We start from the raw sequence: 57,061 nt of genomic DNA, 5'->3' as shown, positions 1-57,061 counted from the left end.
CTTGATGACCGCCCGCGTTTTGCGGCTGAGGACGTCGATGATGTAGTCGGCGAGTTGGCCACCGTGATTGTAGCGCTCGTCGAGGATGATGCCTTCTTTGCCGACTTGCGCGAAGTAGTAGCGGTTGAAGTTGGTGAACCCGCCATACTCCGTGTCGGGCAAGTGGACGTAGCCGATGCGGCCGCCGCTCAAACGATCCACGGTGCGCCGGTTTTGGTCGATCCAATCGCGATAGCGCAACGCGCGCTCGCTCGCGAGCGGTATCACGGTCACGTCGTGCGCGCCCGTTCCGTTGGGATTCGGTCCGACCGTGATGGTCGTTTGCTTGCCGGCGGTCTCTTCGAACGCCGCGTAGACTTCGCGATCCGCGCGCACGGGCTTTCCGTTAACCGCCAGTAAATAGTCGCCGACGTTGACGTCGAGGCCCGGCTGCGTGAGCGGCGCGCGCATTTGCGGGTTCCAGTTTTCGCCGCTGTAGATCTTGGCGAAGCGGAAACGCCCGTTGGCGACGGTATAATCCGCGCCGAGCATCCCGACCGACACCTTATCGACGGTCGGCTCGGGCCCGTTCACCCACAGATGCCCGACTTCCAAATAGCCGATCATCCGTTGCGTCAAATAGGTGAAGTCGTCGCGCGAGGCAAGGCCCGGAAGAAACACCGAAAAACGCCGTTGCGCGGCTGCGATGTCGAGCCCGTGATAGTGCGGATCGTAGAAAAAGTCGCGCTCGATCCGCCACGTCTCGCGATACATCTGGGCCCACTCCTCGTGCGGAACGGAGTACACCTCGAGGTCGCTGAGGTCGAGCGATCCGTCGTCGTCCTTGGCCGCCTCTTCGGTCGAAACGATCGACCACTTGTCGGCGTCGTCGTCGCCGGGGGCCTGGAGCAGCATCTTCTTGCCGTTGGACGAAACGATGAACCCTTCGACCTTCGTCGCGAGCGTCTGCGTCTTGCGCGACGACGTGTCGAACGCAATGACGGAGATCAGCGGAGGCGTCGGCAATACGCTCGTTACCGGTGCTTGACCCAGAAGAATGCGACCCTTGCCCGCCGCCTGAAGCGAGACGTAGTTCGCCTGCGGTATCGGCAGCGATACGATGCGCTGCCCGATATCGTTGAAATCGATCTCCGGCGACGGTTTGGGCTTCGGCGAAGCCTTCGCTGATGCTTTCGCCGAAGGCGCCGGAGTGTCGGAATCTTCGGGCTCATCGGAGCTGCCTGCGGTCTCCTCGTCGCTTTCGGGCGCGACCGGTGATTGCTGCGACTTTTGCAAAACGACGGCGTACACGCTGCTCGTGGTCGGACGCTCGTCCGATTCCATGTCCAATCCGGCCGTGTTGAAGCCGGTGTTCGTACTCGCAAGGAAGTACAGGTATTTCCCCGATGCGTCGAAGGCCGGATGCGTCGAATCGCTCATCCCGTCGGTAATCTCGTACGCACGCGCCGCCTTGGTATCGTAGACGTACACCGCATTCAAGAAGTTGGGTTGCCCGATCGTATAGGCGATATAACGGCTATCGGGCGACCAGACCGCATCGAAGCTGGCGCCGAAATTCTCGAGGCGCTGCGCGTCAAACTTCACCGGTACGGGATGCTCTGCCGACACGTCGATGTAGTACATGCCGAGATGCTTGTCGAGATACGCGATCTTCTTGCTGTCCGGCGACCACGTCGGCGTGTAATAGTACGACGGTCGCGGTTCCAGTTGGATCGTTCTCGCCGGCTTTTGACCTTTTTGATCCTTGATGCGCAACGTGTACTCGCCGGTTGCGTCGGAAAAGTACGCGATGTACTTGCCGTTGGGCGACCACGCCGGATCGCGTTCCGCGGCGCCGGGCGTTTGCGTGAGATTGCGGATGTCGCCGTGCTCGGTCGGTACCGTCAGGATCTCGCCGTGCGCTTCAAAGACGGCACGCACGCCCGTCGGCGAGATCTGCGCGTTGTCGATCTCTTTTGCCACTTTTATCCAGTGCGGCCGCACGTTGGGCAGTTCGTCGGCGATCGTAATCGGCACGTGACGATCGCTACGCGAGGCGGGATCGTAAAGATGGATCGAGTCGAACTGGGAATACACGATCTCGCCGTCGTTGGCCGATGCGGAAACGATGTCGAACCCGTTGCGGTTGTCGACGAGCCTCGACGAGTTCCCGGTTCGCGTGTCGTAGGCGTACAGCGAGAACGAGCCGTCGCGGTCGGAGAGGTAGTAGATCGAATCGCCGATCCACATCGGATCGTCATAGTTGACGTTGTCGTTGAGAACGCGCTTGACCGATGAGTCGGCAAGATTGGCAACCCAAATGGGCGTGTGCTGTCCACCGCGATAGTCGCGCCAGTACGGTTCCCATTGCCCGTTGGGAACGTAGGCGAAGTGCGTGCCGTCGGGTGAATACGAACCGACTTGCGCGTCGTTGAGCGGCAGCATCGTCGCAAGGCCGCCGGTCGCGGGGATCGTGTAGAGTTGGCGCGCGTCGGTCGCGCTGTTGCGCCCCGAACGGAACAGCACGCGCGAGCCGTCTTGCGTCCAACCGACCGTGACGTCGGCCAACGGATGGTACGTGAGGCGCTTGGGCTGTCCGCCGCCGGCCGGCACGACGTAGACGCTGACGCGCCCGTCGTAGTTCGCGCTGAACGCGATTTTTGAACCGTCGGGCGAAAAGTATGGTGCGCTGGCGAGATTGTAGCCGGTGATCAAACGGCGCGCTTGTCCGCCCTCGCGCCCCACCACCCAGATGTCGCCGGCGTAGACGAATGCGATCTGCGAGCGGCTGACGGTCGGGCTCTGGAGCAGCAGCGGCGCTGCCGCCGCCGGATGCGGAAAAAACGCAGCGGCAGCGAGAAAGATGCTGCACGTCAATAGCGCACGAACTACGACCACAGGCGCTCCTATTCTGGGCAAAAAGACAGCGCGGGAATTTCGGCACCCTTATTCACATCGACCTCTAATGCGAGGCCACAGGCGGGTAAGCGAGGGTACTGAACAGGAGCGTATGAAGACTTTACTCACCGGCCTTATTTTTTCAATTCTGGCGTTGAGCAGCGCGGGCAATGCGTTCGCGCAGACACCGCCTCAAGGCGCCCCGCAGTGCGGGCAGAACCATCCGCGCGTGACGCCCTCGGAGCAGCAGCTCTATAGTCGCTTGATGCGCCGTTTCGCGTCGCTGGGTTTGACGCCGCAGCAGCAGAGCCAGATTCAGGCGCTGATCGGACAGTACTCGCAAGCGCATCCCGCCGGTTCGCCGCTCGATATGGAAGCCAACCGCCAGCTGCGCCAAAGCATCTTGGCAGTCCTGACGCCGCAGCAGGTCGAGGCGTACCGCCAAGAACGTCAACAGCAACGCAGCGAGGCGCCGCAGCATCAACGCTGTCCCTAAGCGCCCACTGTGATGCTCGCTGTCGCTGCCCTGCTCTTCGCCGGCGTTGCAACGCCGGCGCCGCGCGCGACATTTGATGTGGGTATCACTCACGTCGCCGAATATGGTAAGCCGCACGCGCGTCCGTTGATCTTCGTGCCGTGCTTGTCGTGCGGACCCTGGATCTGGGACCGGCAAATCGCCGCACTCGCTCCAAAGTACGATGTATTCACCCTGGCGCTTCCCGGCTTCGACGGCCGGCCGATGGTCCGGGGCGAGGATCTGATGCGGCGAGCCGTCGAGTCGATTCACACGCTCATCACGTCTCGCCGGCTGACGAACGTGACAGTCATCGGCCACAGCCTGGGCGGCACGATCACCGTGATGTTCGCCGAGACGTACCGAAGCGACGCAGCCAACATCGTCACCGTCGAAGGCGGTTATCCCGAAGCACCGACGCAGAAGCAGCGCGATGCTGCCGTCGCCCGGTCGGTCGCACCATACGAAAAGAGTTCGCAAGCCCAGCTTGCGTCTGCTCTTCACGACAACATGCTGCAATACACCATCACCCGAAAAGCGGACGTTGCGGCGATGACGGCGCTCGCCGGCCGCAGCGATCCTCAAGCCATCGTGGCGTGGATGCGCGCGGCGCTCTTACTCGATCTCACGCCGCAGCTATATAAAATCGACGCGCCCTTCACCGCCATTATCCCGTTCGACCCGGTCATCGACCCCTACGGCACCTTCAAAACGCCTGCCGCGAAACTTCACGCCTATCAGGCCTGGGTAGCGCACACTAAACGCGGCAAGGTGATCTTGATCCAGCCGTCGCGGCACTTCGTCATGATCGATCGCCCGCGCGAGTTCGAGGCTGCACTCGAGAGCGCTATCGCGCGCGTCCCGTAAAATAGCGCGTCGTTAGCGCCACCGGAAGCCCGACGAAAAAGGCGTGCTCGATGAACTCGGTAATGACGTACACCGGCGGAATCGGCCGGTGCGCGGCGTTGGAAAGCGGCAACACGAGTCCGTGCATCACGCAATACACCATCAATCCGTACGCCATTCCCCACGGCACGGCGCTCGTTACCAGAAATGGCAGCTTGCGACTCGCCAAATAGTACACGGTGGCGACGCAAAACGCGATGAAGAAATGGCAGACGACGCCCAGCACGGCCGATGACGCTCCACCGGCGTACGAAGCCGCTCCCAGGATACCGCTCGCAATCGTTTGCGGGATCAGAATCGGCGCTTTTGGGCTGTAGACCACGATCGCGTACGCTAAGTCTAAGCAACCGACGATGAGGCCGCCGGTAACTATTGCGAGAGTGCCTGAACGCGCAGTCGATGAGGTCTCCATTCCACCGATGTTTTCTTTGCGGGGTTAGAGACCTTTATCAAACAATTTCAAAAACGAGCGCTATCGCGGTGTCGACCGTTAACACTTCGCCCGCGTCGAACAGTTTGGGCAGCTCGTCGTCGCCGATGTTCTGCGAGAGCTGCTCGACGGGCCCCGAAAACCACGGAAGGATTCCCTGATAGCGCGGCGCGCTGTGCTCGTCGCGGTAGCGATTGGAGAATGCATAGATCTGTGCGGCTTTTTCCCAGTGGCCCAGGGTCGCCGCGATGATGAACCACGTATCGAAGTACCACGCGATCCAACGCGGAACGGGGTCTTGCGAGAGCTCTTCGTAGGCTTCGTGCATGCAGTCGATCGCGCCGACTTCGTCGCGAAGCAGCAAGCGAAAATGCGCGATGTTGGTGAGCTGCCATCCGGCTAGCGCGTGGTTGTCCGATTCGCGAAAAAGCTCCAGCGCTTCGGCCGCGTATCCTTCGGCTTTGCCGGGACTGCCCTCGAGCCGGCAAATTTCGCCGAGGTTACCGAGAACGTTGCCCAGCCCGCGACTGTCGCCCACAGCGCGCAAAATCGGTGCGGCTAAATCGTACAGATGACGCGCTTGGTCAACGTCGGCGTCGATGTCGAGCGCGACGACCGCAAGTCCGAGCATGCCTCGCGCCACGCCTTCGCGATCGCCGATCTTTTCGAAGAGGTCGCGCGAGGTCCGAAACTCGCGCTGCGCCGCCGGACCGTCGCTGCGCTGATAGAAAGCGACGCCGGAGAAGTAACGCCCCCAAGCCACGCCGCGCGCGTCCTGCGTGCGCTCGCTCAGTTGGATCATTTGACGCGCGAGATCTGCGAGCGCTAAATAATCAGCGGCGATTGACGCTGCGGTCGCTGCTTCGTGCAGCTCGCGAACTTCCGGAGCGTCGGGCACGTCACTTCTGCTCTAAGTGTCCGCCGAACTCATAGCGCATCGCCGACAAGAGCTTGTTCTGAAACTCCGCTTCACCACGCGAGCTGAATCGCGCGAAGAGTGCCGAGCTGAGCACCGGAACGGGAACAGCCTCGTCGATCGCCGCTTTGATCGTCCAGCGGCCCTCGCCCGAATCCGAAACGCGCCCCTCGAACTTGGCCAGCTGCGGATCTTCCGTCAATGCAGTCGCCGTCAAATCCAAAAGCCACGATGCGACGACGCTCCCGCGCCGCCAAACTTCGGTGACGTCGGTAAGATTCAGATCGTATTGATAGTGCTCGGGATCGCGCAGCGGCGTCGTCTCCGCGTTATACTCTTGCTTCTGCTTCCCGATGTTGGCCGATTTCAGGACGCCAAGTCCTTCGGCGTAAGCTGCCATGATGCCGTACTCGATGCCGTTGTGCACCATCTTCACGAAGTGACCGGCACCGCTCGGGCCGCAGTGCAGATATCCCATCTCGGCCGTGCCGCCGAGTTTGTCGCGTCCGGGCGTGCGATCGATCGACCCGCGTCCGGGAGCCAGCGTCGAAAAGATCGGATCGAGCCGTTTGACCGCCGCGTCCGGACCACCGATCATCATGCAGTAACCGCGGTCGAGTCCCCACACGCCGCCGCTCGTACCGACGTCGAGATAATCGATGCCATTCGGAAGGAGGGTCTGCGCGCGACGGATATCGTCGATGTAATACGAGTTGCCGCCGTCGATGAGCGCGTCGCCTTTTGTCAATAGCGGCGACAGTTCGGCGATCGCGCTGTCGACCACACCCGCCGGCACCATTAGCCACGTGGCCCGCGGCTGCGTCAGCTTCGAAACGAAGTCGGCGGTCGAGCTCGCGCCCGTCGCGCCTTCCTCGGCTAGCGCTTTCACGGCGCTCGCATCGCGGTCGTACACGACGCAGGTATGTCCGGCGCGCATCAAGCGGCGCACCATGTTGGCGCCCATGCGCCCTAATCCGATCATTCCGAGCTGCATGCTTCGGTAATCGGCTAGCCTCTAGGGAAACCCTCCCTGTGCTTTGAGCGCGCGCTTTATATGCTCGACCAGGCGATCGGGATTGACCGGTTTGGTGAGAAAATCCACGACGCCCAGCTCCAGGGCCTGCTGCCGGATCGCTGGATCTTTCGCCGCGGTCAGGATGAGACACGGAATCGCGCTATGTCCCGGGAGCAGCCGGAATCGGCGGATGAAGTCGAGGCCGTCGATGTCGGGCATGCGATAATCCACCACCGCAAAACTGGGAGCGTTGGTCCGCGCCCAGTCGAGCGCCGCCTGCGGATCGGTGTAACAAACGGCGACGCAATTGTAAATCTTCGCGATCACTCGTTCGTAGAGGACCGTCGCCGCCGCATTGTCGTCGACGACGAGAATTTGCTTCTTCGGACCAGACTCAGGCACTGCGGATGCTCGCTAGCGTTCCCGAGTGGCTCGCGCCGAAGCGCTGTTTGATGGCGACGATCTCGTCGAAGCAGCGATGGAACAGCTCTATGAGTTCGGGATCGAACTGCTTTCCGCGACCCGAGTCGATGTTTTCCACGGCGGCCTCGATCGTCCACGCTTCTTTGTACGGACGCGCCGACGTCAAGGCGTCGAACACGTCGGCCAAACTGCACAGTCTTCCGCTGAGCGGAATTTCCGATCCCTTCATTCCACGCGGGTAGCCGTTCCCGTCGAACCGCTCGTGATGCGTGAGTGCAATCTCCGCCGCGAGCTGCAGCATCTCCGACGCACTCTCTTTGAGAATCTCATAGCCGGCAATCGTATGCAGTTTCATGATCTCGAACTCGTCGGGCGTCAGCGGTCCGGGTTTGAGCAGAATGCCGTCCGGCGTCGCAACCTTGCCGATGTCGTGCATCGGTGCGGCCAAGAGATACCTCCGGCTGGTCTCTTCGGGCATGCCCATGCCGCGCGCGAGCGTGGCGCAGATATGTCCGACGCGGATGACGTGCATTCCGGTGATATCGTCACGGAACTCGGCGGCGCGGGTGAGGCGTAAAATGGTTTCGATCTCGCGCGACGCGATCGCTTCGGTCGCGCGCTCGACTTCCGCTCGCAGCCACTCCGCACGATCCGCCATTTTCTTGCGGCTGCTTGCGAGTTCCAAGAGGTTGTGGACGCGCGCCTGAAACTCGACCGGATCGATCGGCTTGTTGAGAAAGTCGTTGACCCCGTTCGACAAGGCGCGATGTCGTACTTCGCGCTCGGCGTCGGCCGTAACCATCACGACCAGCGCCTCGCACGTGTGGGGATGCTGCCGAAAGCGTTCGAGAAACTCCATTCCGTCGAAGCCGGGCATGTGATAATCGACGATGGTCAAGTCGGGGACGTGATCGCGCGTCCACTCCAGGGCCTGTTGTGGATCGGTGAAAGGCGCGACGGTGACGCCCTTGATGTGACCGAGGACGCTCTTATAGACGGAAAGGTTGAGATCGGAATCGTCAACGGCGAGAACGAGCATGCTAAGACGGAACCTCCTTGTTGATCTGCCGATCGAGGGTCAGCCGCAGCCGGTCGCAGGCCGCGCCGAGACCGTCGATCGTCGCTCGGATCGTGGGCTGGCCGGCGTTGCTTTTGAGGGCGCGCTCGAGCGCTTCGGCGATTTGTGCCAGCTCCACGGCGCCGGCGTTTCCGGCGGCGCCTTTAAGCTCGTGCGCGAGTTCGATCAGCCGGTGCTCCTCCACCGTTTTGGCAATGCGCTCGCAGAGCGATTGCAGCGTGGACATCGTCAACGCGAGAAAATCGCGCTCTCCGCCCGGATCGCCGTCGAAAAGTCCCGCGAGGCGCTCGTCGTCGAACACGGGCTTGCCGGCCCTGCGCAACCACCGCTCCAACACGGCGCGTAAGCTCTCGATGCCGACGGGTTTTGCAACGTAGTCGTCCATACCGGCGGCGACGCAGTTTTCGCGATCGGTGGTGAGCGCGTTTGCGGTCATCGCGATGATGGGAACGTGCCGCCCGGTTTGCGTTTCGTACCGGCGTATCTGTCGCGTTGCTTCGAATCCGTCGAGCACAGGCATTTGGCAGTCCATGAAGATCAAATCGAAACGTTCGGTCGTCGCGCGCTCGACCGCCGCGGCGCCGTCGGGCACGACCTCGGCATCGAATCCCAGCCGCTCGAGCTGGCGCAGCGCGACCTGTTGGTTGACGGCGTTGTCTTCGGCTAACAAAATGCGCTCGTGGCTCGAAGCCATCGGCGCGTGCTGCAGTACGGACTCGGGGCTCGCCGCAGCCTTACCGAGCACGGCATTGGCGATGCTGTCGTAGAGCTGCGATTGGCGAATCGGCTTGGTGAGAAACGCGCTGAATCCGGCGGCAATCGCCTCTTTCCCCGTCGACGACGCCTGGAATGCCGTGACGAGAATGAGCTTCGTTGCGCGCAGCTCGGGATCGGCGAGGATCACCTTGCCGAGTTCGATACCGTCGCTTTCAGCCAGACGCAGGTCGACGAGCGCAACGTCGAACGGTGCCTTGCGCCGGATCGCCGACCGCAGCGAGTAGAGCGCTTCCGGACCGGTTTCCACCGTTGTGGCGTGAAGGCCCCACGACGTCACATAGCGTCCGAGAACGTCGCGCGCGATGATGTCGTCGTCGACGACCAGCGCGCGTAAGCCGTGGAGCTCTTCGCGCGGCCCGCTGCTAGCCTCGCGCGCAATGCGGAAGTTCAAGGAAAAGCTGAACGTCGAGCCTTTACCCCGCGCCGTGTCGACCCCGATCGTGCCGCCCATCGCTTCAACGAGGTGCTTCGTTATGGTCAGTCCCAAGCCGGTGCCGCCGAAACGGCGCGTCGTCGCTCCGTCGGCCTGCGTAAACGGCGTGAACAGGTGCGGCACCGTTTCGGGATCGATGCCGATACCCGTATCCGTGACCGCGAGCCGAACGCGCGCCGTCGAGCCTTCGCGTGAAATCAGATCGGCCGAGAGAACGACACCGCCTTCTTGGGTGAACTTGATGGCGTTACCGGCGAGGTTGACCAGGATTTGCCGCAGCCGCACCGGGTCGCCGAGCAGCCGCGACGGAATCGCCGGGTCTACGTACGTCATCAGCGAGATGCCTTTGGCGCTAGCCTGCATGCTCAGCAGATTGCCGACGGTTTCGATCTTGCGCAAAAGATCGATCTCAACCATTTCGAGTTCGATCTTGCCCGCCTCGATCTTCGAAAAATCCAGAATGTCGTTGATGATGCCCAGCAGCGCGTGCGCCGATTCGCTCGCTGTCGTCGCGCACTCGCGCTGCTCTTTGTTGAGCGGCGTGTCGAGAAGCAGCTCGGTCATGCCGATGATGCCGTTCATCGGCGTGCGAATCTCGTGGCTCATCGTGGCAACGAACTCGCTCTTGAGGCGCGATGCCTCGACCGCCTGCGCGAGCGCCTCCCGGACGGTGCGTTCCGATTGCCGCCGCTGCGTGATGTCTCGGACGACGCTCACCACCACGTGCTCGCCGTTGAGGATCGCGCTCTGCATTGCGATCTCGACTGGAAACGGCGTACCGTCTTTGCGGCGGTGCTCGGTTTCGATGAGCGCATTGAAAGGGCCGTCCCGCGGAATATCTTCTTCGATCCGAGTGGCCGCTTCAGCCGTACGCAGGTCGCGAGCGTTCATTCCGACCAGCTCGTCGAGCGGGTACCCGTACATCTCTGCCGCGGCGCGATTAGCTTCCAGAATGCAGGCGTCGCTTCGGCGAATGAAAGCCATGGCGTCGCGCGCCTGCTCCGCGAGGAGGCGGTAGCGTACGAGCGCGTCATTGCGCTCCTTCACTTGCGCCGCCATATCGTGCAGCGTGTGCGAAACGTTTGCGATCTCGTCGCCTCCGGCGATTTCCTCGCTGACGTCCCCTCGTTCGCCGAACGCCTTGGCTTGCGCTATGAGATGCTGGAGCCGCAGTGAAATCCGCCGGCCGAACGTTAGCACCAAAACGATCGTAACGACGACGCCGCCGAGTGCCACAGCGAGCAGCGCGACGTCGAGGGCCAGCCACAAAGCTTTCGCGCTCGACCGGCGTTGGGCGCGAAGCGCGTTTTCACGCACCTCAAAGTTTCGGACGGCCGCTTGAAACGCATCGACGACGCCTTCCGTTTTTGGATGGGCGATCGCGCCGGCCACTTGCTGCTTGTAGACGGCGTCGCGGTCGCCGTGCTCCAGCTTGACCATGAGCGTGCGCACGGCGTCGGCATCTTGTTGGGCAAATGTCGCGAAACCGGCCGCGATCTTCGACTGCTCGGGATTGTCGCGTACCAGTCCTTGCAGTTTGCGCGCGTCGGGGACGAGCTTGGGATTGAGCGTCTCGTACCCTTGCCTCGACGCGGGACTGCCCGTAAAAATGAATTGGCGCACGTAAGTCTGATCTTGCGCGATGTCGTTCTGCAGCAGATGAAGCTGGTCGAGAACGTCGTCGGAATGCTGGGCCCACGCGTCGGCCGCACGCGTATCGGACAGCAAAACGCCGAGCAAAGCTACCACTATGAGAAGGAAGGCCAGTGGTATCACGCTCAGCCCCAAGAGCGAGAACCGTATCGACATGGTTATTCGGCCATCTGTCGCAGGTCGTAGCGTCGATGAACTTTATAATACCGCATGACCGCCTGCTCGTGATTGCGAACGGTCAGCGTAGAAATGCCGAGCTCGGCGGCAATTTCCGTACCCGTTTTACCTTGACGCATCAAGCGAAAGACTTCGCGTTGCCGCGGTGAGAGCGGCCGGACGGTCTTGCGGCGGGCGGATTTGCCGGGAAGCAGTCGTTGCAGCGGGCTGTTGGGATAGTAACCCAACCACTCTTCGGCGCGCGCGTGCCAGTCGACGTCGTGCGTTGCAGAATACAGCAGTACTGCCAGACGTCCCGCGCGCCAGGCGTAGCCGATACGCGCGAAGATCTCATAGGCGCGTTCGGCTTCGCGGATCGCGCGCTTGCGTTTGCTGTCGTAGAACGTGAATGCCGCCGCTTCGCTCAAAAACGCGTCGAATCGCTCGCCGTGCGCGAACGCCCATCGCGGGTCGATCCCGCCCCGCAAGCGAGCTGCCAGTTCGAAAAAGCGCCGCGCATGTAAGCTATCGTTGAGCTCGGCGGCCACCTGCGCCGCGTACGGAAGCACCAGCAGCGTTTCGTCCTTGACCGTCTTCCAATCGATGCTATCCAGAATGCCGACGGCGACCGTAAACTCCGACGACGCCGTCACGCGTTCGTTAGCAAAAATCGCGATCGACGCGCGATCGAGCAGCGCATATGCCCGCCGAATGCCGTCGCCGGTGTGGAGCGTCGCCTCCAAAAGATAGCGCATCGCGTCGAGATACGCACCGCTGAGCGCGCGTTTCCACCCGATCCCCCGCAGAATGTGAAAACGCCACATCTCGAGGTCCGGCGGCCACGGCAACTGTTGCTCGAGCTCCTCGATGTATTCGTGTCCTTGCCACGGCAGCTCGCGCAGAAGTAACGCCATGACAAACGCCACCGAAGCCAGTAAGTACACTTCCTCAGGCGCTTCGGCGCGGAGTATGCGCGCCGCAGCGTCGGAAAACTCCAGATGTTTGGCGACGTCACCCGCTCCCGCGGCGGCAAATCCGCGTAGAATGAGATAGCGCGCACGCAGCACCGGATCTTTGGGAGCGTGCGTGCTCAGCCACGCGTCGACTGCGCGGAAGTCATGGCGCCAATACGCCGCCACCGCTACGTAGTAGAGCGATGCCGACAGTTCGCGCCCTTGCAGATCTTCAATATCCAGCGGCGACTCATCGGGTAATCCTTGGCCCGCTTGCGCCGCCTTTACCATCGTATGCGCGAGCGATCGCACCGCAGGGTCGTCGGTGGCCGCCGCGGCCGCGCGTGCCGCGCGTTCGGCATCGACGTACTCGCTGAAGTGAAAGTGAACGCGAACCCGCTCGAGCAGTGCGCTGGGCGTCGTGACCTCGGCCAGCGCCGTCCGCGCCTCGGCGAACCTTCCGGCACGAAGAAGCTCGGCGACGTCTACCGTAGCCGCGTTATCCTCCATGCATAGACCGTTCACGCTCGAGCGGGTTCGTCCCTAGTTAACTAGCTACTAGCGGGGAGCACGCCGCCCCCGTCCATTGGGTGCATGACGGGCGCCTTCACGTGGACCGCGCCCTGGTGAGATGCCGGATGGGGGCCGAAAAGCGCGAAAAGCAAGGCTAAAATCGAGAGGGACATGCGAGAATCTCCTTCATCAGACGAGGCCGGCGCGAAGTGGCCGGCATCTAGGCCCTTGGCCCTGCCCGGGTGGTTCGCCATATAGTTAGAGTTGACTACCGGTACATAAGTCTGGTTTGATGGGAGTACTCCAGGCCTCAGGGGGCCACGGGCTCCGCTCGGAAGCGAAGACCGACGGCTCTTAGAACCCCGTGACCCCCATCGTTTCCCGGCGCTACGCGCATGGTGCCTGAGGCGCCGACGCCAGTCTAAGCAATGCGCGGATACAATTCGGATACGCGATTTTAAGCGCGCGTTATGAAACTACGCCGACTCTTCGATTTCATCGAACGCGAAGGTAAAGAGCCGCGCGCGAGCTCGTCGATCGAGCGTCAACGCATCGGCAATGCGCAGTAAAAGGCGCAAGGACGTCCTCGGCGCGCCCGGATTTTCGAGTCTTGCGTACCAGGTGCGGCTCACGCCAATGGCCTCGGCAAGTTCTTCTTGCGTGACCGGCCGCCCGATGCGGGCCGGCAGTCGGCGGGTGCGACCGAGGTGGGTCGTTTCTGCGGGGATCTGCTTTCGACGACTTCGTAGGAAGCCGGCTAGGTCGCCCGGCTTCCTCCGCTCGGGAAGGCTTTCGGACCTAGTGAACATATTGTATACTATAGCGTACAAAGTACACTATCGTCAAACTTCTGTGCACTATAGTGAACGAAATCGAACAAACAATCGGTCGCCGCGTCCGTCAGCTCCGGCAGAGCGCCCGGCTCACCTTGCGCGATTTGGCGCGGCGCTCCGGCGTCTCCGCGGCGATGATCTCCGAGGTGGAGCGCGGCGCCAAGTCGCCGACCATCACGTTACTCTCGGCCGTCGCCGCGGCACTGGGCGTCTCGATGGCGCGCTTGGTCCAAGCCGATTCGCCGCCGAAAGCCATCACCGTCATGCGCGGAATCGATCATCGGCGCATTAGCATTGGCCAGGGTGCTGAAGCCAAATATCTTGCTCCGCACGTCGAGGCAAGCAAAGTGACGTTCGTCTACGGCGAGATGCAGCACGGTGCCGAGTCCGATCTCATCTCGTCGCATGGCGCCGGGTCGATCGAGCGCACGTACGTCGTGCACGGTTCGCTCGAGTTAACCGTTGGCTCTGAAACCGCCGTCATAGACGCCGGCGACTCGTGCACCTACGCCGGCGACCGCCCGCATCGGCTGGCCAACGTCGGCGACGGCGTGGTCGCCTGGTTTAACGTGATCGAACGGATGTGAATCGCTACTTTACAGACGCGGTTGGGACCCTATGGCATCGTTGTGATTCATGTACGATGCCCCGCGATTCAAGCCGCGCGTTCTGGAAGATCTCCTCAAAAGCCAGACGCCCGTCATAGCGCTCGTTGCTCCCGCGGGCTTCGGGAAGTCGGAGCTCGCGCGCGCGTTCGCGCGGCGCTTCGATCGACCGGTCGTATTGCACGGGCGCAAAGACATCGGCGCCGCGGAACTCCTGGCGGATCTTCCGGAGCCCGCCGATTGCGTCGTGCTCGAGTCGGCCGAACAACTCGACGACGACGTGTGGAAAGAGGTCATCGAGCTGCTGCTGGAGACTCGCGAGGAAGGCGGCGCCATCGTCATCTGTACCCGGCGCGAGCCGCTGCAATTTTCGTTCATCGACGTCGTTGCGCCGCACAATCTCATCGTCTTGCGAACCTCCGAACTCGAGCTCACCTTCGACGAGCTGCTCGCGTGGGCGCCTTCCAACGCGCAAAGCGGCAACGCCGCGCTCGTCGCCATTTACTACCTCACCCGCGGCTGGCCCGTTCCCTCGCTGGCGATGTTGAAGCTCATCGAACGCGGACTCTTCAGCGAGTCGTTCTCGGTCAAGGATCCCGCCCTTACCGATCTCTTCAACTGGCTCGAGTCGCACGTCATCGAAACGCTGTCGCCGGAGATCCGCGACGCCGTCTTTCGCGCTGTCGCCGCGCGCGATATGACGCCGAAAGATTTCGATCGTCGTATCGCTCAGCAGTCCGTCCTCGGTATCGCCGGTGAGATCCGCGTGCGACGGCTGCTCGCGTTACTCGTCACGACGCGCTATCGCCCTGAGCTCGAGCATTATACACGCGAGGCTGTAGAGCGGTTCATGGGCCAGGGCGAACCCTTGCGCGCGGCGCGCGCGCTGATCGTTGCCGGCGATTTAGCCGCGGCGGCGCGCGTTCTCGACGAGATGCCCTTTGACGAAACCCAGAATCTCAGTGGCTTTGCGTACCCCGGCATGGAGCTCGAACACTTCTCGGGCTCCGTCCCGGAATACGAGCGATACCCGTTACTGTGGCTGCAGCTCATCCCGGCCCGCTTTTTCGTCGTTCCGTCGCTGCGCCTGGCACGTGAAGGCGCGCGTATCCTGGAGCGTCACGATCATCTGCCCGAACGAACCTGGCGATGGATCGCTTCGGTCACGGCGATGCTTTTTGTCGAAGCCGGCGACGTGCCGGCGGCGGAGATGTACGCCCCGCCGCTCAACGAAATCGACGCGTCACCGGCTGAAGATGCCGCGCTGCGCGATCTCGCGCATATGTACCTGGCCTCGGCCTACGGCCGCTATCGGGAAGTGCAGAACCGCTGGCTGTCGGCCTCGCGCTTTCTCAATGCCGTGCCGTCGTGGTACGCGCTGCATTTGCGCGCCGCGCTCAACGCGCAAATCCGGTTGGGAACGATGCCCGGCGTTCAAGAGATTCACGACATGTTCAACACCTTAGCGCACTTGGGTGCCTACCAAGGGTACGCCGCGTACGGCGCGATGATGGCGACCTTCGTTGCGTGGCTCGCCAAGGATCGCGAGGCGTTCACTCGCCATCGCCGCGAGTTTGCGCATCTGGCGCATCTCTATGCGGTGCCTGCGCTCTGGCCGTTGCTCGGCGCAATGTGGGGTCGCGACTTCTCCAATGGCAAGCCGTCACTCGTGCTCGATTCCCGTTCCGCTATCGTGCTCGCGGCCGAAACGCAGGACCCGCAGCACGTCCTCGATTACGCCCGGCGCGCGATCGTCGCCGCCGACGGAAGCGGCGATTACGCGCTGCGCATTCTCTCACGCGTCTTTGCTTACGAGCGCGGCGTACCGAATGGATCGGCAATCCTCAAAGAGGCTGCGGAAATGTCGGCGGCGTCGGATTCGCCCGCGATTCGTACCGCGATGTTGGCCTATCTCGCCGGCGGGCGCGAAGTGGGCATGCTGCGGCCGTTCGTCGAGCGTACGCCCGTCGTTACCAACGAGGAACGCATTCTCTGGTCGAAGGGAGCCAAACTCACGATCGACGTGGCTCGCGGCGACGTGCGCCGAAACGGCAATTTCGTGCGGGTCTCCGAAGGCACGCGCCAGCTCCTCGTACTGCTCGCGCTCATCGGCCCGGTTCGTCGCGATGCGGTCATCGACCGGTTGTGGCCCGATTTAGACGGCGATCGCGCGATCAACGCATTGAAGGTGTGCGTGCACCGCGCGCGCATGCAGCTTCACGATGCCGGTGCCATCGTCGTCTCGCAAAGCGTCATCGCCCTTGGCCAAGGCATAACGTCGAACTACGCGGAGATCCTCGAGTTGGCCGCCACGAGCGACCCGCTCAATGACGCGCTGAGCTCGCACCTCGCCGACACCTTAGCAGCGCTCGTGGCCGGCTTAACGTCGCAATGGGCGCCGTGGGAGTGGTTCGTGCCATACCGCAACCGGCTGGTCGAGGCAATGCACGCCATCGGCGCGCGCCTCATCGATCACGAGCTCGCCCACGGCCGCAAACAAGCTGCCTCGCACGTGGCGAGCGCCATAGCCGGCATAAACCCATCGCCGTCATCGTAAGCTTGTGTCATCCCGAGCGTAGCGCCGAAGGCGCGAAGTCGTACGATCGCGCTACGGTCGTAACGTCAATGTCGAGCGCGTTGTCGCCGCAACGGCAGGAGCGCTAAACGGAAGCGGCTCCATTGCGCCCGCGACCCAGGCGCCCGACTCGTCCAGATAGTGCGCCGAGCCCGGTCTGCCCGACTCACCGCTGGGAATCGCGATGCCCCCCGCATCCCAGTCACCCACATCCCACACGGCACGGAAACTCTGCGCGAAACCGGGCTCCTGCAAGCGGATCGTGTACTCGTCGCCTGCGCCCGGAAACGTCGATCCGTTGAGAAATCCGAAATGCAAGGGTGCCAGCGGATGCTCGACGTTGACCGCGCCCGCGCGTCCCCACGACTCCTTGACGCTGCCCGCGTCAAAGAGCTCGCCGGCAAGATCGGCACCGAGATTCGAGTTCGCGTCGCCGCTGCGCAAGGTCTCCAGCGCGGCGTACAACGACGGCGCGGTCTCCTGCGCTCCGATTCGCACCGAGTGCACGACCGTCGCCAAACGCGAGCCCGACGAAAACGATCCGTTCCACGCGCGCAACGCGTTTACTAACTCGCGGTTACCGGTCGCGGCGGCGAACTCACTAAGGCGCCGCGCGAACTCGCGGTCGATCGGCGAAACCTCGTCGAGCTGCATCCTCTCAAAATACGCGACGTCATAGATGCTGCGCGCGTGCAGCAGCGCGGCGATGCGATACGCTCGATACGGCGGATCGAAGAACGGTGCGAGCCGGTACGGATAGCCGGTCCCGTACATTTTATTGTTGGCCGTGACGATCGCCGCGTCGCGGCGCGGCACGAGCGACGGCAATCGGGCGAATGCGATCGGTGCGAGCGGTGTGGCGCGATCGCGCGCCGCGTGGACGTAGCGCCCCCAGGCGGGATCGTCGACGACCGTACCGGCGAGGTGGTACGCGACCGCGCCGCTCGTATCGGCGAGCACGAAGTTCTCCGCCGGTCCGGTGTAGCGCGCCAACACCCGTTCGGCATTGACGGCGCCGCGCGCCCGGTCGAGGGCTAAAAACGTCGCGATCGGATTGGTTCCATAGAGGTGCGCGCAACGCACAAGCACGAGCCGGTTACCGTCGTACGAATCTGCTGAACCGAAAAACTCGCCGTTGCGATAAAACGCCCGCGTCAGGGGCGAACCGAATCGCACGGCAAATCGCTCGGTATGCCATCCGTTTCGCGGCAGTTTGCCCGCCGCGTAAACGCTGGTGCTTGCCACGTCGGCGTTGGTCGCGCCCCACGCCAGGCGCTCGTTATGGCCCAGCGCGACGCCGGGCGCGCCGGGAATCGCCGCACCGGCAACGTGAATCCCCGGCGCGCGCAAATCGACGACGTACCATAACCCCGGAATCGTCAGCTCCAAATGGATCGTTGGCCAGCAGCGCGCGACCGCCGGCAGCACGCGCCGCCCCCACCGCCCACGCATTACTCCCGATCCGCGGTCTTTGACGAAATGCGGAGCTTCCAATTTTGTCATCCTGAGCGTAGCGAGCGTCAGCGAGCGAAGTCGAAGGGCGAAGGGCAGGCGCATCCAGCGTTCCCGCGAGCGACACATCGTATCGTGGATCGCTCAACGGATACCGCTGTGCGAACACCGCGGGGCCGTAGTGACGCCACGCGTCGTTGCGTTCGAGCACGTCGTGATAGGAATCGCCCAGCGCGATCGATACGGCGAGCGCGACCGAGAGCGAATCCGTAACGGTCCAAGGGCGCGGCCGATAAAGCAGCAGGCGGAACTCGACGGGAAGCGGCTGCCGTTCCATGGCCGCATTGACGCCGTTCGCAAATGCCTGCAGATCGGCGCGATCGCGTGCATCCATGCGACGCCACTGCGCCGCCGCGATCTCGCGCACGCCGTAAGCGCGCTGCTCCTCGTCGATCGCCAGAGCTTTCGCACCGAGCACCTCGGTCAGCGTCCCGAGCGCGTAGCGCCGCGTCAGCTCCATCTGAAACAGCCGGTCGGTGGCTTCGGCAAAGCCCTGCGCGAAAAACAGGTCGCGTTCCGACGATGCGGTGATGTGCGGAACGTCGCGCGCGTCGCGCGCAATCGTTACCGGCGCATCGAGCGACGGAACGGCGATCGTTCCGGCATCGTGCGTCGCGCCCCAGAATCCCGCCGCGACGTACGTGCCGTACGCAAACCCCAGCGCGACGACGACACCCGAAAGCGCCGCCGTCTGCCGCAACAGACGAATCAGAACCGCGTCAAACGTCGAGACGTGACGAAAAAGGTCGACCGCGCTGCGCTCGCGATCGCGATTCAGCCAATAAGGATCTTTGGCGGCGCCAGCCATAGCAGTTCGCCTCGCGGCGACGCGGGGTCGGGAAACTCGACGCACGCAACCGCGCCCTTCTTCATCTCAACGCGGCCGTCGCCGATCGCGTGACCGATGACGGCGCTCATGGCGGGCTCATGCCCAACCAGCATCACGCTCTTGGCGCTCGCATGGTCTTTAAGGATCCCGGCCAGTCCATGCCGGTTGAAGCCCCCGGCCAACCGTTCGTCTTCGCTAAGAGTGCCGTTCGCGTGCAGCGCCTTTGCGACGATCTCGGCTGTCTGCCGGGCGCGCACCAGCGGGCTGGTCACAATCGCGTCCGGCTCGATCTCCAGCTCGGCCAGACGCTTTCCGGCGTCGGCCATTTTGGTACGGCCTTTCGCGGTGAGCGGCCGCTCGGCATCGGAGCCCTGCCACGCATCGGCCTCTTCAGCAATGCCATGCCGCACGAAATAGACGATCATCCACCTGCTCTACGCTACCTTACGCCCCTTGTCATCCTGAGCGTCGCCGCCTCTGTCATCCTGAGCGTAGCGCCCGAAGGGCGCGAAGTCGAAGGGCAGGCGCATCAAAACTCGGGCGTGGGCATCGACCAATGGCTTCCGTCCGCGAAGTCGATATGCGCGACGGTGCAGTCGGTCACCGTTCGCATCCGGCGGTAAACGTTCTCTAACTCTACGTGTGCCGACTCGCCCGACGCGAGCCGGCGCGTGAAATCGTACGTGACGATATTGTCGCCGTTGGCGATGACGATACGACCGGAACGCGCCGCCATAATGCTGAACGCAACGGCCGGCGCATCTTTCTGGTTCTGCACGTCGGCCGTAAAAACGGAGCGTCCCGGATGAGCGGAGTGGATCGTGCAATTGCTGACAGCCATGGGCGACCCGAACCGATTGCACCCCGTCGCCAGCAAGGCTACCCCTATCAACAGTCCCTTCTTCATCGTCTCCCTACCTCACCAGCCATAGCCATAAAACCGTGACGAGGATCGTCGCCGGAACCACGATCGCGCCCAAGCGTATGTATTCGAGCGCGTCGACGTGCACTCCGCGCTTGCGTAGCGACCCCATCCACAAAATCGTCGCCAACGACCCCGCCGTCGTCAGATTCGGCCCCAAATCGACGCCGGCAATGAGCGCGTAAGCCAGGTGTTCGCTGGGCGCGTGCGCGACGACGTACGACGACGCGACCGCAACGGGTAAATTATTAAGCGCGTTCGACACAATCGCCGAACCGAACGCCGCCCACGCGTCGGCAGCGAGGGCGCCGTGCCGCGCCGCGCCTTCGAGCTCGCGTAACGCCCAATCGACGAACCCTGCTCGCGCGATCGCATCGAGCAGCACGAACACGCCGGCCAGGAGCGCAAACGTGCTCCAGCTCACGTGCCGTAACGCCGGCTTGGGCGCCACGCGCCCAACCACAATCGCGGCGAGCGCGCCGAGCGCCGCTACGGGGCCGAGCGGAAACCGCAACTCCATCGCGACGATGTAGGCAACTGCGACCACCGCCGCAACGACGATCGTTCGCACTGCCGGCGCACTGGGCGGCATTGCCGGCTGCACCTCATACCGTCCGCGCAGTCGCGAGCGGAAAATCGCCAGGAAAATCACGAGATTCAATGCAATCGCCAAAACCTGCGGCGGCCCTAAGTGCGCGATGTACGGCCACAATCGCGCGTGTGGCAGAATCAGCACGTTGGCCGGATTGGCAAACGGCAACCCAAACGACGCCGTATCGGCCACGAACGTGCAGCCGAAAAGAAACGGCATCGCGTCGTCGGCGCTCGCGGACACCAGCGCGCGATACACGATCGGCGTGAGCCCGATCGCCGTTGCGTCGTTCGAGAGCACCAGCGTGAGCGCGGCACCGGTGACGAACAGCAACACGAAGAGCCGCCGTCGCGAACCGCCGGCACGTTCCAGCAGCACCGCCGTAATCCACGCGAACGCGCCACTCTCTTCGGCGGCCGCCGCGAGCCCCATCAAGCCGAGGATAAACAGCAGCACGTTCCACTGCTGCGCGACCGCGACGACGGCTTCGGCAAGGCGCTCGTGGCCGAGCGCGATCACAATCGCCGCGCCTAACGCCGGCCAAGTCCACGCCGGCAGACGCCACGGCCGCACGGCAACGAGCGCCATCGCGACGCCCGCAATCGCAAAAACCACGAGTGACGAGCGTCTAAGCCGTTACGGACAGGTGCGAAATACGAATGAGGTCGGCGTTACGCGCAACGCCGTTAGGCGTCCCGAACGGCACGAAGGAGACGAACACCGACGACGGGGAAGCCGCATAATGCAACGCGTGTTGCCGCCGAAGCGATTGCGCGACGTCAAAGCGCGCCATGCCTTCCATACCGGGCATCGACAGCTCGAACGGTCCCAGTTCGCCGACTTCAAACGCCGACTCGTGCGAGAGCGCCTCGCGCGTTTGCGGCAGATTGACGTACACGCCGAACGAATAGCCGCCCGCATTCCCCGCGTCGGTTAGCTTGGCGTTGCCGATCGTCAGCGAAAGTGACGGCGACCGCAACAGATTCGGATCGAGCGGAATCTCGACGGTCACCGGCTCGAGGCGCAATGCGATCGGTCCGGACCCGCCCGACGCGCCGGTCGCGACGACCGCCGGACGCACCGGCAGCGTCGCGCCGGCCGGCGCTGCCGGCAGCGACAGATCCTCGTACGCGTAGCCGAGGTGCTTGGTATCGTTCATCTCGCGCATCCCGGCGCGCCACGTCCGATTCAGGTTATAGAAGAACGTTTGATCCCACCAGAGCTGCGCCGGATCGGGCATCGCGCGTTTGCCGCCCGCGGCAAGCCACGCCGACCACAGCCGGTCGATGTTGCAGTGATGGATCCAAAAAATCGGATCGGCGGGTGCGGTCGGAACGCGCCCCATCGAACCGCCGACTTGATCGTGAACGCGGCCGTGCGGATTGCGTTCCACCAGATCCTCGTACGATTCGCCCGGACCAAACGGAAACGTCGCGACCGTAGCAGCAAACGGGGCGTAACTCAAGCCTTCGACGATCGTCCCGCGGCGATCGCGCCAATAGAGCGGATTGGGCGAACCGTCGGCGAGCTTGGGTGCGGTAAAGATCGCCGGCAGCTTGGGATTCTTGTAATAGTCCCAGTACGGCAGCGCAAACGCCGGATTGCCCGACGCTTTGCGCACCGCGCGTTCGAAATACACGAGAAAGCCGCGATGCCATCCAAAGAAATAGGACACCTTGTGCCGGCACTGGTTCCACACCGTTTCCATGTTCCGCGGCGGCGAGCCGTGCGGCATCCAATGGCTGTAGTGCCAGTAGTTGTAGGCGGCGACGTTCTGAGCGTTCGTGAGTTTTTTCATCGCCGCGATACCGGTGCGGAAGGCGCGCACCATTGCGGCGTCACGACTGAACTCCGCAATCTCCAAACGTTTGACCGGCGCGGTTGCGGCAAACGGCGCGGCGACGTGCGGACCGAGCGGACTTTCCGGCGACGAGCACGCGGCGAGCGTCAACGCGGAGGAAGAGGTGACCAAGAACCGGCGACGATCCATGGTGCCATCTTTCTGCGCGCCAAAACGAAAACCGCCCGGCCTAAGCCGAGCGGTTATGCGCTTCGTGTATGAAGTTTGGTCTTACTTAACGGGCTTGACGACCGGCTGCGCGGCGGCCTTAACGGTCGCCTCGGCCTGCTTCTGGGTCTCGACGAGCATCTCGGCGATCCTCAGCGTGTAGGCCTTGCGGAGCTCGAGAACTTGGGTCGCGAAGTTGAACGACAGCTCGACGAGCTGCGTCGGCGTCGGCAGGTTCTCAATGGTCGGGACGGTGCCGGGCTTCTCCGAGAGTTCCTTCGAGAACGAACGGAACTCGTTGAAAGCCGCGAGGCTCGCATCCTGGCTCTGTTTGAGGGTCTTGAGGCCCTCTTCCTGAAGCTTGTTGAAGTACTCAACGACGTTGACGGACATGTTGTGGCGGTTCCTTTCGGTGCTTTGGCGTGTGCTAAGTATACCAAGCACCCTCTAAGCCTGTCAACCACCGCCCCCTCGCCGCCCCGGGCGGGTACAAGCGGCCCATGAATGAGGACATCGCCCCCGACGTCGCCGACGGCGACCCAACGCCCCTGGACCCGGCCGAAGTGGTCCGCCGGGAGCGGGACAAGTACGGCGACGACAGCCAAAGCCCCAATCGCGACGACCAGTTCGACGAGCATCACGGCGAGCCGGAGGACCTCCCCTAGCAAAACCGGTGCCACGCGTCGAAATCACCAAACGTGCCGGTTACGACGCTCCTCATCGCTATCGTCCTCGCCGTCGTTGCGCTGATGCTGCTGCGCCGCGGCGTGGCAGCGCCGCCCATTGCCCCGGCGCCGAGATTGCTCGACGGCCTTCACGGGTCGCCAGGAACTCTAGGCGATTATAGCGTCGTCCTGGTCGCTGTCGGCCCGTATAAGATCCGTGTCATCAAAGCCTTGCGCGAACTGAGCGGCGCGGGTTTGACCGAAGCGAAGTCTTTTGCGGACCGCCCGGGAAGCGCGATCGCGCGCGTTACGCACGACGTCGGCGAACGTATCGTCGCCGCACTGCAAAACGCCGGCGCAACGGCCCAGTTGCGAGGTCCCGACGCCTGATGCTGCCCCAAGTCATCCGCCCCGGGATCTGCTATTACTGCCGTAGTCGTGCGGGTACCGAACATTACCGCGGAATGTGGTCGTGTAAGCGCTGCTTGTTCGCTCGCGATGTTCAAGACGCGTTTTTAATTATCTTGATGGTCGCGTGCATGATGACGCTCGTCGGCATGGTCGCCAGACGCAACGGCTATTGCCCGCGCTGTCCCGACGTTCCGATGCCGGTGTTACGCGTCATCCACGCGTGGACGCACTAAGCCGAGAACTCAACAGCGCGACGAGATCGGCATCGAAGAGCGCGGCACCGAAATCGTCACGAAGTAAGCGCAGCAGCGACTCGACGGCAGCCAGCGATCGCGGCAGCGTGCGCTCCGCGCCCCGGCTCACCGCAACGTAGGTCGCCAGATAGAAGCGCCGCCAGGCCGATTCCGAGCCCCGAGCAAGTGCGCGATCGTAGAGACGCGCCGTGTGTAACACGTCGGGTTCGTCGATCCCGCAGGCGCGCAAATCGCCGGCGAAATGTTCGATGGTGTCGTTCACGTCGTAGCCCTCCCGCGCGGAAAAGCCAGCGCCAGCGGAACGACGATCCCCGCCAGCACCGCTACCAAGAAGATCGTGTCGGCAAATCCCAACGTACTGGCCTGTTGCGCCACGAGATCGGAAAGGCGCGAAAGCGCCGCCTGCGTCTGCGACACCCCCGCAAGCGTCACGTGCTGCAATGTGATCGCGCCGCCGATCGCGTCGGCGTGAAACGATGTACGGCGATCGAAAATCGCAATGCTGACGGCGCTTGCGATCGAGCCGCCCAGCTGCACGCACAAGGTGATGATCGGCGAAATTTTTCCGTTGAGCGCGGCCGGCGTCGTGCTGAGAATCCCCACGATGAGCGGCACGAGGATCAGCGACTGCCCGATGCCCGAGACAAAGAGCGCCACGCCCAGCGAGCCAAACTCGCTATTCGACGTCATCTGCGTCGACAGCCAATACAGCGATACGGCCGACAAAACGAATCCGGCGCCGAGCATGTAGCGCACCGGCGCGCCCCGCTCGGCTATCGTTGCGAAGACCGGCGTCAGCACGACCACGGGCAGCGCGCGCGTCACGAGCAGCAGGCCGCTGTCGAAGGCCGGATAGCCGAGGATCAACGACGAGTAGAGCGGCGTAATGATCGCCGGGGCAAAGATGAGCGCCCCGAACGCAAGTGCGAGCAGCGCGCCGGTCCACACGCTGCGAAAGCGCAGCACGTGCAGGTCGACGGCGGGATTTTTCGTTCCCGACCACTGCCACCACGCAAAGACCGCCAGCGCCAGGACGGCGAGACCCGCGGCCAGCTGCATGGTCGGATCGGCAAACCAATCGTTGCGTTCGCCGTTATCGAGCAGTACCTGCATCGAACCCAGGCCTAGCGCGAGCAATCCGACGCCGGCCCAGTCGACCTTCAGCCGTTGCGGCGGCGCGGGATTGCGCAGCATCGCGAGAATCACGATTGCGGCGAACGTGCCGGGAACGAGATTGACGTCGAAGATCCACTGCCACGAGAAGTTGTCGGTCAAGTAGCCGCCGGCGAGCGGACCGAACGCCGGCCCGAGAATCAACGCGATCGCGAACAGTGCCGAGCTGATCCCAAGCGATTCCGGCGGAAACGTTTCGCGCATCACGACTTGCGACGTCGCGATCAAACCACCGCCGAACGCGCCTTGCATCACGCGAAACGCCACCAGCGGTCCGAGCGCCCCGGCGGTGCTGCACAGAAACGACGCGATCGTAAAACCGGCGATACAGCCGGCGAAATACGCGCGACGGCCGAACATCCGCGTCAAAAACGGGTTGAGCGGAATCGCCACGACGTTGGAAATGATGTAACCGGTGACGATCCAGATGCCTTCGTCGATCGACGCGCCGATGTTGCCTTCGATCGTGGGCAGCGAGACGTTCACGATGGTCGAGTCCAGCGTCTCGAGCAGCGAGGCCAACATCACCGCGACGACGATGATCAACCGTCGACCGCCGTATTCGACGACGGGGCGGCCCTCCGCGGGCCCGGTTGCCGAGTACTCCATGCGAGCGGCCTCCTGACCGTCGTTCAGTGAACATCGTTCATTTTACATCTGTCGTTCATTTTGTCAAGCTTTTCGGCTATACTAGGTGGGTGGCAAAAGTCGATAGGCGCGAACGCGAGCGCGCGGAGTTTCGCGAAGACGTGCTCGCCGCGGCTCGCAAGATCGTCCTCGAAGAGGGCTTCGACGGGCTGACGATGCGCAAGATCGCCGACGCGATCGAATACGCGCCCGGAACGATCTATCTGTATTTTGAGAGCCGCGACGCGATCGCGTTCGAGCTCTGCCGCGCCGGCTTCGAGCAGTTTTACGCCGCGCTCGCGCCCGCCGCGGCCAAAGCCGATCCCCTCGAGCGGTTCGCGGAACTCGGGCGCCGCTACATCGACTTCGGTTTGGAGAACCCCGAGACGTATCGCTTGATCTTCATGGAAGATCCGAAGTACACGTCGGCCGGCTTTCAAGAGCAAGCCGAAGCCGACGATTCACCAGGACATCAGGCGCTGGGCATTCTCGTCGGCATCTTCGACGAGCTGCGCGCGCAAAAACGTCTGAAATCGAGCGCGGATTCTTTAGTGCTCGCCGAAACGATTTGGGCCGCGGTGCACGGCATCGTGAGCCTCAAGATTACGTGTCACGGCCACCCGCAAGCCTCCGCCGAAGAGCTCCTACAATCGATGCTCGCATCGCTCGCCGCCGGCTTAGTGGTGTAGTTCCGCGAACGCCTTCTTCTGCGAATTAAGCTTCAGCTCCAACTCATCGGTCGGACCGAAGCCCAACGACTCATATAGCGGCCGGCCTCCAACCGTCGACTGCAACCGTACCGCATCGCATTCCATCGATCGCAGCCACTCGATGCACTCGCGCATCAAGCGCGACGCAACGCCTTTGCGTCGAAACGCCGGCAGGACGTACACGCCCTCGATGTACCCGCGAACCGCCCCAAAAAACGCTTCGCCCACTTGCGCGCCCGCGACGCCGGCGATTTCGCCCGCAGCTTCGGCAACATAGTAGCGCTGCAGTCCTTGCGTCATTCGCTTCTCGACCACTGCCAAGAACATGGCACGCCAGTTGGGAAACGTCTCATCCCAATCTTCGTTCCACGCTTCTTTGACGATCGCGTTCCAGTAGTCCGCCGCGATCGGGAGATCGCGTACGCTCGCCTGGCGAATCGTTATCTCGTCCATGCTAGCGGGAGCGCCGGTCGGCAACCGCGCCGATAGCGACGCCGAAGGCAACGCCTAAGGCCAAGCCTACGGCGATGTGATGCGAGGTGGCGCCGAGGGCGACTCCGACGGCGGCACCGAGGGCGATAAAAACGCCGAGCTTGGGACCATTCATGATCGTCGCTTCTCTAATACGCTGCGAAGATCTTTGAGAACGCGCCCGGCGTTTGAACGATCCCCGAGCAAGGCACCTAGCGTCGCCATCACGTTGACGAGCTCGACCTTCACGCCGGCCTGCACGGCGCTCTTGACGACGTTGAGCACGTCCGACGGCATTCCCGACGGCAGCACCGGCAGCGTTAAAACATTTCGCTAGTCGCCGTTGACGAAGCCTTCAACGGCGCGCTCAAGAGATTCGGGGTCGATTGATGGATACCGATGGAGCTGCGTTCGCACGCTCTCAAAATATTCTCGCAGCGTCTTCTTCTCGATAAGTCCTCGATCGACCAGGGCTTTCACATCGGCAAGATCTTGTTGGTGTCCGCGCTCGATCTTGGAAAGCGCTTGCGCGTAGAGATCAAAGTGATAAACGCTCAAGCGATCGAATCGATCGATAAACGTGCTGCGCGATTCCCAGTCGCCGCTAACCGGAACGAAATCAGCCGGCGATGCAAGCTCGACGTTAATGGATAGCTCGTTCTTGAGCGCCGGAATCTCGCGTAAGATTTGGTCGCTATCCGGTCTAAAAACGACGTCTACGTCGAGCGTGCTTCCTCGGAAGCCGTAGAGAACGGCCGTCGCTCCCCCGCAAATGTACGCTTTGGTGCTCTCCTGTACTCGCTTCCCCAAGGATCGTAGGAACGCATCGATCCGGTCACGGTCTGCTAGCTGACGGATTCGACGCTCCTTTCGAAACTGACGAGTCGCTGAATCAACGCATTATATTGGGAGTGGGCGGCGTCGCCATGTTCGCGCTGCAGCAGCTCATAGAGCCTGTGTTCCGGAGCTTCGAGCGGATGGGAAACCACGATACCGCAGCGTCGCAGCCGCGGCGCACCGATTGAGACCAACAGGGCCGTTACCGAGACGACGCCCTGCCGAAGATCCTGGATGCCCCGAGCCACGAGATCACCGCCGGGGAAAGCGTGAAACTCGTTCTCTCGGATCGCGTCGGCAGTTCGGTTACGTTTGCTCGGCATGCTCCTCACAGGCATTATAGCATCGGTCACAAATCGTCCGTGTCGGGCGTTGTCACGGCGACATGGGAGGCCCCGCAATGAAACGCTTTGCCCTGCTCGCGTGCTTAACGCTTCTGGTTACGGCCGTTCCGGCCGCGGCGAAGACGCCGGCGACCGATCCTCACGTTCACGATTTCGATTTCGAGTTCGGCCCCACGTGGACCGCACACTTACGGCTGCTGGGACACCGTCTCGCCGGCGCGCACGACTGGATCGATTTCCACGGCACGCTCCTGACGCACAAGCTCTGGAGCGGCCAGGGCAACATGAGCGAGCTGGTCGTCAGCAACGGCAAATCGAACATCGTCGGCGGCGCGCTCCACCTCTACAATCCCGACACGCGCCAATGGTCGGTGTGGTTCGCCAACGCTATTACCGGCACGCTCGGCGTGCCGAGCGTCGGCCATTTCGAAAACGGGCGCGGGGTGCTCTACGATCGTGAAGTCCAAGGCGGCCGCATGGTGACCGTGCGTCAGATCTTCTCGAACACGTCGGCGCATACGTTCAATTTCGATCAGGCGTTTTCGGCCGACAACGGCAAGACGTGGGAAACGAACCTCACCATCCGCTATACGCGCTAGCGGCGAGACGTTAGTCCGATATGATGGCCACGGGATCGCCCATCGTCGGCTCGTCCACGCCAACGACGTTATAGGCACCGCTGCTGCTGCTGCTGTAAGTGATACTGACGATCTCGAGTTGCATATTGTTGTACGAACCGCCGTGCGTTCCGAGCGCGTCCGGCGGCGGTGTCGCGGTGCGCGGAAGCGCGAGCGTTTCCTGCTGGAAGTTGCCCGGGGTGGGTGCGAACGCCGCAAAAATATCGAACGTCACGCCGACGTTGATCGTCAGTTGCGAAGTCGACATGTCCATCGGATAGCTGAGCATCGTCATGCCGTCGCCGCTCGAGAAGGCCGGGCAGGCCATCACAAACACCGTCGTATCGCTCGCGTTAGGCGCCATGTCGCACGGGATGCCTTCGGTGAGCGGAATCGTTAGCGATGCCGTCGTGCTGCCGGCGGCGAACTCGGTCACCGTCCCCGTCGGCGGCCCCGACGAGGGGGTCGGCGACGGCGTCGGCGTCGCACTTAATGGAACGCGTCCGCGAATCTCGGGCGCGGTCACCAAACTTTGCGAAACGTACACGTTGCCCGGGCACGTAACCATTAGCCCCGTCGCCGCGCTCATCCCAGGGATCGTCAGATTGAGTTTGTGTTTCTGGCCGTAGGCCGTCACGGTTTTCGAACCGCTGTTGAGGACGTACACGTTCCCGTGGCAGTCGCTGGCGATCTGCGTCGGCTTCGCTATACCTTTAACGATCGTTGCGACTAAGTTCGAGGTCCCGGCCGCAAACTCAAGGACGTTGCCTTTTCCGGTCGACTTCGACGCCGCGTTGAGCACGTAGATGTTGTTCTTTGAATCGAGCGCGAGGCCGGTGGGTGACTTGATGGCTTTGCTGGCGATGCGTCCTAAGAATTTCTTCCCGCCTCGGCTGAAGATCGCCACCGATCCGCCGCCTTTGCTCGGCGCGTTGAGCACGTAGACGTTGTGCAGTTTGTCGAAAGCGAGCATCGTGGGCGCCGTAATGCCCTTATGCATCGTTCGCAGCCACGTTCCGGTTGTCGTGTACACGGTGACGGTCCCGCCGTTGGGCTCTCCGGCTTTATTAGCGACGTAGATGACCGGCGCCGCAGCTTTGCTTGGTAGTCTCTCGGCCGGTCCATTAGGCGTGACGCCGAAGCTCGAGCCGCTGCCGCTCGGCGCGCAACTCGCGAACGCCATCGCAGCGAATAGGAGAATTGCATTACACCGGACTGATAACGGCATCGTTCGCCCGCCCTTCAAAAAAAGCAACTCTCCAACGCTTCGGCGCCAGGCGGGCGCTTCCCGCCCTACTTCAAGTAGCGATCGAACCACTCGACGGTTCGCGTAAACGTGTCGATGCGATCTTTGGGCTTCTGTGAGGAGTGGCCTTCGTCGGCATAGACGACCAGTTCCGACGGCACGCCCAGCGTCTTCATCGCGTGGTAGAACTCGAACGACTGTGGTGCCGGTACTTCTTCGTCGCGCTCGCCTTGCAAGATCAAAACCGGTGTGTGCGAGTTCTTGATGAACGTGATCGGCGAGCTCTTGGCGTACACGGCCGGATCGTCGTACACCGACGCGCCGAAAAACGGAATCATCCACTGATCGATGTCGTTCTGACCGTAATACGATTGCCAGTTGACGACACCCGCACCGGCGACGATCGCCTTGAAGCGCTGCGTCTGCGTTTCCGCCCACATCGCCATGTAGCCGCCGTAACTCCAGCCGAACAGTCCCAGCCGATTCCCGTCGATCGGCGCGGCGGCAATCGCCGCATCGATACCTGAGAGATCGTCGCGCCAATCGCCGTAGCCGAAGTCCTTGATATTGGCTTGCGTGTAGGCTTCGCCCTGACCGTAGCTGCCACGCGGATTGGGCTCGAAGACGTAATAGCCGCTGCTCGTAAGCGCGACGACAAAGGGGGAGTCATACGAAGGCAACGACTCCGACGAGGGTCCGCCGTGGACGATCATCACCATCGGATATTTGCGCCCGGGATCGACGTGCGGCGGCGCGATCAGCCAGCCTTGCGGCGCGAACCGATCGCTCTTCCACGTCAGCGACACCGCGCGACCGGCCAGGTTGGGAACCTTCTCGTTGTCGTCGGTGACCTGCCGCAGATCCGACGGCGTGCCGGCCCAGATTTCGGCCGGGCGCGACCAGGAACTGCGCACGAGCGCGATCGTGTCGGCGTTGTGTGCGTACGAAATCGAGCGCAGCGTGTCGTCGCCGTCGATGACGGTCGTCGTCGCGCCGGTGCTGACGTCGAGAGCGAGCAAGTGCAGCGCACCGCTGACGTGCGCATCAACAATAATCTGCTGCGGCCGGCTCCAATGAATCGCGGTCGCGCTGAAATGCGCGTTGGGCGTGAGGTTGGTGGGCTCGCCGCCGGCCGCGCTGACGTCATACACATCGCCGCCGACCGAACCGAAATCGCTCATGATGCCGCCGATAAACGCAATGCGCGTGCCGTCGGGCGACCATGCCGGCGCGTTGATCTGGAACGACGGCGCGAGCACATCGTGCGGTGAGCCGCCCGCGGCGTCGACCGTCGCGAGCTTCGCGATCCACCAGTTGTTCGTACCGCTGCCGCGCGCATACGTCAGTGCAAAGCGTTTATTATCGGGCGACCAAGCGTATTCATAGACGTAGTCGTCGCTCGGGGTTATCAGCGACAACGTACCGGTATGCACGTCAACGGTCGCAAGCTGTTGTTCGTCGACGACGCTCCCGATCACGCCGACCTGTCGCGCACCCGGCATCAACGCACCCGCCTTCCGGTGGGGATGCGCGATATAGAGGAAGCTCAGAAACCGGCCGTCGGGCGACCACGTCATACGTTGCGGTAAGCCGCCAAGCGCGTTGAGCCGGCGGACGCTGCCGCCGTTTGCGTCGGCAATATAGAGCGCGGGATGATCCTTGCTGCGCGCGTCGGAAAAGAACGCGACGTAAGTGCCGTCGGGCGACCACGCCGGTTCGAACTCATCGAAGGCCGCCTTGCCGTTGCCGGCAGTGAGGCGCGACGCGGTGCGTCCACCGATCGCCTGGATCCACAGCGTCGTCTCGTGATGGATTTCTTTTGCAAACGCGATCCGCGAGCCGTCGGGCGAAATCGAGATGTCCGGGAAGCCGGCCAGCGTCGAGTAGACGTGAAGGACCTGAGCCATCGCAGCTTGCTGCGCTCCGGCCGGCGCGCTGATGCCGGTCAGCGCGAGAACCAATGCCGCGGCAGTCGCGGCACGTAAAGCGTTCATGGCGGCTGGATTACGCGAGAAACAGGCTCCAACCCCACGCCCGCAGGCAAGCGCTTGATCCGTGCTATCGCCTGCCTCCGCATTGGCGTACGATAGAGGCCCCGCTCACACGCTTCGAGAGGACAGTGATGTATGGCAATCTTCACGACGAAAGATCACACCGAGCTCTACTATAAGGACTGGGGATCGGGACAGCCCGTGGTGTTTAGCCACGGTTGGCCACTTTCGTCGGACGCCTGGGAAGACCAAATGCTTTTCCTGGCCTCGCACGGCTATCGCTGCATCGCGCACGACCGGCGCGGGCACGGGCGCTCGAGCCAGCCATGGGATGGCAATGATATCGAGACCTATGCCGACGATCTGGCACAACTCATCGAACATCTCGACCTTCGCGATATCGTCAACGTCGGTCATTCAACCGGCGGCGGCGAGGTCGCGCGTTACCTCGGAAAGTACGGGACGAGCCGCGTCTCCAAAGCCGTGCTCATCGGCGCCATCCCGCCGGTGATGCTCAAGAGCGACAAGAACCCCGGCGGTTTACCGATCGACGTATTCGACGGCCTCCGTAAGGGCGTTGTGACCGACCGCAGCGCGTTCTGGATGGATCTCTCGCTGCCGTTTTACGGCTACAACCGTCCCGGCGCGAAGGTCTCTGAAGGCGTGCGCCAATCGTTTTGGCTGCAGAGCATGATGTGCGGGATGCCGGGGTCGTACTTCTGCATCAAAGCCTTCTCTGAAACCGACCTTACCGAGGACCTCAAAAAAATCGACGTTCCCGTGCTCTTCTTGCACGGCGACGACGATCAAATCGTCCCGATCGCCGACTCGGCCGAGCTGGCCGTCAAGCTGGTCCGGCACGGAACGTTGAAAATCTATCCGGGCGGCCCTCACGGATCGCCCACCGTGTTGAAAGATCAAGTGAACGCCGATCTTCTCGCGTTCATCGCAGCCGAATCGCGCGTTCCGGTGTCCACGTAAGCAATGAGCGATCGCCGGCCGGCAACACCCGGGTTCGTGGGCAAGCGGCGCAGTGAGCACGCCGCGCTGCCTCCGGGCCAATATCTGACGACTGATTTCCCGGTGTTGTCGGCCGGTCCGACGCCCCCGATTCCCCTCGACAAGTGGGCGTTCTCGCTCGTCACCGAAACCGGTGCTGCCAAAGAGTGGAGCTGGTCGCAGTTTCGAGCGCTGCCCAGCGAGCCGATCGTCACCGACATTCACTGCGTCACGCGCTGGTCGAAACTCGGCACGCATTGGGAGGGCGTCTCGCTCGACACGCTGCTCGCCGGGGTTGAAACGTCGGCCGGTTTTGCAATGGCGCATTCGTACGCCGGATACACCACCAACGTTCCGTTGGCCGACCTTTGCGGCGGCAAAGCCTGGATCGCGTTCCGCTTCGACGAAAAAGATCTCGAGCCGGAACATGGCGGGCCGGCACGCCTGCTCGTCCCGCATTTATACTTCTGGAAGAGCGCCAAATGGGTTCGCGGACTGACGCTCATGGGCGAGGACGAACCCGGATTTTGGGAGCAAAACGGTTATCACATGTATGGCGATCCGTGGAAAGAACAGCGATACACCGGCGAGTAGAGTGGCGCACCGCTACAGTCGTCGAGCGGCGAAAAGAAACCGATAGCGCGAGCACCCTAGAGCTGCACGTTGCCGGCTGGCCCGGTCACGACGCGGGACAGCACGTCGACGTCCGTCTGACGGCCGCGGACGGATATACCGCCGTGCGAACGTATTCCATCGCAAGCGCGCCCGACGGAGATAACCTTGAACTGACGATCGAACTGCTCCCCGACGGCGAGGTGTCACCGTATCTCGTCGAATCGGTCGCGCCGGGGAGTCCGGTCGACGTTCTCGGACCGATCGGCGGGTGGTTCGTCTGGCATCCCGAGCAGACCGAACCGATACAGCTGATTGCCGGAGGTTCGGGCATCGTTCCGTTGATGTGCATGCTGCGCACGCGCGCGCAGCACAACGTTACTGCGCCGTTTCATCTGCTGTATTCCGTGCGCGGCCCGGAGTCGATCTACTACGCCGATGAGCTGGCGCGTCTCGCGGCGGCTGATTTCGGCGCCGCCATAACGTTTGCGTACACGCGAACGGCGCCCCCGAACTGGCCGGCGAAACCGCAGCGCGTCCGTGCCGAACTCATTGCAACCGCCGCGCTACCCGCTTCGCAACATCCAACCGCGTATGTCTGCGGACCGACCGCGTTCGTCGAAGTCGTCGCCGGGATGTTAACGCAAGCCGGCTACGACGCTTCGCGCATTAAAACCGAACGCTTCGGCCCAACCGGCAAATAGCACCTGCTATGCCGTCGCCAGCGAGGCGGCGTATTGCCGATCGGCTTCGAGCCACTTATCGTCGTACGTGGCGCGGCGCATTCCACGCTCGTACGTTCCATCAGGATGCGCTGCGATCCAATCCTCCGACATGACCGTCATGTACTCGAAGTTTTCCCAAAGCGCGCTTCCGGCGTGGCGTCGAGAGATTGCCATGACGGGGGTAATATCTTTCCAGTCTGAAATGATGCGATACGACCACATTTCGAGGGCCATGTCGCGGTCGATCAATCCAGACTTGACCAGCACCCCCATGCCTTCGTAGAAGTTGCCGACGGCACTGACCTTCGTGCTCGAGATTTGAGTCTCACCGGTTCTCGCAGTAGGGTGAGCCAGCTGATAGCGAAAGACCGGGTCCTTGAGCTTTTCGGTCAATTCGGTCGCGACGAAGTGTCTGGCGGCCTGAAACTGCTCGCTTTCCATCTGTTCGCGAAGTTCGTTGAGCGCGGTGATCTGGACGCTGCCCCGCGCGTGCCGCAACTGCACGATTGCGACGATCGCCGTCGCTGCGATAACCAAAAACGTGCCGAGCGTGGCAAGGGTGTTCACGAGCTCTAACGACATATCGGACCTCCACAAACAATGCGCTCCGGAAAGCATTACGTTGGGCCATCGGTTGTCCTAGCTCCCTAGAGCAAGCGCTCGCTTGCAAAGAGTCGAGCAAACCGCTGACGTGCGCGCAGGCGACCGGCTGGGTGAAAAAGCTCGCGGGCCAGCACGAGGACGGCAAGCCGGGAATGGCGAGCTACCCGTCGCTCAAGGGTGGTCCCGCCGGTTATGTGTGCAACGCCTCTCCCGACAACGCCGGCCACGCGTGGCGCGGTCATTGCTTACAAACAAAGGCCGGCGCGCCCGGCGGACTCACGCCCGGCTTTACGTGGGGCAACCATGCATCGCTACATTGACCAAAGCAGGATCGTTTCGATGACGCGCTTAGTTTCCTCGGGATCGCGCACCTTGATGCTCGGAGCGCCGGCCTCGAAAGCCGCGTAGTCGTTCCCGCCCGGAAAGATGGCGTCGCCGATAAACAGCATCCGCTCGATCGGAACGCTCAGAACGTCGCGGAGCTTGCGAATGGCGTAACCCTTGTCGATCCCGGCGCGCGTCACGTCGATCGACGTCGTTCCGCCGAGTCGAATGGAAAATTGCGGCAGCATCGGGTCGAGCAGCGCTTTAATTTTCTGCCGCTTTTGAAAATCGGGATCCCATCGCTCTTTTTCGTCCAGCGGCGCCTGCTGACCGAGCGCCGAGTATGTAATCTGCGTGCCGCGATCCTCGATCCGCGGCCCCCACGACCGTGCCGGTTGGAAACCCGACGCGCCGACAGCCTTTTCGATCGCCTGTTCGATGCGCGTCTTTTCGTCGGCGGTGAGATCTTCGGAATAGAGCGCTTTCCAATCGCCGTCGTAGGTGAAGAACTTCGTCCCGGTTGTCGGCAGCAGCGAAAGATTCGCGAGGTTGCTTGCGGCGGGCACGTTGTCGACGACCTGCTTTTTGAACTGCGGAAAGTCGCCCCCTGAGATAATCGCGACGCGCACGAGGGCCAGTAGCCGTTGAAGCAGCGAGCCCATCTCGGCGTCGATCGGCGATTTACTGGGTGCCAGCGTGCCGTCTAGATCGAATGCGACGAGCTCTTTCACCAGACGTGGCTACCGCGCAACGGTTTGGGCGTCCTTTCCGGGGCATAATGCCGGTGATCCCTCTCCGCGCAACCAACCAACCAAACGATAGGAGCGCTTCTCATGAGAACATCCATCGCTCTCGCGGCGATATTTGCGCTGGCGCTCGCTCAAAGCGGGTCCGTAAAGGCCGCGACGGGCGTGCAAATAACAATGAACGCACAACATGGCTCGGGCGAAGACGGTACCGCGACCTTGAGTCAGAACGGCGATTCGCTTGTCGTTACGATCGCCCTCAAAAATGGAACCACGACGCCGCAGCCGGCACACATTCACACCGGATCCTGTGCGAGCCTCGGCGGCGTGAAGTACCCGCTAACCAACGTCGTCGATGGGAAGAGCACGACAACGCTCAAGGGCGTATCGCTGGCTACGGTACAAACCGGCGGCTTTGCGATCAACGTGCATAAATCGGCGTCGGACCTTGGCACGTACGTCTCGTGCGGTGATATCCCAAAGATGTAAGTCGAAGCTAGCGTCGCCGAGCGGGAGCACCGAACGATTCGCAAGGTTGCTCCCGGCCGGAACGCCGTCGACGTGTCAACTCGCGCTAGGCGCGTTTTGAGCTTGACGTCTTTTTCGTTCGCGCTTTCGCCCGTTGCGCCATGGAATCCACGAAGTCGGCCGCTTCGGTTAGCATTTCCCCCGCCTGCATCACGTTTTGACCTAAGCCTCGGGCTTTACCGGCGGTTTGATGAACGTTCTCGGCCGCCTTACGCACGGTGCGCTTGGGATTAGCGGCCGCTTTTTTCAGCGACTTTCCGGTGGTCTTGACTGCTTTTGCCGCCGACTTGCGCGCTTTCGTTGCGGTTTTTTTCGCCCGGCTAACCGTGCGCTTTGCCGTACGTTTTGCGCCGGAAGCTTTCGCCTTTTTTCGTGCCATACGTCCTCCTAATCGGTTTACAGCTTCCCTCCGGATACGCGCGCCAAACAAGTGGGTATTGACTCTCCCACCAGGCGGGAGGTGTTGCGTGGCTGCCAATCAACGCGAAAACGAAGGAATGCCGACGGCGGCCGCTCAGTTTGCGAGCGACGTTATCCTACTCGTGCGTACGGAAATCGACGAGGCGCGATCGGAAATGGCCCAAAAGGCGAAGTCGGCCGGCGTGGGCGCGGGTATGCTTAGCGGCTCGGCAATCGCCGCGATCTTTAGCCTAGCGTCGCTAACGGCACTCATCATGGTCGCCCTATCGTTGGTGCTTCCGCTTTGGGCCTCCATGTTGATTACGACGGCGTTATGGGGTGCAGCGGCAGCTATTCTCGCCATGCTCGGCAAGAAGAAAGTCGAAGACGCGGCTCCCTTTGTTCCCGAACAGACGATCGCCAACATCAAAGAGGACGTGGAATGGGCTCGCGGAGGTGGGGGCGCTGTGCGCGGTTTTACGGGGGGCCGGCCAAGGGAAGAGTAGGCAGAACAGCTACTATCGTTCGGAGGATCAACATGGCAGGGGTAATTTGGGCCATAATCGTGTTTCTGTTCATCATCTGGTTATTGGGGTTTCTGCTGCATTTCGGCGGCGGACTCATTCACCTCATCATCGTCGTCTGCATCATACTCGTCATCTTCAATCTTCTGACGGGTCGCGGCGCTAGGGTGTGACGGCGCCCCCTTCGGCACCAGGCCCCCCGTTTTCACGGGGGCCTGGTATAAAGCATTTCTTGCGGCTTGTGCCGCCGGCTATGGGCAACTGCCGAAAAGACTCGCGATGCGGCGCGACGGTTTTGCATGCTGACTTTGCAGGAGATACGTGAACTGTCCCTGCGGGATCGGCCTGCTGTAATAGTTTCCTTGTGCCGACGGCGCATCGATGGTCGCCAGGAAATCCCGCTGAGCGGCGGTCTCCACTCCTTCGGCGATGACACCGAATCCGAGATTGGTTGCCAGCGAACTGATCGCTTTGACGATCGCCTGGTCTTGCGGATTATGCGCCACTCCCTCGACGAATGACCGATCGATCTTGATCGCTCCGACGGGCAGCCGCTTGAGGTATTCCAGCGAGCTATAGCCGATGCCGAAATCATCGATGACCACGCGTACCCCGGCGACCTGCAGCGCAGAAATCGTCCTTACCGCGGTTTCGTTGAGGGTGATGCTCTCGGTCACCTCGACGTCGAGCGCATCTTCACCTAGGCCGTGCTCGGCGAGAATCTCCGAAACCTTGGTATGGAAACCGGGCTCGCAGAGATCGCGCGCCGAGATGTTGACCGCGATCCGAAACGCCCCAAACCCCTTCGCCCGCATCATCGCTGCGTGAGTGCACGCCTGGTGCAGCACCCATTGCGTGATGCCGACGATCGCCCCGGTCTCCTCGGCGATGTCGATGAAGCGGTCGGGCATGATCGTGGCTAGTTGCGGATGTTCCCAGCGCAGCAGCGCCTCGGCACCGATGATTTGCTCGCTGCTAATGTCGACGATTGGCTGGTAGAGCACGCGAAGCTGATTGCGAGAGGTCGCCTGACGCAGCTCCAGCTCCAACCCCATACGCTCGAGAATTCGCGCATGCAATGCGTCGTTATACATCATGGCATTTTTGCGGCCGGCGTCTTTTGCCCGATACATCGCCGAGTCGGCCTGCTTGATCAGATCCTCGGCCCGCGACGCGTTGTTGGGATAGAGGCTCGCGCCGATGCTGGCACTGATGAGCAGCTCGCGTCCTTCGAATTCGAACGGCTGCGTGAAGCTTTCGAGAATCTCCAGCGCCATGGTTTGCACGTCTTCCGATCGGATAGGCCCCGGTACGATCAAAATGAACTCGTCACCGCCGGGACGGAAAACCTGTGCGCGCGAGCCGAGCGTGATCCGCAAACGATCCGCCACCGCGCACAAAACCGCATCGCCGGCACGATGCCCCAGCGAGTCGTTGATGACCTTGAACCGATCTAAATCCAAGAACATCACGGCCAGCGTTTCTCTCGTCGCCTGCGCACGCGCCATCACGTTATCCAGCGTTTCCTCCAGCGCCAAGCGGTTTGGTAGCCCCGTCAGGGCATCGCGGCGCGCTTGCCGTGCCAACTCGCGCGCGCTGTGCTTCATCTCGGTAATGTCGAGTGCCGCGCCGATCGCGCCTTGAATCGTTCCGTCCGGGCCGCGTAAGGGCTCGACGTCGTGTTGGAGCCAGCGCTCGTTGCGCTCCGTTTCGTAGCTCAGCGATTCGCCACGGTAAACGCGCTCCAGCACCGCGCTTGCCTGCGAGGCGCCGTCCGGAGAAGCGAACACGACGTCAACGGATTTGCCGATGACTTCGGACTCGACCAGCGCATAGTCCGAGAGCGTCGTTCCCGAGGCCGACGTCAGCCGCATGTCGAGGTCGGCCGTCCATACGATCGCGGGAACCTGCTGCAGTAACAAGCGCAAACGCCGCTCGCCGTCCTGCAGTCGCTTCTCCGCGTTTCGGCGTTCGGTGACGTCGCGCAGGTGGATGAGCATTTCGTCGGGAGTGGGTTGAATGCGCACTTCGATTGCCTGGCCGGTCGACACAAACGACTGTACGAACTCGATAGGCGCCCCCATCTCCCGCGCGCGCTGCAATTCGGGAAACAGCTCGGAGGCGAGTGGATCGAAAATGTGGTCGATGCGTTTGCCGATCAGATCGGCGGCATTGCTGCGCATCAAGAGCTCGGCCCGTTCGTTGACGTGCGTGAATCGCCATTCCCGGTCGAGAATGACGAATGCGTCTTGGAGACTCTCCAGGAGTGCGTATCGCCGTTCATCGAGCGAACGGCGTCGCTCGCTGTGCCGGAGCAGCAAGATGATCGCTGCGGCGCACACCGCCATTGCCGGCGCCGTTACAGACAGGAGCACGAGCATCGCTAGACGAGGTTCCACGATTTCATGCAGGCCCGCAGCGCGGAGCGATTCGTGATTCCAAAGTGCTCGTAGACGGCGTTGACGTGGCGCTCGAGCGTAAAGGCGCTGCGGCTGAAGCGTTGCGACAGTTCCCCGAGTTCTAACCCCTCGCAAAGGGCGTACGCGATTTGGCGCTGCAGGGGGCTGAGTTCGCGCAGAGGCTGAGCGACCGGCTCCGCGGGCTGATTCGCCAGACGGCTGTAGAGCGCGCTGTTCGGATAGATCTCGGCGTCGGTTCGCGCGCGCTCGACCCAGCGGCCGTCGCCCGTCGCTTCAAACAATGCAAAGGCCGTCAGCGCGGCGCGGAACCGGTAACCTGCCGCGGAGAAAATGTCATAGGCGTCCTGCAGCGTAGCGATGGCGAGCCCGTCGTTGCCGATGACGTGCTGCACGCGTCCCATTGCGTACTTCTCGAACGCAGCCGCACGACGGTCGTTGGAGAGGGCGACGTTCGGGCTGATCCCCTCTTTTCCAAGTTGCATATAGAGCGACACGTAGTGCTGGGCGCGCGCCATATCGGTCGGCGCGAAAAGCGTGGCGAGCATGACCAGCGCTTGCCGTTCTTCGCCGCGGAAGTCGGCCCAATCGACGGTGCGAGCTATCGCGTGTGCCGCCGCGAGCTCTTCGGTCGCCCACGGTTCGTTGCCGTTCATTCGCGCGACATAGGCGCGGTCGACGTGTGCCATGACGCGCCACGCATCGTTCGTAGCGCACGCCTTGGAGTCTTTGAAGAGCCATTGCGCCTGGGCCGGCTCGCCGCGTAAAAATGCGCTCCAGCCTAAAGCGCGCAAGCACAAGAACCGATCGGTTTGCAGATCGTCGGTCCACGGTATCCACGCAAAGCCGTCGGAGCCGGCCTGCATCCCGGTGACGTCTCCGGTTTCCAGGCCCAAGCGCAAGAGCGCGTGCACCTGCAGGGCGAGCAGCGCTAAATCGCACCTACCCGGATGCGTCGTAGCGATCTGCACCGCGGCCTGCAAATCGGCACTCTGAGCGACGTAGTCCGCCACGCCCGCGTGCATGTACGCGCGAATCATGCGTCCGAGGAACATGCCGTTGGGATCGCTCTGCGCGAGCAGCTGCTCGACGTCGGCGTCCTTAGGATCGAACTGCTGCTGCACTAGACGGAGCTGCGCGCGCTGATACCACAGCCAGCATCGCGCGGCGGGCTCGACGCGGTCGGCCAGCGCTTGTGCTCGCTGCGCCATTTCCGCGGCCGCTTCGAAGTTGCGAACGTAGGTGTATGCACGCCCCGAGGCGACGTAGTAGCCAAACCGGTCTTCAGGAGTCTCGAAGAGGTCTTGCGTCGCTGCGAGGAGCTCGAGGGTCCGCGCGGGCTCCGGACGCACGAGGATCTGCGCCTTGAGCAGTGTGCCGCGCGCATTGTCGGGCGCCGGCCAATCTTGGCAGCCCTCGAGTTGACGCAAGGCCTGCGAGTATTGCCCGGCTTGACGCAGCGCTTTGGCCTGCGTTAACTGGTCCGTCGAAAGCCGATCCGTCATCGGCGCCTGCCCTTGGCCACGTTCGAAGACTCCGTTAATCCGCAATCGTTTCTACGAAGATGGTTTGGCCGGGAACCACTTGCACGCTCGCCGGCACGACGAAGCTGGTATTCGCCTTCGTGTTGCCGGATGCAGCGATGTGCCATCCGGCGGCAGTCGTATATTTATTGTAGACGGTCAGCTTATACGAGCCCCTGGCAAGCGTATGCAGCAAAAAGGCGCCGTACGAATTGGTAAACGACGAAGCGACGGCTTTCCCGCTTGTGTCGGTCGCTACGACCACGGCGTTTTGGACGCCACGATCGCTAGAATTGACGACTTGACCGGTGATGGCGCCTTCGAGCCCCGCCTGCGCGACGCTCAAGCTGGCGCGCGCCGTCCACACAGCGCTCGCATACGGCACCGGAAGGAGCGATTCGAATGCGTTGAAGTCCACGTCGAGACTCGGCTGCCCCGACTGAGCTACCGCGAAGCCGTGGCGGAAGGTAATCGCAACCGCCGACAACGACGACGATGAGGCCGTTGCGGTGGTCGTTGTTATCCCGAAGCCCGCGGAACTCTGATCCGCAAGGGTGCGGAATACGAGGCGGGTCTTCATTCCGCTGGCGGTTAACACCGAGCTCGATGGCGTATCGATGACGAGCGTCATCGACGAGTAGGTCGTCGTGGGCACCGACGCTGAAGCGAGCGGGAACGTACTGCCGTTTTGGTATTGCAGCACGTTAACGACCTGCGGCGAGCTGTACTGCGCCACGTTCACGCGCCGGCCCGACGCATCGGTCAGATAGATCGCAACGATTCCCAAATTGACCTGCGTCAGGTTCACGCCGCTCGGTAAAGCGACGTCTCCGAGCCGAATGAGCAGCTTGTTGTGGCCGCCCCCGATCACGTCATTCGGCGCCACGGGGACGATGCCGATGGGCCTGCTCGAGGAAGAGCAGGCGCAAATGGAAAGTACCACCGCTACAAGCGCGCCGAAGCCGTAAATCCGTTTCATCTCCGACCGTCCAAAATTCGAACGCCCCTTGGCCAGATGTTAACGCTGAGCTACCATGGTAATGCTTGCTCCAACAGGAGCGCTACGTATCGCACGCACCCTCTGTAAACATTAAATGCAACTACGGTAACAGAATGGTAAAGCAGATCTTATCGGGCCTTGGGATAGGGCTCGCACTAACGCTGGCGTCGCAACCACTTCCGGTTATCGGCGCGGGGCCGGCAGTCTCTGCGCACGTGTTGCGCGTAACGACGGCCGAAGGCGACGTCTCAACGCTGAACCGGCATCTGTCGGCCGACTACACCGTTAGCTTGCTAAGCCAGCTAACGAGCGCTTATCTCGTTCGGTACGATCGGAACAATAAACCGATCCCGGAGCTCGCGACGGTTTTACCGTCGAAGGCCAACCGCGGCATCAGCGCCGACGGGAAGACGATCGTCTGGCATCTGCGGCGAGGCGTGCGCTGGTCCGACGGCGTCCCCTTTAGCGCCGACGACGTCGTCTACACCGTCAAGGCCGTTCTGAATCCCGCCAATAACGCGCTAGCGTACTCCGACTTCAAAACCCTCGTGACGAACGTCGAGGAGCCGAATCGTTTCACGGTGGTGTTTCGGCTGCGCCATCCCTACGCGGGGTTCATTCCGACGCTCTTTGGGAGCGCCGGCGCAAATCCGTGCATTCTGCCTAAGCACGTGCTAGCTGCCTATTCGACGATGAACCAAGCGCCGTATAACGCCCTGCCGGTTGGGATCGGACCGTTCCGCTTTATGAAGTGGGTGCGCGGCGACCGGATCGAGCTCGAAGCAAATCCGTACTATTGGCGCGGCCGGCCGAAGTTGGCGCGCATCGAATTTCTCGTGGTGGGCGACGACTCGACCGCGATAACGATGCTGCAGACGCACGCGCTCGATCTCTTCATCGGCCCTGGGCCCGCGTCGCTCGCGCGCCTATCTTTGATGCAGGGCGTGCGCGTGCTGAGGCAGCCGTCGATGGAGTTTGCCGTGCTCGCCTTTAACGTACGCCACCCAATCGTTGCCGACGTTCGCATTCGCCGAGCCGTCGAAATGGCGATCGATCGCGGCGCGTTGCTGCGCAAGATCCGCCGCGGCTTCGGTTCGATACAGGAGTCTATCGTGCCGCCCGGCCTGCCGATCACTCCTTCGATTCCGCTCGTTCGCTACGATCCCGCCGGCGCGCGGGCGCTGCTCGATCGTGCCGGTTGGCGCGTGCAGACCGACGGTATTCGCGCGAAGAGCGGCACGCGATTGTCGCTCGCCGTCTCATACGATGCGCAGAGCACGACGCAAAGCGGCACCGTCGAGTACGTGCGCGCGATGCTGCACGACGCCGGCATCGAGTTACGGACGAAAGCGGTGGCGAGTGCGCGTTTTTGGGATACGTATGCGGCCGGTGGTGAGCTGCTTTCCGGCAATTGGGATGCAACGTTCGTCACGTGGACGTTTCCGAGCAGCGGCGACCTTTCAAACTTGCTCGCCTGCAATCAGTTTCCCCCGGCTGGACAGAATATCGATCGCTTCTGCGACGCGAGCCTCGATCGAGCAATGGCCGCGTACGCCGCGAGCTACGATCTCGCGCGCAGCAAGGCTTCGATGCAGCGCGCTGCCGAGATTTTAGCCCGAGACCTGCCGATGATTGCGCTGAATATTCCCGTTGACGGTTACGCCATGACAGCACGCGTCGAGCGTTTCGCACCGGGTTCGCTCACGCCGTTGGACGTATCGACGATGATGGACGTCGACGCTCGCTAATCGAAAAAGGCATCCGGTCGCTCGTAGTCGTCGCGAGCACCTTGCGTTTATCATGAGCCGCGGAGGTGCTCATGAGTTTTACGCGGGCCCTGTCGATCGCGTGCATTTCAACGTTCGTTCTTCTTTCGCTAGTCGCGTGCGGCGGCGGTCAGCAAAACATCGCTCCGTTGCCTGCGGCGGGGAGTGTGGCACGTCCATTGCGGTCCGTGGGCCACCGAGCGAGCCCGCACGTTACTATTACGGAATATTCTCTGTCCGGCGTCGCGCCCAATGCCGCCGGCAATGGCGCAATGACACCGGACGGCAGCCTTTGGCTCGGCGCGGGTTCCGCTCTCCTGCATGTTACGGCCGCGGGTTCCGCTACCGCCGCACCCGTTCCCACTGGCGTGTGTGGGTTCGCTACTTGCACCGCAACAGGTTCGGCCGCGTATCGCGGAGACGACACGGTTTGGTTCACGACGCAGATCGCGGCATACGGTCAGTTAGGTACCGGCGTGGTCTTTATGAACGGCTCCGGCATCATCGAAAATGGAGGAGCGCTCGTTATCAGCGGCTATGCGACCAAACCCGTAGGCAACATCGCTGTCGGAGGCGACGGCCGGCTTTGGTTTGCATACTGCGGCGCCGGCGCGGTCGGCTGTAATCTGGTCGCAGCCGGCAGCGGGCCCGGTAGCGGCCCGCAGGCGTATCCGCTCGGCAGCTACGTGCCGAACTCCATCGCAGCAGGCCCCGACGGGAAGCTCTACCTTACAGAAGTCAGCACGAGCGGTGAATCGAGCGTTGCACGAATCGCCACCAATGGAGCGATACTCCAGCGATTCGCACTTCCAGTCGGCAGCATCAGCAGCTCTGGAACCGCTTCCGGGATAGCGTCGGGCGACGATGGCCGTCTTTGGATCGTTGAAAGCGGCATAAACAAGATAGCGCGAATGACGACGGACGGAGCGCTCACGCAATATTCGATTCCAACGCCTCACGCCGGCGCGCGCAATATTGCATTGGCCTCCGATCGGAGGTTGTGGTTTACGGAGTTCAAGGCCGACAAAATCGGCAGCATTGGAAGAAACGGTAAGATTACGGAGTTTGCCCTCCCAACGCCCAACGCGGGCCCGGACGGCATCGCGAGCTTAAGTCTCGCTCAGTGCGGCGGCAGCCTGCCTCGATACCTCTGGATTATTGAAGATACCAGCGACGCGGTCGCGAAATTGAGTTTTTAGCCAGAGACGCCTATCGCACGTGACAAGGTCGGAGGGTTACCGGGCTTAAAGGAAACGAGATAAGTTCGTTCCGTCGATCGATCCTATTCCAGTAACTAAGTCGTAGCCTCGACCAGCGCAGTAGATTCCCGAGCAGCCTTGGGTAATGTCGTGAAACAGGGGCTTCTCGATTGTACCGTAACCTCGCCTCTTCCAAATCGAGTAGATTTTGGCGGACGGCAGGCCTAAGCGTCCGTTATTCATCTGGTCGAGCTCCGTTATCAGAGCGCCGAATATCGGTGACGATAGCGAGGTTCCGCCGACCGGATTGGCGGTGGAGTTCCAGGTGCCGAAGATATATAATGCCGTTCCGGACGCAGGGTCTCCATCAAAAGAAACGTCGGGCGAGTTCCGACCCCGATCGATCGTGCCGGCCACGTTGCGTTGCCATGGCGGCTGTGCGAAGAGGCCAGAGACGCCTCCGCCTGTGCCCGACCAGCCGGTTTCGTAGGCCCACGTGCCTCGCGCCCCGATGGAAAGCGACGTCCCGCCGACGGAAACGAAGTATGGACAATCCGCAGGCGCGCTTGGCGCTACCAGGCCGCTAAAATCTCCGCTAGCCGCGTGAAACGTTATTCCCTTTGCCGCACCTTGCTTTGCTATTTCATTCCATGTCAAAGGCGCGTTGCCGGCGTCTTGCTCGTAGACCCCGAAGCTCGAGTTTAGCGTGTCGACGGCATTGTCCGAGACGACCTGGTTGTACGCGTCGGTCACGGGCGCGTACGACAGTTTCGGCACCTCGTAGATGTACAGTGCGGTGCCCGGCGCATTTCCGAGGATCGTTTCAGCATCGAGCACCGATTCAACGGTCGCTTGCGGCGGGACTTTGGTATCAACTAACACGACCTTAGTCGGTGGTCCGTTGCGCGCGATACCAAAATAGCGCAGAAACGCGCCAATATCGCTCGCCGACGGATCACCGTTTATAAGTATGCCCGACGTCCTGCCACTGCCGTCATAACGCTTCCCTGATGGGCTTCGGTGGTTGATTGGAAGGTCATATGCTCGCCAAAATGCTCGCGGCGCATAGCCGGCCATTCCAGTCTGCTTGCTCACGGGCCCGAACAACCCGGAACGGCCGCCGTGCGTTTGGGGAAGCGGCTCGCTCGCATGTGTCGGCAGCACGTACTCCGGTCGAAGTTCGTCCGTCGTGTTCAGCCCGTCGACGCTAAGAATCACGCTTTTGAGGGCTTCGGGTGCGCGCGCCGGTCGCACGTTTATAAATTGCTCAGCGTGACCGCGTTGACTCACGCGGTGTATCGACGTTCGAAACAATCGATCGATCGCGGCAACGCTCCCCGTCACATCGATTACCGTGCGATTGTCGTAAGTCCGATCGATCGTTAAACCCGAGCGCGTCATGGTATTTAAAACTGATTTATAGTCGCGGGCGCTCGGTGCGAACGCCGCTTTGAACTGGGCATTTGAGAGCCAGCGGTGGAACTGCCCAGAACCCGGAGTGATCTGGCTTCGGATAAGGTCGTCCAGCCGAGCCTCATTCCGATAGCGCAACGTGATCGCAAGCTTCAGAGTGGCCGACGAGGGCGCCGCACCAAGATCGGTAAGGTGGATACCGTGAAAAGCCGGCACGGCCGCGATAGATCTTGGCGCTTCCTGAAACGGCTCGGCGGCAAAACGACTCTGGTCGGCGACGGCAGTTGCAGGGATCACTCTCGAACCTGCACAGCCGGATACGATCGCGCAGCAGATAATGGCGGCCATTGGCCCAGCGAAACTCTTCACCGGCCGCCCTAGAATACCGCGTTCGGCGAGATCGCGACACCGCTAGGATTCGTCACGCCTTCCGCGGTGCCGAGCACCTTGACGAGTTTTCCCGACGGATATTGATAGACCGATACCGTACCTTCGCCGGAGTCGACGTTATAAAGGAGCGTTTGGTCTTTGTTGAGCGCCGCGCGGAACGGGTTGTAGAGCCCTGAAACCAAGGTGTTCACCTTCTTGTAGGGGGGAGGGATCACGTCAATGTTTCCGCGCTGGTCGTCGGCAATGAGGTTGCCTTTACCATCGATCAACAGGCCCGCCGGCGAGCCGATTCGAGCGTTTAGTTCGGTTGGCGTCTTTTCGCCCTTCTTGAACTCCTCGAATGCACCCCCGGCGACCGTAATATACGCCACGAAGATGTCGCCTTTGGAATCGATTGCTACACCCGTCGGCGGCGTTATAATCGAATAACGCTTCACGACCGAGTTGCCGCACTGCCGATATTCGTCGATGTAGCCAGGGACCTTAAAGTGGTTGAAGTCGACGACGTAGACGTTCCCGGCGCTATCGGTGGTCTCGGTGGTCGGGCCGCCGAGCTTCTTTGAATAGGTACACATCGGCGAAGTCCCGCCCGGTGCGTACTCCGTGACGTTCGCCGTGTCCGAGTTGGCAACGTAGAGGTTTCCGGACGTATCGATCCAGAGCCCTTGAGCCCCCTTGATACCGTTGGTGATCGTTCGGCGCTGCCGATAGTGACGGTTCCCGTAAACTTGTACGCCGTCGGCCGTTGAAGACGTATAGTTGGCGATAAACAGATCTTTAGGGATTGCCTTTCGCCCGCTCAACTGCGCCATAGGGCGCGCGACGGGAATCGTTTCGGCGTCTCCCTGAGAACTGCCGGCCGTGCAGCCGCTGAGGAGAACGGCTGCACCGCCGGCCATAGCCGCGATCAAAACTGCCAAGGTTCTGGACATTAGAGTTCCTCCGATTTGCAAACATTTGCATTACATCACGGAAACGATGTTTACACGCAACCGGCGCGCACAGAGTTATGACGAAGTTATGACGCGAGGCAACCAAGGGATTGCCAGGCCATCACAGGATCGGGATTCATAGAATGGAACCCCAAGGGCTCCTATGAGGTATCGCCGTCACGTCGCCGAAACTACCGAGGGCGCGACGCGTCACTTGCTGGCGAATCTTGGTGATGCCGACGCGCTTCACAACAATCCGCTCGTCGCGCACCTGCTGGACGTCTCGAACGGGCGCTCTCGTCACCAAGTACTCGCAGTGATAAGAGCCGCCGTCGATCGCGCCCTTGGCGAGCTGCTCACCCTGAGTTCGGAGTCGGAGCGTGACACCGCGCGCCGCTGCTATTCGATCCTTCTCAGGTACGACGTCCGCGGCGAATCGCGTCATGCCGTCGCTTCCGACCTGGGCATTTCCGAACGGCAGATGTTCCGCGACCGCAATCTTGGATGCAAGCGCCTAAGACCGCTACTCCAAGCGCAACTCGCTGCTTCTGCGCGACAATCGGCCTGCGTGGTCGACGCGTACCGGCACGAGTACGACTATTGCGAGATGATGCGCCGAATCGGCAACCCCGCTGGCGCCGGAGCCCTCCTGCGTGCGCTTGGGGACGCCACCGAAAAGCCGGCGCAGCGCATTTTCGCCTGGTTTCGGGCCGCGGATGCGTTTCTCGACGCAGAAGATCACCGGGCTGCCGATGCAACGATGAACGCCGCTCGCCATGCCCTTTCGGAGCTCGGCGACGATGCCTCGGTAGCGTTCGAGCGCGAATGTATTGCAATGCTCGAGGCCAGACGGCTTTTTCTCGGCGGCCGCGAGCGCGAGGCCCTTGGTCTGGCCGAACGTGCCCTTCTGAAAATGAACGGTTCGATGCCGCTGTGCGACCCCGTTGCGGCTGAAACCTACGCCGCGCAGTGCATCTCCGTCGCAGAGTGGCACAACATTTTTGGCGAACAGCGTGCCGAGCTCACGTTGTACGAGCGTGCACGTCAAGCGTTACTTGCTGCGGGGCCGATCGAGAGCACCCAGCTTCACCTGAACGTCGAAACTACCGTTGCCAACTTTGGAGCCGCAGAAGACGGCGAACGACGCCTTCGCGAGTACCTCAATGCGGCCATTCGCCTCAGGGAGCCTGGACTCGTGGCGCTCACCTACCTGCGCCTTTCCTGGTACCGGCTACTGCGTTACGATCTGAAAAGTGCCCGCCAATTCATACGTCGCTCCATCGATTCGTACGAACTTGCCGGCAACAAACACCGAAAGCGCGTTACAGAGTTGCAGCTCGCTCTCGTCGAAGGCCAGAGCGGCGATCCTGACGTTGCTCTGAGGCTTTCAGCCAAACCCGTGGAGTATTTGGCGCCTAGCGGATATTTCGGGATTGCCGCGCCGCTCTCAGCGAGCATGGCGCTGTTCCGCAAGCACGATTATCAACATGCAAGCGAAATGGCTTCGCTAGTGGCTGCCGAGTCGCGCAAGCGCTTCCACCGGTGGTGCTACCTGCGCTCGCTCGTGCTGCTCGCCAACTGCCACATGCGTCGCGGCCGCGACCTACGTGCGCGCGAAGCGATCGGAGAAGCGCTGTTCACACTGTCATCTTCCGACGTGCAAGACGTGTACCCGCGGGCTGCGGCGCTGGTCTATAAGACCGCCGCCACCGTTACGCACGATCTGCGTTACCGGCTGAAGGCGCGCGAATTCACGCGCGGCGCGCGCAACGGCCCGTGAACGCCGTGCACCAGCAGCCATAACGTGAGGGCCATCTCGGCGAAAAAGCCCACGGGCGGATCTCGAATTGAGACCCGGTTACGGGAGTCGAGCCGCTAGCCGCCCCCGGCGACAAAACTCCGGTAGATCCGAATTATCGCTTCTTTTTGATCCACCGAGAGCCGCGGATCCAACTTAATCGCGTGCTCCACGCCATGATGATCGTCCTTAGTGGAGTCGTCCAACAAGCCGGCTTGCGTGTACATCGTCTCGGCTGAGATCTGTAAAGCGTTGGCGATCTGCTTCAACACGTCCGCTGACGGCTTATACAACCCGCGCTCGACCTGACTCAGATACGGGTTCGAAATCTTCGCGATCTCGGCGAGCTGGCGCATCGACAGATTCGCAAGCTCGCGCTGCCCGCGAATGAACGCACCCAAGCTGCTCCATGGGCCGTTGTTGCGCTCGTTGTCCGTCACTTCGCCGCTCCGGTCGCAACGCCGAACAGTGGCCCGCTTTCGTTCTTCACGTAGCGCCCTGGCGCCGGTTCGCCTTGCGGCAACGTATACGGCGCATGCATCGCACCAGCCCGCGGCCCGATCCACCAGGCCCAATCTTCCCACCAGCTGCCCTGATGCTTGTCGGCGCCTTCGAGCCACGCGTCGGCGCTCTCGCCGCGGTTAGCCTTTTCCCGCGTAAAGTGCCAGGTCTTCTTCCCGCCCGGCGGATTGACGATGCCGGCGATATGCCCGGAGTTGGTCAGCGTGTACTTCGATTCGCCGCCGACATGCTGCGTCGTGAGATACGTCGCGCGCCACGGCGCGATGTGATCGTTCTCGGCGCCCAGCACGTAGAGCGGCGTCTGAATCTGCCCGAGGTCGATCGGCGTATCGTCAATCACGAACTCGCCCGGCTTGACGATCGCGTTATGCAGGTAGCACGCCCGCAGATACTGCGAGTGCATCTCCACCGGCATGCGCGTCGAGTCGCTGTTCCACGCCAGAATGTCGAACGCCGGCGGATTCTTGCCCTTATACCAGCTGTTGACGACGTAGCTCCAGATCAAATCGTGCGAGCGCATCCAGTCAAACGTCTTGGCCATCTCGTTGGAATCCAGATAGCCCTTCTCACGCATGCGCTGCTCGAGCCGCGTGATCGTGTCTTCATCGGTAAACACGCCGAGATCGCCCGGAATGCTGAAGTCGAGCAAGGTGTTGGTCATCGTCGCGCTGTTGACGCGATCGCCCTGACCGTGCTTGGCCAGGTATGCCAGCGCAATGCCGGTCAAGGTGCCGCCCAAGCAGAGCGACGCCATGTTGACTTTCTTTGCGCCGGTAATCTCTTGGACCGCATCGAGTGCGGCCAGCACGCCCGAACGCAAGTAGTCGTCCATCTTGAGGTTCGACATCGACGCGTCGGGATTACGATAGCTGATCATGAACGTCTGATGGCCGTGTTGAACGGCCCACTCTACGAACGATCGGCCCGGCGCCAGATCCATGATGTAGTACTTGTTGATCCACGGCGGCGAACACAGCAACGGAATCTCGTGCACTTGCGGCGTCTGCGGATCGTAGGCGATCAGCTCGATCAGCTCGTTGCGCATCACCACGCGCCCTGGTGTGGCACCGATGTTCTTACCGAGCTCGAAGCCGCTCTTGTCGACTTGGCGCGGATACCCGCCGTTGTTTTGCACGTCGTCGACGAAGTTTTGCATGCCCTTGACCAGGCTCATGCCCTGCGAATCCATCGCCTCTTTGACGACGCCGGGATTGAGCCACGGCAGATTGCTGGGCGCGAAAGCGTCGCACATCAACTGCATCGCAAAGCGCGCTTTGCGCCGCGTTGCTTCGGGCAGGCGCGCCGAATCGACGAGCTGCAGGGCAGCCTGCGTGCGCACGCGATAATCCTCGACAATGCCGGCGAGCATCGGATTGCTCGTCCATTCGGGATCGGAAAAACGCTTGTCACCGTCCGACGAGCCGAGCGGTGCGAGCGGTTCTTGTCCGCTCAGCCGCCGCATCATGTTCAATCCGACATTCTGTTGGGCCATCGCGAAGGTGGACATCCACGTCGTCATGCGCAGCGGATCGGCCATCGCATCGGCGATGACCGCGCGCACCGCGTCGTTGAGCGACGCCGGATCGAGGCCCGTCACGTCGATGCCGTAACTAAAATCGTCGGGAGACATGACGCCTAGCGGCGACCCGTTCTTGTGGTCGTACATAATCTCACATGTACCATCCGCCGTTGACGTTGTAAACTGAGCCGGTAATATAGCCCGAGTTGTCGTCAACGAGGAACCGCACCACGCGGGCCACTTCCAGGGGTTGGCCCAGGCGCCGCTTGGGCGTCTGTTCGATGGCCATCTCGATCGCCTCGCTGGGCATCGCCTTGGTCATCTCGGTCTCGATGAACCCCGGCGCGATCGCGTTGACCGTGACGCCGCGTTTGGCGACTTCCAGCGCGACCGTCTTGGTCAGGCCGATCAGGCCGGCTTTGGCCGACGCGTAGTTGGCCTGGCCGAAGTTGCCGCTCTGGCCCACCACCGAGCTGATGTTGACGATACGGCCGAAGCTTTGATCGACCATTGTATCGAGCACGGCTTTGGTCATAAAAAACGGCCCTGAAAGATTGATTTGCAGAACCGCTTGCCATTCGTCGACCGTCATCTTGCGGACGGTGTGATCGCGGGTGATTCCCGCGTTGTTAATCAGATAGTCGATCCGTCCGTGTTCTTTAAGAATGTTCGCCACTGCCGCTTGACACTGGTCGAACTCCCCGACGTTGCCTTCGTAAAAGTGGACGCGCGATGCGCTTCCGTTGAGGTGGGTGCGCAGCTTCTCGGTGCGCTCCCGGTCAACCGGCAATCCGAGCACGGCGACGGTTGCCCCGTCTTCGGCGAGCAGCCGGCTGATGGCCCCGCCGATTCCGCGCGAGCCGCCGGTCACGATGCCGACGCGGTCCTGAAGTGGTAAATTGTTCACGTGCTAGATTTACCCAACACGTGTTCGGTTTACCTCTTTCAAGCGCCAGCTTGGTTCGGCCAAGCACCGCGTGCTTCAGCCAGCCTGCAGGAACACGAGCACGTTTCCGTCGGGATCACTAACGTAAAACTCCGTGCCGTACGGCATCTCCCGGAGTGGAATCGCAAACCGCACATCCGCCTTTGAGAACTCCGAAGCAAGAGCCGATGCGTCACTGACCGTGAAGCACGCATCGACGTTCTCATCGGGTTCGACCGCAACGCGCTCGCGTTGCTCGTCGGCCAGACGAAGATGCAGGTGGCATCCATAGCGCACGAGTCCTGCGTAGAAGTCGCCATATTTGAAATTGACTTCAAACCCCAGCCGGTCTTGGTAGAATACAATCGATCGCTGCAAGTCGGCGACATGAAAGACCGGCGCAACATGCTTGAGCACGCTACATATCCAAGCCGCCGTTGACGTGGAAGGCGGCGCCGGTGATGTAGCTGGCGTCGTCTTCAAGCAAGAATCGCACGACGCGCGCGACTTCTCCCGGTTGTCCCAAGCGGCGCATCGGAATCTTCTCCACGACTTTTTCCAGTGCGGCGGCCGGAATCGCAGCAACCATTTCGGTTTCGATGAATCCTGGTGCGACGGTGTTGACGGTGATGCCGCGCTGCGCCATCTCGAGCGCAAGACTCTTCGAGAAGCCGAACAAACCCGCTTTCGATGCGGCGTAGTTCGCCTGTCCGATGTTACCGGTCTCGCCGATGACCGAGCTGATGTTGACGATACGGCCCGACCCACGCTCGATCATGTGCTCGAGCACGGCTTTGGTCATATTGAACGCGCCCGAAAGATTTACGTCGAGCACGTGGCGCCAGTCGTCGCTCGTCATCTTGCGCACCGTCTTGTCGATCGTGATACCGGCGTTGTTCACCAGGTAGTCGATGCGACCGAAGTGATCCATCACTTCCTTCACCACGCGATTGCAGTCGTCAACGTGGTCGATCTGCCCTTGGTGAACGGAAATCTTGGCGCCCTTTGACTCCATGTCGGTCTTGAACTTCTCGGCGCTCTCTTTGCCTTTACTGTAGCCCGCAGCCACCGATGCGCCGTTTTCCACGAGCATCTTGGTGATCGCGGCGCCGATGCCCCGCGTTCCGCCTGTAACCACTGCGACTCGGCCTTCAAACACGATTGGAGCCTCCTCTAAAAGCAAATGGACATGGCCCTTTCGGCCATGGGGATGGTATCTCCGCCAGAGAAAGATCAGCCGAAGCGGCCGGTAATATAGTCCTCGGTTCGGCGATCGGACGGCTTGGTAAACATCTTCGACGTCTCGTCCATCTCGATCAGCTTCCCCGCCCGGGTTTCGTCGGCCAGCATGAACGCCGCGTAATTCGACACTCGGGCCGCTTGCTGCATATTGTGCGTCACGACGACGATCGTGTATTCGTGCGCGAGCTTGGTCATCAGTTCTTCGACGCTGAGCGTCGAGATCGGATCGAGCGCCGACGTCGGCTCGTCCATCAATAATACTTCCGGTTCAACGGCAAGCGCCCGCGCGATGCACAACCGCTGCTGCTGGCCGCCCGATAACGTGGTCGCCGGATGACTGAGCTTGTCTTTGACCTCGTCCCACAGCACCGCCGAACGCAGCGCCTTTTCGGCCAGCACCGTTTTGTCGGCTTTGGAAACCGAACTGCTCAGCCCCGAAACGACGTTACCGAGAATCGACATCGTCGGAAACGGATTGGCCCGCTGAAACACCATGCCGACGCGCCGGCGCAGCTCGGTCACGCTGATCTCGCCTTCGTAGACGTTCTCGCCGTCGAGCAGGACTTCGCCCTCGGCCCGCGCGCCCGGCAGAATCTCATGAATGCGATTGAGGCAGCGCAGCAAGGTCGTCTTTCCGCAGCCCGACGGACCCATCAGCGCCGTTACGGCGCGATGCGCGAAGCGCATGGAAACGTTAGCGACCGCTAAGCGGTCGTTGTTGTAATACGCCGAGAGGTTCTTGACCTCGAGCGGAGCCTCGACTGCCGTCGCGTTCATCGGCGCCACCGTGCCGTGAGCACGAGACGCGCGGAGATGTTCAGAATTAGCACCGCCAAAATCAAGACGAGCGCACCGCCCCAGGCCTGTTGATGCCAGCTCTGGTACGGCGAGATCGCGTAGTTGAAGACTTGCAGCGGAAGCTGCGCCATCGGGTTGGCCGGATTGGCTTCCCAGAACGGGCTGCCGAACGCGGTGAACAGCAGCGGTGCCGTTTCGCCGGTGACGCGTGCGATCGAGAGCAGCAAACCCGTGATGATCGCCGTACGCGCGGCCGGAACGACGATGCGCAAGGTCGTCACAACTTCCGACAGACCCAGCGCTAGCGCACCTTCGCGAATCGTACGCGGAACCGAGCGAATCGCTTCCTCGGACGTGCGCAAGATAATCGGCAACATCAACAGGGCAAAAGCAAACGACGCCGCGATCGCCGAGAAGTGCCGGAACGGCGCGACGAGCAGAATGTACGCGAACAAGCCGATGGCGATGCTCGGAATACCCGAAAGCACGTCCGATAAGAATCGCACGACCTCGGGGAACCAGCCGCGCCCGAAGAGCGCCAGGAACAGCCCGCACAGCAAGCCGAGCGGCGTCGCAATAACCGTCGCCAAGCCGACCGTAATGAGGCTGCCGATGATGCCGTTGGCAACGCCGCCGCCCGGCTCGCCCACCGGCGCCGGCAACTGCGTCAGGAACGACCAGTTCACCGCACCCGCACCTTGAACGGCGACGTAACCCAAAATAATGATCAAGCACGCGGCGCCAATCGACGCGCACACGGCGGTCATCGCGGTGCCCATGAAGCTGAGCGCGTGCCGAAACGCTAACTTGTGCGATTTGCGTTCGAACGGCGGCTGTTCGGCGACCGCCATCATGTCCGTTCGCCTTTCAGCACCGCAAACAGCAGCAGCCGTGCCGCGCCGTTGATGATGAAGCTCACGATAAAGAGCAATAAGCCTAACTCGAGCAACGCCCCGATGTACAAGTTTCCATTGGCTTCGGTAAACTCGTTGGCGATCACGCTGGCCAGCGTGTACGACGGTGCGAAGAGCGACACGGCGATCTCAGGGCGATTGCCAATGACCATCGTCGTCGCGATCGTTTCGCCGATCGCGCGTCCGAGCGCGAGCACGATCGCACCGAAGATTCCGACGCGTGCTGCCGGCAAGACGATGCGCGCGACCGTCTCCCACCGCGTCGCGCCCAGCGACATCGAGGCTTCGCGGAGATCCTGCGCGATCGCGACGATCACCTCGCGGCTAATCGCGGTCACGGTCGGTAAAATCATAAGCGCTAAAATCAGACCGGCGGTCAACATGCCCGTGCCGTTGAGAATCGGTCCGGAGAAAATCGGCAAGAAGCCGAGCGTGTGTTGCAAGAACGGCCCGAGTGCCGTGCGCACGAACGGTGCGAGCACGAAGAGGCCCCACAATCCAAAGACCACGCTGGGTACCGCAGCGAGCAGTTCGATCACGAAACTGAGCGGACGCGCGAGCCAGCGGGGAGCGAACTCCGCCAAATACGCCGCTGCCAAAATGCCGACGACGCCGGCGAGCACGATGGCGATGAGCGAGCTCACGACGGTGCCGAAAATCAGCGGGAGCGCGCCGAACGTTTCGGTCACCGGATTCCACTGCGACGTCCACAGGAAAGCGAGCCCAAACTTGACCAGTGACGGCCACGAGCCTTTGACGAGCGACGCGAAGAGCAGCGTGACGAGCAGCACGAACAGCCCGACTGCCGCGTAGATGGCTATGAGGAACAGCCGATCGATCGCGGCGATAGTGCTGTAGTTGCGTCCCTTGCTCACTCGCTGCATATGATTACGCTGTCAATCCTGAGTGGGGCGAAGGACGCCTGAATACAGTATCCGGGCGTCCCTCACCTGTCGTTCCTTAGCGAAGTTGACGTGCGATTGCTAGACGTGCATTTGCGCCAGCGTCTTCGACGCCAACGCTTGGACGTTTTCCGGCAAAGGCACATAGTCGAGCGACGCCGCGATCTTTTGACCGTCGGGGCTCGACACCCAGCGGAAGAGCTCCTGGAGCGTCTTCGCACGGGCTTTGTCGGCCGGGTTGCTATAAAGCACCACCCAGCTGTATCCGGCGATCGGATAGCACGTCGCGCACTTCGTATCGACGATCGAGAACTCGGTCGGCGAAACGTCCGGGCGCGTAGCCGCAGCGGCGCGCACGCCGTTGGGAGCATCGGCAATCCACTTACCGGCGGCGTTCTGGAGCGTGGCTGCCGGCATGTGATTCTGCACGACGTAGGCGAGCTCGACGTAACCGATCGCGCCCGGGCTGTTGGTC

Annotated in this window: 60 protein-coding genes (2 of these 60 running past the window's edge); 19 read left to right on the top strand and 41 right to left on the bottom strand. The window is 61.9% G+C overall.

Features of this window, described 5'->3' with window-relative positions:
• Positions 1–2,877, bottom strand: the 5' portion of a protein-coding gene (locus VGG89_01800; GenBank protein ID HEY1975265.1) for a PDZ domain-containing protein. It extends 438 nt beyond the left edge of the window; only the first 2,877 of its 3,315 coding nucleotides appear in the window; its start codon is at positions 2,875–2,877; the stop codon falls past the left edge of the window.
• Positions 2,878–2,989: 112 nt separating this feature from the next.
• On the opposite strand from VGG89_01800, the gene VGG89_01795 reads away from it, so the two are divergent.
• Positions 2,990–3,373, top strand: a complete 384-nt coding sequence (locus VGG89_01795; GenBank protein HEY1975264.1) for a hypothetical protein — start codon at positions 2,990–2,992, stop codon at positions 3,371–3,373.
• Positions 3,374–3,385: 12 nt separating this feature from the next.
• Complete coding sequence (locus VGG89_01790) at positions 3,386–4,258, top strand: alpha/beta fold hydrolase (GenBank protein ID HEY1975263.1); 873 nt, start codon at positions 3,386–3,388, stop codon at positions 4,256–4,258.
• On the opposite strand, the gene VGG89_01785 is transcribed toward VGG89_01790, so the two are convergent.
• The 7 genes from VGG89_01785 to VGG89_01755 all read right to left on the bottom strand — a co-directional run bounded on the left by VGG89_01785 (position 4,239) and on the right by VGG89_01755 (position 12,641).
• Entirely contained in the window at positions 4,239–4,709 is a 471-nt protein-coding gene (locus tag VGG89_01785) for a hypothetical protein (protein HEY1975262.1), read from the bottom strand. The two genes, VGG89_01790 and VGG89_01785, sit on opposite strands and share 20 nt — an antisense overlap.
• A gap of 37 nt (positions 4,710–4,746) precedes the next feature.
• Positions 4,747–5,625: a tetratricopeptide repeat protein gene (locus tag VGG89_01780; protein HEY1975261.1), complete on the bottom strand. Its 879-nt coding sequence runs from the start codon at positions 5,623–5,625 to the stop codon at positions 4,747–4,749.
• Between the two features lies 1 nt (position 5,626).
• Positions 5,627–6,637, bottom strand: a complete 1,011-nt coding sequence (gnd, locus tag VGG89_01775; protein ID HEY1975260.1) for a decarboxylating 6-phosphogluconate dehydrogenase — start codon at positions 6,635–6,637, stop codon at positions 5,627–5,629.
• Between the two features lie 21 nt (positions 6,638–6,658).
• Positions 6,659–7,060: a response regulator gene (locus VGG89_01770; protein HEY1975259.1), complete on the bottom strand. Its 402-nt coding sequence runs from the start codon at positions 7,058–7,060 to the stop codon at positions 6,659–6,661.
• A complete protein-coding gene (locus tag VGG89_01765) occupies positions 7,053–8,120 on the bottom strand; it encodes an HD domain-containing phosphohydrolase (protein HEY1975258.1) in 1,068 nt (355 codons plus the stop codon). Before VGG89_01765 ends, VGG89_01770 begins: the two co-directional genes overlap by 8 nt.
• A gap of 1 nt (position 8,121) precedes the next feature.
• Positions 8,122–11,118 carry a response regulator gene (locus VGG89_01760; protein HEY1975257.1) on the bottom strand — a complete coding sequence of 999 codons (2,997 nt, stop codon included), beginning with the start codon at positions 11,116–11,118 and terminating at the stop codon, positions 8,122–8,124.
• A 62-nt stretch (positions 11,119–11,180) separates the two neighbouring features.
• Positions 11,181–12,641, bottom strand: a complete 1,461-nt coding sequence (locus tag VGG89_01755) for a LuxR C-terminal-related transcriptional regulator (protein HEY1975256.1) — start codon at positions 12,639–12,641, stop codon at positions 11,181–11,183.
• 865 nt (positions 12,642–13,506) lie between these two features.
• Between VGG89_01755 and VGG89_01750 the strand changes: the two genes are divergently transcribed.
• Both VGG89_01750 and VGG89_01745 read left to right on the top strand, forming a co-directional pair.
• Complete coding sequence (locus VGG89_01750) at positions 13,507–14,064, top strand: XRE family transcriptional regulator (protein ID HEY1975255.1); 558 nt, start codon at positions 13,507–13,509, stop codon at positions 14,062–14,064.
• A gap of 49 nt (positions 14,065–14,113) precedes the next feature.
• A complete protein-coding gene (locus tag VGG89_01745; protein ID HEY1975254.1) occupies positions 14,114–16,639 on the top strand; it encodes a hypothetical protein in 2,526 nt (841 codons plus the stop codon).
• Positions 16,640–16,690: 51 nt separating this feature from the next.
• Here VGG89_01745 and VGG89_01740 read toward each other — a convergent pair whose 3' ends face one another.
• The 6 genes from VGG89_01740 to VGG89_01715 all read right to left on the bottom strand — a co-directional run bounded on the left by VGG89_01740 (position 16,691) and on the right by VGG89_01715 (position 22,913).
• Positions 16,691–18,085, bottom strand: coding sequence for a penicillin acylase family protein (locus VGG89_01740; protein HEY1975253.1), 1,395 nt, complete (start codon positions 18,083–18,085; stop codon positions 16,691–16,693).
• Positions 18,086–18,943: 858 nt separating this feature from the next.
• The gene (sixA, locus tag VGG89_01735; GenBank protein ID HEY1975252.1) at positions 18,944–19,423 is read right to left on the bottom strand and encodes a phosphohistidine phosphatase SixA; all 480 of its coding nucleotides are present in this window, start codon (positions 19,421–19,423) and stop codon (positions 18,944–18,946) included.
• Positions 19,424–19,527: 104 nt separating this feature from the next.
• A complete protein-coding gene (locus tag VGG89_01730; GenBank protein HEY1975251.1) occupies positions 19,528–19,839 on the bottom strand; it encodes a hypothetical protein in 312 nt (103 codons plus the stop codon).
• A gap of 73 nt (positions 19,840–19,912) precedes the next feature.
• Positions 19,913–21,127 carry an SLC13 family permease gene (locus tag VGG89_01725; protein ID HEY1975250.1) on the bottom strand — a complete coding sequence of 405 codons (1,215 nt, stop codon included), beginning with the start codon at positions 21,125–21,127 and terminating at the stop codon, positions 19,913–19,915.
• A gap of 13 nt (positions 21,128–21,140) precedes the next feature.
• Positions 21,141–22,502, bottom strand: a complete 1,362-nt coding sequence (locus VGG89_01720) for a tyrosinase family protein (protein HEY1975249.1) — start codon at positions 22,500–22,502, stop codon at positions 21,141–21,143.
• 81 nt (positions 22,503–22,583) lie between these two features.
• On the bottom strand, positions 22,584–22,913 hold the full coding sequence (locus VGG89_01715; protein ID HEY1975248.1) for a hypothetical protein: 330 nt from the start codon (positions 22,911–22,913) through the stop codon (positions 22,584–22,586).
• Positions 22,914–23,020: 107 nt separating this feature from the next.
• Here VGG89_01715 and VGG89_01710 point away from each other — a divergent pair, with 107 nt between their 5' ends.
• The 3 genes from VGG89_01710 to VGG89_01700 all read left to right on the top strand — a co-directional run bounded on the left by VGG89_01710 (position 23,021) and on the right by VGG89_01700 (position 23,829).
• Positions 23,021–23,185, top strand: coding sequence for a hypothetical protein (locus VGG89_01710; GenBank protein ID HEY1975247.1), 165 nt, complete (start codon positions 23,021–23,023; stop codon positions 23,183–23,185).
• A gap of 33 nt (positions 23,186–23,218) precedes the next feature.
• Positions 23,219–23,575, top strand: coding sequence for a ribosomal protein L7/L12 (locus tag VGG89_01705; GenBank protein ID HEY1975246.1), 357 nt, complete (start codon positions 23,219–23,221; stop codon positions 23,573–23,575).
• Positions 23,576–23,670: 95 nt separating this feature from the next.
• Positions 23,671–23,829, top strand: a complete 159-nt coding sequence (locus VGG89_01700; protein HEY1975245.1) for a hypothetical protein — start codon at positions 23,671–23,673, stop codon at positions 23,827–23,829.
• On the opposite strand, the gene VGG89_01695 is transcribed toward VGG89_01700, so the two are convergent.
• Together VGG89_01695 and VGG89_01690 are read right to left on the bottom strand one after the other, a co-directional pair.
• Complete coding sequence (locus tag VGG89_01695; protein ID HEY1975244.1) at positions 23,807–24,112, bottom strand: hypothetical protein; 306 nt, start codon at positions 24,110–24,112, stop codon at positions 23,807–23,809. The genes VGG89_01700 and VGG89_01695 overlap by 23 nt on opposite strands.
• Positions 24,109–25,632, bottom strand: a complete 1,524-nt coding sequence (locus VGG89_01690) for a DHA2 family efflux MFS transporter permease subunit (GenBank protein ID HEY1975243.1) — start codon at positions 25,630–25,632, stop codon at positions 24,109–24,111. Before VGG89_01690 ends, VGG89_01695 begins: the two co-directional genes overlap by 4 nt.
• An 89-nt stretch (positions 25,633–25,721) precedes the next feature.
• Between VGG89_01690 and VGG89_01685 the strand changes: the two genes are divergently transcribed.
• The gene (locus tag VGG89_01685) at positions 25,722–26,339 is read left to right on the top strand and encodes a TetR/AcrR family transcriptional regulator (GenBank protein ID HEY1975242.1); all 618 of its coding nucleotides are present in this window, start codon (positions 25,722–25,724) and stop codon (positions 26,337–26,339) included.
• Here the strand turns inward: VGG89_01685 and VGG89_01680 are convergent.
• Genes VGG89_01680 through VGG89_01660 form a run of 5 tightly spaced genes read right to left on the bottom strand, consistent with a single transcriptional unit; the run spans position 26,328 to position 27,991 of the window.
• Positions 26,328–26,813, bottom strand: a complete 486-nt coding sequence (locus tag VGG89_01680) for a GNAT family N-acetyltransferase (GenBank protein HEY1975241.1) — start codon at positions 26,811–26,813, stop codon at positions 26,328–26,330. The two genes, VGG89_01685 and VGG89_01680, sit on opposite strands and share 12 nt — an antisense overlap.
• A 1-nt stretch (position 26,814) precedes the next feature.
• Complete coding sequence (locus VGG89_01675) at positions 26,815–26,967, bottom strand: hypothetical protein (GenBank protein HEY1975240.1); 153 nt, start codon at positions 26,965–26,967, stop codon at positions 26,815–26,817.
• The gene (locus VGG89_01670) at positions 26,964–27,143 is read right to left on the bottom strand and encodes a hypothetical protein (GenBank protein ID HEY1975239.1); all 180 of its coding nucleotides are present in this window, start codon (positions 27,141–27,143) and stop codon (positions 26,964–26,966) included. Before VGG89_01670 ends, VGG89_01675 begins: the two co-directional genes overlap by 4 nt.
• Positions 27,144–27,164: 21 nt before the next feature.
• Entirely contained in the window at positions 27,165–27,662 is a 498-nt protein-coding gene (locus tag VGG89_01665) for a DUF6036 family nucleotidyltransferase (GenBank protein ID HEY1975238.1), read from the bottom strand.
• A 14-nt stretch (positions 27,663–27,676) separates the two neighbouring features.
• Positions 27,677–27,991 (bottom strand): hypothetical protein, encoded by a 315-nt coding sequence (locus tag VGG89_01660; GenBank protein ID HEY1975237.1) that lies wholly within the window; start codon positions 27,989–27,991, stop codon positions 27,677–27,679.
• A gap of 77 nt (positions 27,992–28,068) precedes the next feature.
• Between VGG89_01660 and VGG89_01655 the strand changes: the two genes are divergently transcribed.
• The gene (locus VGG89_01655) at positions 28,069–28,611 is read left to right on the top strand and encodes a hypothetical protein (protein HEY1975236.1); all 543 of its coding nucleotides are present in this window, start codon (positions 28,069–28,071) and stop codon (positions 28,609–28,611) included.
• Positions 28,612–28,621: 10 nt separating this feature from the next.
• Here VGG89_01655 and VGG89_01650 read toward each other — a convergent pair whose 3' ends face one another.
• Positions 28,622–29,857 (bottom strand): hypothetical protein, encoded by a 1,236-nt coding sequence (locus VGG89_01650; GenBank protein ID HEY1975235.1) that lies wholly within the window; start codon positions 29,855–29,857, stop codon positions 28,622–28,624.
• Between the two features lie 65 nt (positions 29,858–29,922).
• Positions 29,923–31,869, bottom strand: a complete 1,947-nt coding sequence (locus tag VGG89_01645; GenBank protein ID HEY1975234.1) for a S9 family peptidase — start codon at positions 31,867–31,869, stop codon at positions 29,923–29,925.
• 132 nt (positions 31,870–32,001) lie between these two features.
• Between VGG89_01645 and VGG89_01640 the strand changes: the two genes are divergently transcribed.
• The 3 genes from VGG89_01640 to VGG89_01630 are packed head-to-tail and all read left to right on the top strand — an operon-like array spanning position 32,002 to position 34,181.
• Complete coding sequence (locus VGG89_01640; protein HEY1975233.1) at positions 32,002–32,847, top strand: alpha/beta hydrolase; 846 nt, start codon at positions 32,002–32,004, stop codon at positions 32,845–32,847.
• 3 nt (positions 32,848–32,850) lie between these two features.
• Positions 32,851–33,459, top strand: coding sequence for a sulfite oxidase-like oxidoreductase (locus VGG89_01635; protein HEY1975232.1), 609 nt, complete (start codon positions 32,851–32,853; stop codon positions 33,457–33,459).
• On the top strand, positions 33,429–34,181 hold the full coding sequence (locus tag VGG89_01630) for a ferredoxin reductase (GenBank protein ID HEY1975231.1): 753 nt from the start codon (positions 33,429–33,431) through the stop codon (positions 34,179–34,181). The genes VGG89_01635 and VGG89_01630 overlap by 31 nt, the downstream gene beginning before the upstream one ends.
• A 6-nt stretch (positions 34,182–34,187) precedes the next feature.
• Here VGG89_01630 and VGG89_01625 read toward each other — a convergent pair whose 3' ends face one another.
• Positions 34,188–34,784 carry a DUF4760 domain-containing protein gene (locus VGG89_01625; protein HEY1975230.1) on the bottom strand — a complete coding sequence of 199 codons (597 nt, stop codon included), beginning with the start codon at positions 34,782–34,784 and terminating at the stop codon, positions 34,188–34,190.
• Between the two features lie 131 nt (positions 34,785–34,915).
• On the opposite strand from VGG89_01625, the gene VGG89_01620 reads away from it, so the two are divergent.
• Positions 34,916–35,125 (top strand): hypothetical protein, encoded by a 210-nt coding sequence (locus VGG89_01620; GenBank protein HEY1975229.1) that lies wholly within the window; start codon positions 34,916–34,918, stop codon positions 35,123–35,125.
• Here the strand turns inward: VGG89_01620 and VGG89_01615 are convergent.
• Entirely contained in the window at positions 35,117–35,860 is a 744-nt protein-coding gene (locus VGG89_01615) for an HAD-IIB family hydrolase (protein ID HEY1975228.1), read from the bottom strand. The two genes, VGG89_01620 and VGG89_01615, sit on opposite strands and share 9 nt — an antisense overlap.
• Positions 35,861–35,962: 102 nt before the next feature.
• Between VGG89_01615 and VGG89_01610 the strand changes: the two genes are divergently transcribed.
• Positions 35,963–36,364 (top strand): CHRD domain-containing protein, encoded by a 402-nt coding sequence (locus VGG89_01610; GenBank protein HEY1975227.1) that lies wholly within the window; start codon positions 35,963–35,965, stop codon positions 36,362–36,364.
• Between the two features lie 85 nt (positions 36,365–36,449).
• On the opposite strand, the gene VGG89_01605 is transcribed toward VGG89_01610, so the two are convergent.
• On the bottom strand, positions 36,450–36,833 hold the full coding sequence (locus VGG89_01605) for a hypothetical protein (GenBank protein ID HEY1975226.1): 384 nt from the start codon (positions 36,831–36,833) through the stop codon (positions 36,450–36,452).
• 37 nt (positions 36,834–36,870) lie between these two features.
• Between VGG89_01605 and VGG89_01600 the strand changes: the two genes are divergently transcribed.
• Positions 36,871–37,308 carry a phage holin family protein gene (locus VGG89_01600; protein HEY1975225.1) on the top strand — a complete coding sequence of 146 codons (438 nt, stop codon included), beginning with the start codon at positions 36,871–36,873 and terminating at the stop codon, positions 37,306–37,308.
• A gap of 32 nt (positions 37,309–37,340) precedes the next feature.
• On the top strand, positions 37,341–37,499 hold the full coding sequence (locus VGG89_01595; GenBank protein HEY1975224.1) for a lmo0937 family membrane protein: 159 nt from the start codon (positions 37,341–37,343) through the stop codon (positions 37,497–37,499).
• A gap of 78 nt (positions 37,500–37,577) precedes the next feature.
• Here VGG89_01595 and VGG89_01590 read toward each other — a convergent pair whose 3' ends face one another.
• Genes VGG89_01590 through VGG89_01580 form a run of 3 tightly spaced genes read right to left on the bottom strand, consistent with a single transcriptional unit; the run spans position 37,578 to position 42,245 of the window.
• Positions 37,578–39,725, bottom strand: a complete 2,148-nt coding sequence (locus VGG89_01590) for an EAL domain-containing protein (GenBank protein ID HEY1975223.1) — start codon at positions 39,723–39,725, stop codon at positions 37,578–37,580.
• Positions 39,710–41,248, bottom strand: a complete 1,539-nt coding sequence (locus VGG89_01585) for a hypothetical protein (GenBank protein ID HEY1975222.1) — start codon at positions 41,246–41,248, stop codon at positions 39,710–39,712. The genes VGG89_01590 and VGG89_01585 overlap by 16 nt, the downstream gene beginning before the upstream one ends.
• 34 nt (positions 41,249–41,282) lie before the next feature.
• Positions 41,283–42,245 carry a carboxypeptidase regulatory-like domain-containing protein gene (locus VGG89_01580; protein ID HEY1975221.1) on the bottom strand — a complete coding sequence of 321 codons (963 nt, stop codon included), beginning with the start codon at positions 42,243–42,245 and terminating at the stop codon, positions 41,283–41,285.
• 134 nt (positions 42,246–42,379) lie between these two features.
• Here VGG89_01580 and VGG89_01575 point away from each other — a divergent pair, with 134 nt between their 5' ends.
• A complete protein-coding gene (locus VGG89_01575; GenBank protein HEY1975220.1) occupies positions 42,380–44,014 on the top strand; it encodes a peptide ABC transporter substrate-binding protein in 1,635 nt (544 codons plus the stop codon).
• Positions 44,015–44,085: 71 nt separating this feature from the next.
• The gene (locus tag VGG89_01570) at positions 44,086–45,231 is read left to right on the top strand and encodes a hypothetical protein (GenBank protein HEY1975219.1); all 1,146 of its coding nucleotides are present in this window, start codon (positions 44,086–44,088) and stop codon (positions 45,229–45,231) included.
• 45 nt (positions 45,232–45,276) lie between these two features.
• On the opposite strand, the gene VGG89_01565 is transcribed toward VGG89_01570, so the two are convergent.
• The 3 genes from VGG89_01565 to VGG89_01555 form a co-directional block, all read right to left on the bottom strand.
• Positions 45,277–46,992 carry a S53 family peptidase gene (locus VGG89_01565; protein HEY1975218.1) on the bottom strand — a complete coding sequence of 572 codons (1,716 nt, stop codon included), beginning with the start codon at positions 46,990–46,992 and terminating at the stop codon, positions 45,277–45,279.
• Between the two features lie 29 nt (positions 46,993–47,021).
• On the bottom strand, positions 47,022–47,966 hold the full coding sequence (locus VGG89_01560; GenBank protein ID HEY1975217.1) for a hypothetical protein: 945 nt from the start codon (positions 47,964–47,966) through the stop codon (positions 47,022–47,024).
• Positions 47,967–48,102: 136 nt separating this feature from the next.
• Complete coding sequence (locus VGG89_01555) at positions 48,103–48,411, bottom strand: hypothetical protein (GenBank protein ID HEY1975216.1); 309 nt, start codon at positions 48,409–48,411, stop codon at positions 48,103–48,105.
• Positions 48,412–48,576: 165 nt separating this feature from the next.
• On the opposite strand from VGG89_01555, the gene VGG89_01550 reads away from it, so the two are divergent.
• Positions 48,577–49,746, top strand: a complete 1,170-nt coding sequence (locus VGG89_01550; protein ID HEY1975215.1) for a hypothetical protein — start codon at positions 48,577–48,579, stop codon at positions 49,744–49,746.
• Between the two features lie 95 nt (positions 49,747–49,841).
• Here the strand turns inward: VGG89_01550 and VGG89_01545 are convergent, their stop codons facing one another.
• From VGG89_01545 to pstS, 9 genes are all read right to left on the bottom strand, one after another.
• Positions 49,842–50,204 carry a helix-turn-helix transcriptional regulator gene (locus tag VGG89_01545; GenBank protein HEY1975214.1) on the bottom strand — a complete coding sequence of 121 codons (363 nt, stop codon included), beginning with the start codon at positions 50,202–50,204 and terminating at the stop codon, positions 49,842–49,844.
• Positions 50,201–51,952: an alpha/beta fold hydrolase gene (locus tag VGG89_01540; protein ID HEY1975213.1), complete on the bottom strand. Its 1,752-nt coding sequence runs from the start codon at positions 51,950–51,952 to the stop codon at positions 50,201–50,203. Before VGG89_01540 ends, VGG89_01545 begins: the two co-directional genes overlap by 4 nt.
• A gap of 4 nt (positions 51,953–51,956) precedes the next feature.
• The gene (locus VGG89_01535) at positions 51,957–52,712 is read right to left on the bottom strand and encodes a beta-ketoacyl-ACP reductase (GenBank protein ID HEY1975212.1); all 756 of its coding nucleotides are present in this window, start codon (positions 52,710–52,712) and stop codon (positions 51,957–51,959) included.
• A 75-nt stretch (positions 52,713–52,787) separates the two neighbouring features.
• Positions 52,788–53,147 (bottom strand): VOC family protein, encoded by a 360-nt coding sequence (locus VGG89_01530; GenBank protein ID HEY1975211.1) that lies wholly within the window; start codon positions 53,145–53,147, stop codon positions 52,788–52,790.
• A gap of 1 nt (position 53,148) precedes the next feature.
• Positions 53,149–53,889, bottom strand: coding sequence for a 3-oxoacyl-[acyl-carrier-protein] reductase (gene fabG, locus VGG89_01525; GenBank protein ID HEY1975210.1), 741 nt, complete (start codon positions 53,887–53,889; stop codon positions 53,149–53,151).
• A 74-nt stretch (positions 53,890–53,963) separates the two neighbouring features.
• A complete protein-coding gene (pstB, locus tag VGG89_01520) occupies positions 53,964–54,749 on the bottom strand; it encodes a phosphate ABC transporter ATP-binding protein PstB (protein HEY1975209.1) in 786 nt (261 codons plus the stop codon).
• The gene (gene pstA / locus VGG89_01515; protein HEY1975208.1) at positions 54,746–55,624 is read right to left on the bottom strand and encodes a phosphate ABC transporter permease PstA; all 879 of its coding nucleotides are present in this window, start codon (positions 55,622–55,624) and stop codon (positions 54,746–54,748) included. The genes pstB and pstA overlap by 4 nt, the downstream gene beginning before the upstream one ends.
• Positions 55,621–56,559 carry a phosphate ABC transporter permease subunit PstC gene (gene pstC, locus VGG89_01510; protein ID HEY1975207.1) on the bottom strand — a complete coding sequence of 313 codons (939 nt, stop codon included), beginning with the start codon at positions 56,557–56,559 and terminating at the stop codon, positions 55,621–55,623. Before pstC ends, pstA begins: the two co-directional genes overlap by 4 nt.
• Positions 56,560–56,667: 108 nt before the next feature.
• Positions 56,668–57,061: the 3' portion of a phosphate ABC transporter substrate-binding protein PstS gene (gene pstS, locus VGG89_01505; protein HEY1975206.1), read on the bottom strand. 635 nt of this gene lie beyond the right edge of the window; 394 of the gene's 1,029 nt are visible here — the last part of the coding sequence; the start codon falls outside the window, past its right edge; its stop codon occupies positions 56,668–56,670.

Source organism: Candidatus Baltobacteraceae bacterium, from assembly GCA_036488875.1.
Classification (GTDB): domain Bacteria; phylum Vulcanimicrobiota; class Vulcanimicrobiia; order Vulcanimicrobiales; family Vulcanimicrobiaceae; genus JAFAHZ01.
This window is presented reverse-complemented; position numbering and strand designations above follow the sequence as displayed.

Bases quoted from the DNA above. Each gene is read 5' to 3' on its own strand.
- VGG89_01795 (HEY1975264.1), top strand. From the start codon at position 2,990: ATGAAGACTTTACTCACCGGCCTTATTTTTTCAATTCTGGCGTTGAGC.
- VGG89_01790 (HEY1975263.1), top strand. From the start codon at position 3,386: ATGCTCGCTGTCGCTGCCCTGCTCTTCGCCGGCGTTGCAACGCCGGCG.
- VGG89_01785 (HEY1975262.1), bottom strand. From the start codon at position 4,709: ATGGAGACCTCATCGACTGCGCGTTCAGGCACTCTCGCAATAGTTACC.
- gnd (HEY1975260.1), bottom strand. From the start codon at position 6,637: ATGCAGCTCGGAATGATCGGATTAGGGCGCATGGGCGCCAACATGGTG.
- VGG89_01765 (HEY1975258.1), bottom strand. From the start codon at position 8,120: ATGCTCGTTCTCGCCGTTGACGATTCCGATCTCAACCTTTCCGTCTAT.
- VGG89_01755 (HEY1975256.1), bottom strand. From the start codon at position 12,641: ATGGAGGATAACGCGGCTACGGTAGACGTCGCCGAGCTTCTTCGTGCC.
- VGG89_01745 (HEY1975254.1), top strand. From the start codon at position 14,114: ATGTACGATGCCCCGCGATTCAAGCCGCGCGTTCTGGAAGATCTCCTC.
- sixA (HEY1975252.1), bottom strand. From the start codon at position 19,423: ATGATCGTCTATTTCGTGCGGCATGGCATTGCTGAAGAGGCCGATGCG.
- VGG89_01730 (HEY1975251.1), bottom strand. From the start codon at position 19,839: ATGGCTGTCAGCAATTGCACGATCCACTCCGCTCATCCGGGACGCTCC.
- VGG89_01720 (HEY1975249.1), bottom strand. From the start codon at position 22,502: ATGGATCGTCGCCGGTTCTTGGTCACCTCTTCCTCCGCGTTGACGCTC.
- VGG89_01715 (HEY1975248.1), bottom strand. From the start codon at position 22,913: ATGTCCGTCAACGTCGTTGAGTACTTCAACAAGCTTCAGGAAGAGGGC.
- VGG89_01710 (HEY1975247.1), top strand. From the start codon at position 23,021: ATGAATGAGGACATCGCCCCCGACGTCGCCGACGGCGACCCAACGCCC.
- VGG89_01690 (HEY1975243.1), bottom strand. From the start codon at position 25,632: ATGGAGTACTCGGCAACCGGGCCCGCGGAGGGCCGCCCCGTCGTCGAA.
- VGG89_01680 (HEY1975241.1), bottom strand. From the start codon at position 26,813: ATGGACGAGATAACGATTCGCCAGGCGAGCGTACGCGATCTCCCGATC.
- VGG89_01675 (HEY1975240.1), bottom strand. From the start codon at position 26,967: ATGAATGGTCCCAAGCTCGGCGTTTTTATCGCCCTCGGTGCCGCCGTC.
- VGG89_01660 (HEY1975237.1), bottom strand. From the start codon at position 27,991: ATGCCGAGCAAACGTAACCGAACTGCCGACGCGATCCGAGAGAACGAG.
- VGG89_01655 (HEY1975236.1), top strand. From the start codon at position 28,069: ATGAAACGCTTTGCCCTGCTCGCGTGCTTAACGCTTCTGGTTACGGCC.
- VGG89_01650 (HEY1975235.1), bottom strand. From the start codon at position 29,857: ATGCCGTTATCAGTCCGGTGTAATGCAATTCTCCTATTCGCTGCGATG.
- VGG89_01645 (HEY1975234.1), bottom strand. From the start codon at position 31,869: ATGAACGCTTTACGTGCCGCGACTGCCGCGGCATTGGTTCTCGCGCTG.
- VGG89_01640 (HEY1975233.1), top strand. From the start codon at position 32,002: ATGGCAATCTTCACGACGAAAGATCACACCGAGCTCTACTATAAGGAC.
- VGG89_01635 (HEY1975232.1), top strand. From the start codon at position 32,851: ATGAGCGATCGCCGGCCGGCAACACCCGGGTTCGTGGGCAAGCGGCGC.
- VGG89_01625 (HEY1975230.1), bottom strand. From the start codon at position 34,784: ATGTCGTTAGAGCTCGTGAACACCCTTGCCACGCTCGGCACGTTTTTG.
- VGG89_01610 (HEY1975227.1), top strand. From the start codon at position 35,963: ATGAGAACATCCATCGCTCTCGCGGCGATATTTGCGCTGGCGCTCGCT.
- VGG89_01595 (HEY1975224.1), top strand. From the start codon at position 37,341: ATGGCAGGGGTAATTTGGGCCATAATCGTGTTTCTGTTCATCATCTGG.
- VGG89_01585 (HEY1975222.1), bottom strand. From the start codon at position 41,248: ATGACGGATCGGCTTTCGACGGACCAGTTAACGCAGGCCAAAGCGCTG.
- VGG89_01580 (HEY1975221.1), bottom strand. From the start codon at position 42,245: ATGAAACGGATTTACGGCTTCGGCGCGCTTGTAGCGGTGGTACTTTCC.
- VGG89_01575 (HEY1975220.1), top strand. From the start codon at position 42,380: ATGGTAAAGCAGATCTTATCGGGCCTTGGGATAGGGCTCGCACTAACG.
- VGG89_01570 (HEY1975219.1), top strand. From the start codon at position 44,086: ATGAGTTTTACGCGGGCCCTGTCGATCGCGTGCATTTCAACGTTCGTT.
- VGG89_01565 (HEY1975218.1), bottom strand. From the start codon at position 46,992: ATGGCCGCCATTATCTGCTGCGCGATCGTATCCGGCTGTGCAGGTTCG.
- VGG89_01560 (HEY1975217.1), bottom strand. From the start codon at position 47,966: ATGTCCAGAACCTTGGCAGTTTTGATCGCGGCTATGGCCGGCGGTGCA.
- VGG89_01555 (HEY1975216.1), bottom strand. From the start codon at position 48,411: ATGACGCGATTCGCCGCGGACGTCGTACCTGAGAAGGATCGAATAGCA.
- VGG89_01550 (HEY1975215.1), top strand. From the start codon at position 48,577: ATGCGCCGAATCGGCAACCCCGCTGGCGCCGGAGCCCTCCTGCGTGCG.
- VGG89_01540 (HEY1975213.1), bottom strand. From the start codon at position 51,952: ATGTACGACCACAAGAACGGGTCGCCGCTAGGCGTCATGTCTCCCGAC.
- pstB (HEY1975209.1), bottom strand. From the start codon at position 54,749: ATGAACGCGACGGCAGTCGAGGCTCCGCTCGAGGTCAAGAACCTCTCG.
- pstA (HEY1975208.1), bottom strand. From the start codon at position 55,624: ATGATGGCGGTCGCCGAACAGCCGCCGTTCGAACGCAAATCGCACAAG.